Annotated in this window: 35 protein-coding genes (1 of these 35 only partly in view); 12 read left to right on the top strand and 23 right to left on the bottom strand. The window is 67.1% G+C overall.

Going from position 1 to position 57671, the window contains the following annotated elements:
• Positions 1 to 16: 16 nt before the first annotated feature.
• The 4 genes from rpoH to SOM39_RS06465 form a co-directional block, all read right to left on the bottom strand.
• Positions 17 to 892 carry an RNA polymerase sigma factor RpoH gene (gene rpoH / locus SOM39_RS06480; RefSeq protein WP_068854233.1) on the bottom strand — a complete coding sequence of 292 codons (876 nt, stop codon included), beginning with the start codon at positions 890 to 892 and terminating at the stop codon, positions 17 to 19.
• A 305-nt stretch (positions 893 to 1197) separates the two neighbouring features.
• Positions 1198 to 4812, bottom strand: coding sequence for a hypothetical protein (locus tag SOM39_RS06475; RefSeq protein WP_320457848.1), 3615 nt, complete (start codon positions 4810 to 4812; stop codon positions 1198 to 1200).
• Between the two features lie 10 nt (positions 4813 to 4822).
• Positions 4823 to 15823 carry an Ig-like domain-containing protein gene (locus tag SOM39_RS06470; protein ID WP_320457847.1) on the bottom strand — a complete coding sequence of 3667 codons (11001 nt, stop codon included), beginning with the start codon at positions 15821 to 15823 and terminating at the stop codon, positions 4823 to 4825.
• A gap of 97 nt (positions 15824 to 15920) precedes the next feature.
• Entirely contained in the window at positions 15921 to 17849 is a 1929-nt protein-coding gene (locus tag SOM39_RS06465) for a hypothetical protein (RefSeq protein ID WP_320457846.1), read from the bottom strand.
• A gap of 456 nt (positions 17850 to 18305) precedes the next feature.
• On the opposite strand from SOM39_RS06465, the gene SOM39_RS06460 reads away from it, so the two are divergent.
• Positions 18306 to 18782, top strand: coding sequence for a helix-turn-helix domain-containing protein (locus tag SOM39_RS06460; RefSeq protein ID WP_320457845.1), 477 nt, complete (start codon positions 18306 to 18308; stop codon positions 18780 to 18782).
• 30 nt (positions 18783 to 18812) lie between these two features.
• Here the strand turns inward: SOM39_RS06460 and ung are convergent, their stop codons facing one another.
• The 5 genes from ung to rhlB form a co-directional block, all read right to left on the bottom strand.
• Positions 18813 to 19517, bottom strand: a complete 705-nt coding sequence (gene ung, locus SOM39_RS06455; protein ID WP_093534854.1) for a uracil-DNA glycosylase — start codon at positions 19515 to 19517, stop codon at positions 18813 to 18815.
• Entirely contained in the window at positions 19514 to 20356 is an 843-nt protein-coding gene (locus SOM39_RS06450; protein WP_068854238.1) for a response regulator, read from the bottom strand. The genes ung and SOM39_RS06450 overlap by 4 nt, the downstream gene beginning before the upstream one ends.
• 12 nt (positions 20357 to 20368) lie before the next feature.
• Entirely contained in the window at positions 20369 to 21319 is a 951-nt protein-coding gene (gene ftsX, locus SOM39_RS06445; protein ID WP_320457844.1) for a permease-like cell division protein FtsX, read from the bottom strand.
• Entirely contained in the window at positions 21316 to 22002 is a 687-nt protein-coding gene (gene ftsE, locus SOM39_RS06440; RefSeq protein ID WP_068854240.1) for a cell division ATP-binding protein FtsE, read from the bottom strand. The genes ftsX and ftsE overlap by 4 nt, the downstream gene beginning before the upstream one ends.
• Before the next feature lie 141 nt (positions 22003 to 22143).
• Positions 22144 to 23856: an ATP-dependent RNA helicase RhlB gene (gene rhlB / locus SOM39_RS06435; RefSeq protein WP_320457843.1), complete on the bottom strand. Its 1713-nt coding sequence runs from the start codon at positions 23854 to 23856 to the stop codon at positions 22144 to 22146.
• Between the two features lie 540 nt (positions 23857 to 24396).
• Here rhlB and trxA point away from each other — a divergent pair.
• On the top strand, positions 24397 to 24726 hold the full coding sequence (trxA, locus tag SOM39_RS06430; protein WP_093534860.1) for a thioredoxin: 330 nt from the start codon (positions 24397 to 24399) through the stop codon (positions 24724 to 24726).
• A gap of 222 nt (positions 24727 to 24948) precedes the next feature.
• The gene (gene rho / locus SOM39_RS06425) at positions 24949 to 26730 is read left to right on the top strand and encodes a transcription termination factor Rho (RefSeq protein WP_320457842.1); all 1782 of its coding nucleotides are present in this window, start codon (positions 24949 to 24951) and stop codon (positions 26728 to 26730) included.
• 547 nt (positions 26731 to 27277) lie between these two features.
• On the opposite strand, the gene SOM39_RS06420 is transcribed toward rho, so the two are convergent.
• Positions 27278 to 27706, bottom strand: a complete 429-nt coding sequence (locus tag SOM39_RS06420; protein ID WP_320457841.1) for a hypothetical protein — start codon at positions 27704 to 27706, stop codon at positions 27278 to 27280.
• A 321-nt stretch (positions 27707 to 28027) separates the two neighbouring features.
• Here SOM39_RS06420 and SOM39_RS06415 point away from each other — a divergent pair, with 321 nt between their 5' ends.
• Entirely contained in the window at positions 28028 to 29611 is a 1584-nt protein-coding gene (locus SOM39_RS06415) for an MASE1 domain-containing protein (RefSeq protein WP_320457840.1), read from the top strand.
• 29 nt (positions 29612 to 29640) lie between these two features.
• Here the strand turns inward: SOM39_RS06415 and SOM39_RS06410 are convergent, their stop codons facing one another.
• Entirely contained in the window at positions 29641 to 32169 is a 2529-nt protein-coding gene (locus tag SOM39_RS06410; RefSeq protein ID WP_320457839.1) for an exo 1,3/1,4-beta-D-glucan glucohydrolase, read from the bottom strand.
• Between the two features lie 330 nt (positions 32170 to 32499).
• Here SOM39_RS06410 and SOM39_RS06405 point away from each other — a divergent pair, with 330 nt between their 5' ends.
• Positions 32500 to 33507, top strand: coding sequence for a LacI family DNA-binding transcriptional regulator (locus SOM39_RS06405; protein WP_093534866.1), 1008 nt, complete (start codon positions 32500 to 32502; stop codon positions 33505 to 33507).
• A gap of 4 nt (positions 33508 to 33511) precedes the next feature.
• Here SOM39_RS06405 and SOM39_RS06400 read toward each other — a convergent pair whose 3' ends face one another.
• Positions 33512 to 34783 carry a sugar MFS transporter gene (locus SOM39_RS06400; protein ID WP_320457838.1) on the bottom strand — a complete coding sequence of 424 codons (1272 nt, stop codon included), beginning with the start codon at positions 34781 to 34783 and terminating at the stop codon, positions 33512 to 33514.
• A 421-nt stretch (positions 34784 to 35204) separates the two neighbouring features.
• On the opposite strand from SOM39_RS06400, the gene SOM39_RS06395 reads away from it, so the two are divergent.
• The 3 genes from SOM39_RS06395 (at position 35205) to SOM39_RS06385 (ending at position 40999) form a co-directional block, all read left to right on the top strand.
• Positions 35205 to 38213, top strand: coding sequence for a TonB-dependent receptor (locus SOM39_RS06395; RefSeq protein WP_320457837.1), 3009 nt, complete (start codon positions 35205 to 35207; stop codon positions 38211 to 38213).
• A 61-nt stretch (positions 38214 to 38274) separates the two neighbouring features.
• The gene (locus SOM39_RS06390; RefSeq protein ID WP_320457836.1) at positions 38275 to 39291 is read left to right on the top strand and encodes a cupin-like domain-containing protein; all 1017 of its coding nucleotides are present in this window, start codon (positions 38275 to 38277) and stop codon (positions 39289 to 39291) included.
• Between the two features lie 121 nt (positions 39292 to 39412).
• A complete protein-coding gene (locus tag SOM39_RS06385; RefSeq protein ID WP_320457835.1) occupies positions 39413 to 40999 on the top strand; it encodes a sensor domain-containing diguanylate cyclase in 1587 nt (528 codons plus the stop codon).
• A 47-nt stretch (positions 41000 to 41046) separates the two neighbouring features.
• On the opposite strand, the gene SOM39_RS06380 is transcribed toward SOM39_RS06385, so the two are convergent.
• The 10 genes from SOM39_RS06380 to SOM39_RS06335 form a co-directional block, all read right to left on the bottom strand.
• Complete coding sequence (locus SOM39_RS06380; protein WP_320457834.1) at positions 41047 to 41916, bottom strand: energy transducer TonB; 870 nt, start codon at positions 41914 to 41916, stop codon at positions 41047 to 41049.
• A 17-nt stretch (positions 41917 to 41933) separates the two neighbouring features.
• On the bottom strand, positions 41934 to 42803 hold the full coding sequence (locus SOM39_RS06375) for an energy transducer TonB (protein WP_320457833.1): 870 nt from the start codon (positions 42801 to 42803) through the stop codon (positions 41934 to 41936).
• A gap of 58 nt (positions 42804 to 42861) precedes the next feature.
• Complete coding sequence (gene aceK, locus SOM39_RS06370; RefSeq protein ID WP_320457832.1) at positions 42862 to 44598, bottom strand: bifunctional isocitrate dehydrogenase kinase/phosphatase; 1737 nt, start codon at positions 44596 to 44598, stop codon at positions 42862 to 42864.
• A 114-nt stretch (positions 44599 to 44712) separates the two neighbouring features.
• A complete protein-coding gene (locus tag SOM39_RS06365) occupies positions 44713 to 45072 on the bottom strand; it encodes a hypothetical protein (protein ID WP_068854836.1) in 360 nt (119 codons plus the stop codon).
• A 26-nt stretch (positions 45073 to 45098) separates the two neighbouring features.
• Positions 45099 to 45536: a roadblock/LC7 domain-containing protein gene (locus SOM39_RS06360; RefSeq protein ID WP_095363129.1), complete on the bottom strand. Its 438-nt coding sequence runs from the start codon at positions 45534 to 45536 to the stop codon at positions 45099 to 45101.
• Entirely contained in the window at positions 45529 to 46077 is a 549-nt protein-coding gene (locus SOM39_RS06355; RefSeq protein ID WP_068854255.1) for a GTP-binding protein, read from the bottom strand. The genes SOM39_RS06360 and SOM39_RS06355 overlap by 8 nt, the downstream gene beginning before the upstream one ends.
• A gap of 2 nt (positions 46078 to 46079) precedes the next feature.
• Positions 46080 to 47033, bottom strand: coding sequence for a hypothetical protein (locus tag SOM39_RS06350; protein WP_320457831.1), 954 nt, complete (start codon positions 47031 to 47033; stop codon positions 46080 to 46082).
• A gap of 297 nt (positions 47034 to 47330) precedes the next feature.
• Positions 47331 to 49556 (bottom strand): NADP-dependent isocitrate dehydrogenase, encoded by a 2226-nt coding sequence (locus tag SOM39_RS06345; RefSeq protein WP_068854258.1) that lies wholly within the window; start codon positions 49554 to 49556, stop codon positions 47331 to 47333.
• A gap of 166 nt (positions 49557 to 49722) precedes the next feature.
• Positions 49723 to 50220 carry a hypothetical protein gene (locus SOM39_RS06340; RefSeq protein WP_068854259.1) on the bottom strand — a complete coding sequence of 166 codons (498 nt, stop codon included), beginning with the start codon at positions 50218 to 50220 and terminating at the stop codon, positions 49723 to 49725.
• 46 nt (positions 50221 to 50266) lie between these two features.
• Positions 50267 to 50563 carry a LysM peptidoglycan-binding domain-containing protein gene (locus SOM39_RS06335; RefSeq protein ID WP_068854260.1) on the bottom strand — a complete coding sequence of 99 codons (297 nt, stop codon included), beginning with the start codon at positions 50561 to 50563 and terminating at the stop codon, positions 50267 to 50269.
• Positions 50564 to 50707: 144 nt separating this feature from the next.
• Here SOM39_RS06335 and queF point away from each other — a divergent pair, with 144 nt between their 5' ends.
• Positions 50708 to 51526 carry an NADPH-dependent 7-cyano-7-deazaguanine reductase QueF gene (gene queF / locus SOM39_RS06330; RefSeq protein WP_093534892.1) on the top strand — a complete coding sequence of 273 codons (819 nt, stop codon included), beginning with the start codon at positions 50708 to 50710 and terminating at the stop codon, positions 51524 to 51526.
• A gap of 24 nt (positions 51527 to 51550) precedes the next feature.
• Here the strand turns inward: queF and SOM39_RS06325 are convergent, their stop codons facing one another.
• Positions 51551 to 52867 (bottom strand): M20 family metallopeptidase, encoded by a 1317-nt coding sequence (locus tag SOM39_RS06325; RefSeq protein WP_320457830.1) that lies wholly within the window; start codon positions 52865 to 52867, stop codon positions 51551 to 51553.
• A 241-nt stretch (positions 52868 to 53108) separates the two neighbouring features.
• Between SOM39_RS06325 and SOM39_RS06320 the strand changes: the two genes are divergently transcribed.
• The 3 genes from SOM39_RS06320 to SOM39_RS06310 form a co-directional block, all read left to right on the top strand.
• Positions 53109 to 54353 carry an efflux RND transporter periplasmic adaptor subunit gene (locus tag SOM39_RS06320; protein ID WP_320457829.1) on the top strand — a complete coding sequence of 415 codons (1245 nt, stop codon included), beginning with the start codon at positions 53109 to 53111 and terminating at the stop codon, positions 54351 to 54353.
• Positions 54354 to 54439: 86 nt separating this feature from the next.
• A complete protein-coding gene (locus SOM39_RS06315; protein WP_320457828.1) occupies positions 54440 to 57670 on the top strand; it encodes an efflux RND transporter permease subunit in 3231 nt (1076 codons plus the stop codon).
• Positions 57667 to 57671, top strand: partial view of an efflux RND transporter permease subunit gene (locus SOM39_RS06310; RefSeq protein ID WP_184125902.1) — the 5' end (the start) only. The gene runs 3118 nt beyond the window's last position; only the first 5 of its 3123 coding nucleotides appear in the window; it begins with the start codon at positions 57667 to 57669; the stop codon falls past the right edge of the window. Before SOM39_RS06315 ends, SOM39_RS06310 begins: the two co-directional genes overlap by 4 nt.

Raw genomic sequence — 57671 nt, 5'->3', positions numbered from 1 at the left:
TGCGTTGGATGCCGCGTTACGCGGTGAACAGCGCCTTCATCTTCTTCAGCGCGTTCGCTTCGACCTGGCGGATGCGTTCGGCGGACACACCGTATTCATCGGCCAGCTCCTGCAGGGTGACCTTGCTGTCGGCGTCCAGCCAGCGACGACGGATGATGTCGCGTGAGCGGGCGTCGAGCTCGGCCAGGCCTTCGCGCAGCAGCTGCAGCTGGTTGTCTTCGCTGTCGGCACGCTCGTAGGCCATCGACGGATCTTCATCGTTGGCGACCAGGAACGCAGCCGGCGACGGCGGCGCATGCTCGTTATCGTCATCGCTGGGCGCATCGAAACCGATGTCGCGACCCGAGAGGCGCGATTCCATTTCCAGCACTTCGCGTTCGGACACGTTGAGGTCCTTGGCGACAGCGGTGACTTCCGCCGCGTTCAACCAGCCCAGGCGGGTCTTGGACTTGCGCAGGTTGAAGAACAGCTTGCGCTGCGCCTTCGTCGTGGCGACCTTGACGATGCGCCAGTTCTTCAGGATGAACTCGTGCATTTCGGCACGGATCCAGTGCACCGCGAAGGACACCAGGCGGACGCCCATGTCCGGGTCGAAGCGCTTCACGGCCTTCATCAGGCCGATGTTGCCTTCCTGGATCAGGTCGCCCAGCTGCAGGCCGTAGCCGTTATAGCCACGGGCCACGTGCACCACGAAGCGCAGGTGGGAATGGACCAGCTCGCGCGCGGCGTCCAGGTCCTGCTCGTCGCGGAAGCGGCGGGCCAGGTCCTGCTCGTCATCGACCGTCAACACCGGGATCTGGTGCACGGCGCCGATGTAGGCGTCCAGCGAACCGAGCGCACTGGGAATCGGAAGATTGTTTGCCACAAGGGCAGTAGACATGTTCTGGCTCATAGGGGTCATCTTATCAGTCCTGTATTTGGACTGCTGACAGTTCAAAAAGTTCCAGCGTTCCGCAGGTGAAACGCTGACGCAGATCAGGCCCCTAACGTACCGCGAAATGGTGACAGTTGCGAGTGGCCGCCCTTCGGCGCAATTCCAATGTAAATCAATATGATACAGTCCAAAATGTCTCCACCACGTCGTTTTGGGCAGGACAATCCCACAAAGATCGGCCCATTCAGGATGAAAACGTTGCCAGGCATTCAGCCGAAGCGCCCGAATGAGATGAACGGTGGCAGGCCAGACAATGCCGAAGCCTAGTAATACCCGGACAAATTCAGGAAGAACCCCTTCGCTTCATACCGCAACTCGGTCAGGTCATCACTGAACTCGGTGAAGTTGTACCCCGCACCAATCTTGAAGTTCTGCCCCACCTGGCGGTCCACGCCCACCAGCCAGCCCTTCTTGTCGCCGCCCTCGCGCACGTCCAGCCAGCGGTACTCGCCCATCGCCTCCCACTGCGCGAACAACCGGTAGCGCAACTGCAAGGCGGAGAAGTTGACCCGGCTGTCCAGCCACGCGCCCTCGCCGCGCCCGGTGCGGTAATCGCCCCAGCGGCCGGCCAGCTTCCCGGCCAGCTCCCAACGGTCGCTGAGCTGCATCACTCCTTCAAACGAGACGATCTGCGATTTCTGGTCGTACACGTTGCCGCCTTCCTGGCCCAGCGACGCCACGTCGTAGAGATACGTGTACTTGCCGAAGGCCGCCCAGCGCGTGTTGTCGTGCGGACGCCAGGCAAAGCCCAGGTTGGACTCCACCAGCTTGGCATCGGCCAGCGGATTGCGCTTGTCATCGGTGTCGGCGTAGTTGGCGCGCAGCGCGATGCGCCAGTCCTCGTTGACCTTGTACAGCAGCCGGTTGGTGGTCACCCACTGCCGACGATCTTCAGCGCCTTCGTCGCGGCGGTATTCGAGCTTGCTCGTCCACTGCGTATCGGCATCGGTGCGGCCACCGCTGACGCTGTAGGCGCGGCGATCGACGCGCCCGGTCGTCGCGTCCAGTTCGCCGTCCATCACGCTGAAGCCCAGCGTCCAGCCCTGCGCGGGGTAGAAGTCCATGCCGAAGGTATGCACCAGCCCGGCGCTGTCGTCGCGACGGTCCTTCAGGTACTGGCTTTCGTTGAACACGTTGACCTGGTTGCTCAGGCGCCAGCGCTGGCCGAGTGTCCAGCCCGACTGCAGCCCGGTGTCGTAGAGCGGGTCAGTGGTGGTGCGGTCGGTGCTGTAGCTGTAGTTGCCATAGAAGCTGTGCTCGGGCGTCATCCAGTATTCGCCTTCGAGCTTGGCGCCATCGCCGCGGCTGCCGCTGCTCACTTCCGCGCCCAGGCTGGAGCGGTCGCCGAACAGGTAGCGCGCGCCGAGCGTGGCAAGGTCGTTCTTCTCGTAGGCGCCGCTGTCGTCATCCACGGTCAGCTGCCCTACCCCATACAGCTCCCACTTGGCACCGAAGCGCTGCCGGTAACTCAGCGCCGCCAGGGTGCCGTCCACGTCGGTACCGGCGTTCTCTTCGCGCACCCGGCGCAGTTCGGCCCCGAGCTGGCCGTCGTTGCCCAGCCGCCAGTCCATCGTCAGCTGCGACTGCTCCACCGCCACCTCACCGCGCTCGGCGCGGCTGTGCCGGCCGTACAGGCTCAGGTTGTCGGTGAAGTAGCCCAGGAACTCGGCACCGTATTCCTCCAGCGCCAGCCCACTGTCCATGCGCGAGACCGAGAAGCCGGCGTCCACGTCGCGCCACCAGGCGCCCATGCTCCAATCCTGTTTTGTCCAGCCCAGCTCACGCAGGTTGGCGCGCGCTTCCACCGCGCGTGCATCGCCCTTGCGGTCGCCGCTGACCGGATTGCGCTGGATGAAGCTCAGGCCGCCGTTGTCGGAGTAGAAGATCGGCGCGGCAGTGGCCTCGGTGCGGGTCTGCTCCAGCTTCAGGTAAGTACCACGTCCGGCCTGGAGGGTCAGGTCGGCGCCCATCAGGCTGTAGTCGTCGCCACTGCGGTTCTCGTCGACGTAGGTGCCGCCCACCGCCACGTGGTCGCCGAACCACTGCTTGCCGCGCAGGCCGGCGCTCACGTCGTCGGTGCTGAATCCCAGCGGGATGTACTCGTAGTCCACCAGCAGCAGCTGGTCATAGCCATCCAGCGGCGTATCACGGGTCAGCGTACGCACGTTCTCGCGCGTGATCTGCGACAGCGCGCGGGTCAGGAACAGGCGGCCCTGGATTTCATTGATCTCGTAGTCCACGCCGCGCTGCAGGTTGGTGCGCACTTCGGTGCGGCCGGTGGTACGGTCGCGCACCTCCAGCACCACCTGCTCCGAGCCGGGCAGCAGGTCGGTGTGACGCAGGTAGTAGAGGCTGCCGCCGGTGCCGAGGAACTCGGTGTGGCCAAGCGCGGACTGCGCCTCGGAACCGAAGGCCTTGAGCAGCGAACGCGGGTCGCCCAGCGGGGTGGTCGCGCGCGAGCGCCAGCTCACCGCCGCGCCGTACAGCGAACGCACGTACTGGCCGTACTCGGTGCCGGTGAAGCCAGTGGCGAAGTTGCCCCACAGCGCCTGGTTCTGGTCCCAGTCCACGCGCACGTACAGCTTGCCTTGGGTGTCGATGTCGCGATACGTGGTGGAGTCGTCACCGTATACCGGGTAGTACTGGTCCGGATCCAGGCGGCGGAACACGTCGCGGGCGTCGGCATCCAGGAAGCCGTCGAACAGCCGCTTCAGCTCGCGGTCGTAGGTGTCGGCCTGCGCGGTGACCAGGTATTTGCCGCGCAGCTTGCTCTTCAGGTAGAACGCCAGCCGGCCTTCGCTGAGGAAGCTGTCGTCCTGGTCGCGGTCGGCGGCGAGCGGATCCAGGTTGCCGCTGGCGGTATTGCGCGACAAGGTCACGTCGGCCAGCGCCACCAGGAAGCGGTAGCTGCCGGTCACTTCCACGTCGAGCGTGCGGGTCAGCGTCGGCGCGTCCATGGCCTCCACCTGCACGGTGTACCGGTGCTCGCCGATCGGCTCCAGGAACTCGGCGGCGAACTTCTGCTCCAGGTCCACCGGGAAGCTCTGCCCGTTGATCATCACCCGTGCATTGGGGCTCAACCCACGCCCGTAGATCCGCACCCGCGAGCCATAGATCGGGATGTTCTGCTGGCGCAGCGCGTTCTGCCCGTAGATGGCATTGCTCAGCTGCTGGGCCTGCGCATCGTCGCCATCGAGCACGCGACCCAGGGTGCGCTGCACGTTGTCCCGCACCAGCTGGGTGCCGCGTTCGTAGTCGGTGGGCAGTACCAGCTGGAAGCGCTGCGCGTTGGTTTCATCGAAAGAACCATCCCGGCCGTAGGCCCGGGCGATGTACTGCAGGTCGTCGCCAACTCGCAGGTTGAGGTTGTCCGGCAGCTGCCCGTCCCATTCGGTATTGCCGACGTAGTCCACCGGCATCTCGATGCGCGCCAGCGGCGTGACCAGGTCGGTGTCGCTGCCGCGGTAGATCACCACTTCCAGGCGCTCGATGAACGAGGCGTAGTTGTTGTAGCCGTGGAAGCGCAGCGGCTTGGTCAGCCGGCCGTTCTCGAACGGAGCCATGGAGCCGGTCTGCACATTGAGCACCGGCGCCGACAGCGCCGGATCTTCGGTGGCCCAGACCACGGCGCCATCGGGGAGCTCGGTGGCCGACGGACCATTGGGTGCCGGCACCACCGCACCGGGTTCCGCAGGACCGGCGGGAGCATCCACCGCCGGACGCACCTGCAGCAGCAGGTCATTGCCTTGCCGGCAGCCGTCCACCCCGCACAGGGTGGTCGGCACTTCGGGCAGCGGTTGCGGCGCCTGCGCGTAGGTCATCGGCGACCACAGCGCCAACAGGAGCATCAGGGAGCTGAGTGAGGTCTTGCGGTTCATGGTCATCTCCTCAGCGGTCCGCACGGTCGGCGGGGCGGGCCGGCGCAGCGGGCTGCACCTGGACCTGCACACGGGCGGCAATATCGGCAGGCAGCCGTGGCAGCAGGGCCTTGCGCAGCACCTCGGCGCGCTGCCCGGCCAGTGCAGGCGTGGCCTGCCCGGCGGCTACGTTGACCTGTCCCCCGCCCTGCGCTTCCAGCGTGCGTGCTGCATGCGCCAGCACCGTCTCGGCAGCGGCGCCCAGCGTGGCCTGGCCGGGAACGAACAGCCCTTCCCCAACCTCCAGCACCGATTGCGGTGGCCCGGCGTTGAACCTGCCTTCGGGCAATGCGACGCCGAAGTCGAAGCGCACCGGCAACCCCGGGGTGATCCGGCGCAGCAGCGGATTGCGGGTCGTGAAGCGTGCGTCGGCCGGCAACGTGGTCGGATCGACCTTGAGGATGAAGTTGCGTCCGCGCGCCTGGCCACCGTTGATGCCGACCAGGTGATAGCGGCCGTACGCATCGGTTTCGATCACCAGGCCTTCCACCGATGCCACGCGGACACCCGGGATGCCACGTTCGCCTGCGTCCTGCACGCCGTTGCCGTTGCGATCGTTGAACACGCTGCCGATCACCAGGCTTTCGTCCAGCAGCGGGTCGCCGATCACCTCCACGTCGGCCGAGGCCACGTTGCTGATGGTGGTGCCCAGCACGTCATTGGCAGTGATGCGGTTGGTATGCACACCCAGCCCCACGCCCGCCCCCACCCGCAGGTAGTACACCAGCGTGGCCGATCCACCGGCGCGGATGTCCAGGCCGTCGATGCGCAGCGGTGCCACGCCGCTGGCACGTGCGGAATTGTCGATGTCCTGCGCCTCGAACCCGCCCGGGATGAAGGTGAAGCCGCTGGGCAGGGTGTCGAACAGGGTGACGCCCAGCGCGTCGAAGTCGCCCATGTTCTCCACGGTGACCACGTAGCGCACCACGTCACCCACCTTCACGCTGCGCTGGGTGGCCTGCTTGGTCAGGCGCAGCACCACCGCATCGGCGGTGACCACCACGTTGACCCAGCCTTCCACGCACACCGGGGTCGGCATCGAGGCATCGCAGATGTTGTAGCTGAAGTTGTCCAGGCCGCTGTAACCGACGAAGGCGGTGTAGATGCATTCGCCGTTGCCGCAGGTTGCGCGTCCGTTGCCCGCCGCCCTGCCCAGCCGCATCGATGCCGGGTTGATGCGAGCGCCGCTGGTGGTGAGGTTGTCCAGCAGCGGTACGGTGGTGGTGGTCCCACTGAGCACGGTGATGTTCTCGTCCACCACGTCCACGTCATTGACCTGGGTCTGCACGGTGACCGTGGCACTGCTGCAGACCGCCGGCGAGGCTTGGTTGCAGAGGCTGTAGGTGAAGCTGTCGGCACCGCTGAAGTGGGTCATCGGGGTGTAGCGCACGCTGCCGTCAGGCAGCACCACCGCCGTGCCCATGGTCGGCGCGGTGGTGATGGTCACCGCCACCGTGCCCGGATCGACCGGCGCGCCATTGGCCAGGTCGTTGGCCAGCACCGGCACATCGACCGCCGTGTCCTGTGGCGTGCTGGCCTGGTCGTTGTTGGCCACCGGCACGCTGTTCGGCGCTGCCGCCAGGGTGACCGACACCGTACCCACCGCGCATACCGTGGGCTGCGCCACCAGGCAGATCTGGTAGGTGGTGGTGTAGGTCGTCCCGGGCGTACCGGCAGTGACGTCGACGCTGCCGTCGGGCTGGATGGTCAGCGCCGGGGTGTTGGTCGGCGTCAGCACCACCGTGGTCGGGTCCACGGGGGTACCGTTCAACGTGTCGTTGGTCAGCACGTTGGTCACGCCGGTGGCGCCGCCCGGGGGCACGCCTGGCACGCTGTCGTCGTTGGCCACCAGGACACCTGCACTGGCCAGCGTCACCGACACCGTGCCGATATCGCACACCGCCGGCTGGGCCACCAGGCAGATCTGGTAGGTGGTGGTGTAGGTGGTGCCGGGCGTGCCCGCCGCGACGTTGACACTGCCGTTGGGCTGGATGGTGATGGCGGCGGTGTTGACCGGGGTCAGCACCACGGTGGCCGGGTCCAGCGCGGCACTGTTGTAGGTGTCGTTGGTCAACACGTTGGCCACACCGTTGGCGCCGGCGGCCGGCACATTGGCCACCGTGTCGTCCACCGCGTCGAGCAGGCCCGGCGTGGTGGCCAGGGTGACCGACACCGTGCCGATGTCGCACACCGTCGGCTGTGCCACCAGGCAGAGGCGGTAGGTGGTGGTGTAGGTGACACCCGGGGTACCGGCCGCCACGTCCAGACTGCCGTTGGGCTGGATGGTCAGCGCCGTGGTGTTGTTCGGGGTCAGCACCACCGTGGCCGGATCGAGCGCGGCGCCGTTGAAGGTGTCGTTGGCGAACACATTGAGCACGCCGAGCGCCCCGGTTGCCGGCACGTTGCTGGCGGTGTCGTCCACCGCGTCCAGCAGCGTGGCCGTGACCGTCACGCTGACCGTGGCGGTGTCGCACACGTTGAGGTTGGGCGCGGGCAGGCACACCTGGTAGGTGAAGGTGTCGGTACCGGTGAAGCCCGCGTTGGGGGTGTAGCTGATGGTGTTGTCGCCGTTGACCACGGCGGTGCCGTTGGACGGCGGCACCGGCACGGTGAACACCGCGCCGACCGGCAAGGTGTCGTTGGCGGCCACGGCCAGTACCGTGGTGCCGGTCCCGGCGGGCAGCGCGTCGTCGGCCGCATCCGGGCGCACCGCGACCAGCGCGGTGGCCTGGGCGCAGTTGCCCGGCTGTGCGTTCTCGCACACCTGGTAGGTGAGCGTGGTCGCTGCCGGCAGCGTGCCCGGTGCCACGGTCACCACGCCGTTGGCGGCCATGCTGTAACCCGGCACCGCGCCGACCAGCGAGGCGGTCACCGGCGTGGTCCCCGGAACGATCGGGGCGCCGTTGAAGGTGTCGTTGAGCAGCACGCTGGCGGTGGTGCCACCGGTCGGCGCAACCGGCGCGCCGCTGAAGTCATCGGCCTGCGCGACCAGCGCGCTGGCCGTCACCGTCAGGCTTACCGACGCGGTATCGCACACGCTGCCATTCGGTGCAGGCAGGCACACCTGGTAGGTGAAGCTGTCCGCGCCGGTGAAGCCTGCGGTTGGCGTGTAGCTGATGCTGCCATCGGGATTGACCACGGCGGTGCCGTTGGCCGGCGCGACCGGGACGGTGATCGTCGGGTTGAGCGGCAGCGTGTCGTTGGCGGTCACTGCAAGCACCGCGGTGGCGCCCGCCGTGGCCGACAGCGTGTCGTCCGCAGCGGCCGGGCTGACCGCCACCAGCGCGGTGGACTGTGCACAGTTGGTCGGCACGGCGGTCTCGCAGACCTGGTAGGTCAGCGTGACTGCAGCGGGCGTGGTGCCGGCCGCAACGGTGACGACACCGTTGGCGGCCATGCTGTAGCCCGGCACCGGGCCCAGCAACGACGCGGTCACCGGGGTCGTGCCGGGCACGATTGGGGTGCCATTGAAGGTGTCGTTGAGCAGCACGCTGGACGTGCTGCCACCGGCAGCCGGTGCGATCGGGGTGCTGCTGAAGTCATCGGCCACGGCGGTGACCGTGGTGACGGCGACGGTGATCGAGACCGTCGCGCTGTCGCACACACCGGCACCCGGGGCGGGCAGGCAGGCCTGGTAGGTGAAGCTGTCCGGGCCGGTGTAGCCGGGGTTGGGCGTGTAGCTGATGGTGCCGTCGCCGTTGACGATGACGCTGCCGTTGGCCGGGCCGGCCGATACGGTAATGGTCGGATTGACCGGCAGGGTGTCGTTGGCGATGACGTTGAGCACCGTGGTGGTACCCGCCGCTGCAGTCAGCGTGTCATCAACCACGACCGGGCTGACCGCGACCACGGCGGTGGACTGCGCGCAGTTGGTCGGCACGGCCACTTCGCACACCTGGTAGCTGAGCGTCACCGCCGCCGGCGTGGTGCCGGGGGCCACGCTGACCACACCGTTGGTGGCCATGCTGTACCCGGTCACCGGGGTCACCAGCGATGCCGCGACCGGAGTGGTCCCGGGCACGATGGCAGCGCCGTTGAAGGTGTCGTTGAGCAGCACGCTGGCGGTGCTGCCGCCGGTCGCCGGTGCGATCGGTGCCGCGGTGAAGTCATCGGCCACCGCGGTGAGCGTGGTGGCGCTGACGGTGAGCGTCACCGTGGCGGTGTCGCACACGCTGCCGCCCGGTGCGGGCAGGCACAGCTGATAGGTGAAGCTGTCCGGGCCGGTGTAGCCGGCGGTCGGGGTGTAGCTGATGGTGCCGTCGCCATTGACCACGGCGGTGCCGTTGGTCGGTGCGACCGGAAGGGTGACCACCGGGTTCAGCGGCGCCGCATCGTTGGCCAGGACGTTGAGCACGGTAGTGGTGCCGGCGGTGGCCGGCAGGGCATCTGCCACCGCATCCGGGCTCACCGCCACCAGCACGGTCGCGGCCGCGCAGTTGGTCGGGAACGCGTTCTCGCACACCTGGTAGTTGAGCGTCACCGCGGCGGGCGTGGTGCCGGCCGCAACGGTGACGACACCGTTGCCGGCCATGGTGTAGCCGGGCGCCGTGGTGAGCAGCGATGCGGTCACCGCCGTGGTACCGGGCACGATGGCCGCACCATTGAAGGTGTCGTTGAGCAGCACGCTGGCGGTGCTGCCGCCGGTCGCCGGTGCGATCGGTGCCGCGGTGAAGTCATCGGCCACCGCGGTGAGCGTGGTGGCGCTGACAGTGAGGGTCACGGTGGCGGTATCGCAGACACTGCCGCCCGGTGCGGGCAGGCACAGCTGGTAGGTGAAGCTGTCCGGGCCGGTGTAGCCGGCGGTCGGGGTGTAGCTGATGGTGCCGTCGCCATTGACCACGGCGATGCCGTTGCTCGGTGCGACCGGAAGGGTGACCACCGGGGTCAGCGGCGCCGCATCGTTGGCCAGGACGTTGAGCACGGTGGTGGTGCCGGCGGTGGCCGGCAGTGCATCGGCCACCGCATCGGGGCTGACCGCGACCACGACGGTGGCGCCGGCGCAGTTGGTCGGCACCGCGTTCTCGCACACCTGGTAGTTCAGCGTCACCGCGGCGGGCGTGGTGCCGGCCGCAACGGTGACGACACCGTCGGCGGCCATGCTGTAACCGGGCTCGACGGTGAGCAGGGTGGCGGTCACCGGGGTGGTACCCGGCACGATCGGCGCACCGTTGAAGGTGTCGTTGAGCATCACGCTGGCGGTACTGCCGCCGGTCGCCGGCGCGATGGGCGCGTTGGTGAAGTCGTCGTTGACCGCGGCAAGGCCGGTCAGGCTGACAGTGACCGCCACCGATGCCGTATCGCAGACGGACGCCCCCGGGGCAGGCAGGCACACCTGGTAGGAGAAGGTGTCCGCGCCGGTGAAGCCGGCCGTGGGCGTATAGGTGATGGTGCCGTCGCCATTGACCACGGCGACGCCGTTGGCGGGCGCAACCGCGATCGTGATCGACGGGTTGGCCGGCAGCGTGTCATTGGCGCCGACATTGAGCACGGTGGCGGTACCCGCCGTGGCCGGCAGGGTGTCGTCCACCGCGTCCGGGCTGACCGCCACCACGGCGGCAGCCGCGGCGCAGTTGGTCGGGACGGCGGTCTCGCAGACCTGGTAGTTCAGGGTGACCGCGGCAGGCGTGGTGCCCGGAGCCACGCTGATCACACCGTCGGCGGCCATGCTGTAGCCGGTTTCCACGGTCAGCAGGGTGGCGGTCACCGGGGTGGTGCCCGGCACGATGGGTGCACCATTGAACGTGTCGTTGAGCAGCACGCTGGCGGTGCTGCCACCGGCTGCCGGGGCGATCGGCGTGGCGGTGAAGTCATCGGCCGCAGCGGTGAGCGAGGTCACCCCCACGGTCACGGCGACCGTGGCGGTGTCGCAGACACCGGCTGCCGGCGCGGGCAGGCAGACCTGGTAGGTGAAGCTGTCCGCGCCGGTGAAGCCGGCCGTGGGTGTATAGCTGACGGTGCCGTCGCCGTTGACGAGCGCCGTGCCGTTGGTCGGCGCGGCAGCCACGGTCACGGTCGGTGCAAGCGGGGCGGTGTCGTTGGCCAGCACGTTGAGCACGGTGGTGGCGCCGGCAGTGGCCGGCAGCGCGTCGTCGACCGCGTCCGGGCTGACCGCGACCACGGCCGTGGCACCGGCGCAGTTGGTCGGCACCGCGTTCTCGCAGACCTGGTAATTCAGCGTTACCGCCGCCGGCGTGGTACCGGCGGCCACGGTGATCACGCCATTGGCCGCCATGCTGTAGCCAGTAACCGGCGAAGACAGCGAGGCGGTCACCGCCGTGGTACCGGGAATGATCGGTGCACCGTTGAAGGTGTCGTTCAGCAGCACGCTGGTGGTGCTGCCACCGGTAGCCGGCGCGATGGGCGTGGCGGTGAAGTCATCGTTGGTCGCGGTGAGCGTGGTGGCGCTGACGGTCAGCGACACCGTGGCGGTGTCACACACCCCGGCGCCCGGTGCCGGGAGGCACACCTGGTAGCTGAAGCTGTCAGGACCGGTGTAGGCGCCGGTCGGGGTGTAGGTGATGCTGCCGTCGCCGTTGGCCACGGCCGTGCCGTTCGCGGGCGCGCCGACAACGGTGACCACCGGGTTCAGCGGTGCGCTGTCGTTGGCAAGCACGTTGAGCACGTTGGCGGTGCCGGCGGTAGCCGGCAGCGTGTCATCGGTCGCGTCCGGGCTGACCGCAACGAGCGCGGTGGCGGCTGCGCAGTTGGTCGGCAGGGCGGTCTCGCAGACCTGGTAGCTCAGGGTCACAGCAGCAGGCGTGGTGCCTGGCGCCACGCTGACCACGCCGTTGGCGGCCATCGTGTAGCCGGTAACCGGACTGATCAGCGTGGCGGTCACCGGGGTGGTGCCCGGCACGATCGGCGCGCCATTGAAGGTGTCGTTGAGCAGCACGCTGGCGGTGCTGCCGCCCGCCGCCGGCGGGATCGGCGACGCGGTGAAGTCGTCGTTTGTCGCGGTGACCGTGGTCGCCGTCACCGTGAGCGCCACCGTGGCGGTATCGCACACGCTGCCATGCGGGGCCGGCAGGCACAGCTGGTAGGTGAAGGCATCGGGTCCGACAAACGCACCCGTGGGCGTGTAGCTGAGCGTGCCGTCGCCGTTGACGACCACGTTGCCGCCGGTCGGGGCGGTGGTCACGCTGAGCACCGGGGTGAGCGGCGCCACATCGTTGGCCAGCACGTTGAGCACGGTGGTGGCGCCGGCGGCCGCCGGCAGCACGTCGTTGACCGCGTCCGGGCTCATCACCACTACGGCGGTGGCCGTGGCGCAGTTGCTGGGCAGCGCGGTTTCGCAGACCTGGTAGTTCAGGGCGATGGAACCCGGCAGCGTGCCGGCCGCTACGGAGATTACGCCGTTGGCGGCCATGCTGTAGCCCGAGGCCAGCGTGGTGAGCGAGGCGGTGACCGGGGTGGTGCCCGGCACGATGGCCACGCCGTTGAAGGTGTCGTTGAGCAGCACGCTGGGCGTGCTGCCGCCCGTGGGCGGGATCGGGCTGGCGCTGTAGTCGTCGTTGACCGCGACCAGGGCACCCGCGGCAATGGTGATCGCGACCTGTGCGGTATCGCAGGTGGCGCCGTCCGGTGCCGGCAGGCACACCTGGTAGATGAGCGTGTCCGCGCCGCTCTGCCCGGCGTTGGCGGTGTACTGCAGGGTGCCATCGGCCGCGAGCACGGCAACGCCCTTGGTCGGCAGCTGGGTCACCGTGAAGGTGGCACCGGCGGGCACATTGTCATTGGCGGCCAGGTTGAAGCTGCCCGGCTGGGTGCCGGTGACGCTGGCCGTGTCATCGGCCGCATCCGGCGCGATCAGCACCTGTACGTCGGCCGTGTCGCAGTTGGTCGTGGAGCCGAGTTCGCACAGGGCATAGCTGAGCGTGGTGGCGCCAGCCGGGGCGAACCCGGCCACGGTGATGACACCGGCACCATCGATGCTGAAGCCGGCCGGTGCGCCCACCAGGTTCACCGTGACCTGCAGCGGATTGGCGGCGGCCCCGTTGAAGGTGTCGTTGCCCAGCACGCTGGGCGTGGTGCCGCCCACGCCCGGCGCGAACACCGGTGCGCGGAAGTTGTCGTCCAGCGCGTCGAGGGTGTTGGCGACCACGGTGATGTTCACCGTGCCGGTGGCGCAGGTGGTGGCGTCCGGCGCAGGCAGGCACACCTGGTACTGCGCGGTCTGCGGGCCGGCGGCAGCCGGCGTGTAAGTGAAGCTGCCGTTGGGCTGCAGGGTGAAGGTGCCTGCGGCGGGCGGCGTGACCAGGGTATAGCCCGCGCCGGCCGGTGCGTTGTCGTTGATGCTGACGTCGCCCACCAGCGGCTGACCGGCCGGCGTGGTGTAGGTGTCATCGGCAGCCGCCGGGGCGATCAGCAGGGCAACCTGCGCGGTATCGCAGTTGCTGCCCGCGCCGGCTTCGCACAGCTCGTAGGTAAGGCTGACTGCACCGGCGGCGGCACCGGCGGGTACGTTGATGACCCCGGCGCTGGTGATGGTGAAGCCCGGTGGCGGCGCGTTGACCAGGCTCAGGGTGACCTGGGCGGCGGTGACCGGGGCGGCATTGAAGGTGTCGTTGTCCAGCACGCTGGCGGTGCTACCGCCGGTGACCGGCGAAATCACCGGGGCGGTGAACACATCGTCGACCGCGTCGATCGTATTGGCCGCGATGATCACGCTCACCGTGGCCGTCGCGCAGGTGCCACCGTTCGGCGCCGGCAGGCAGACGCGGTAGTCGAAGGTGTCGGTGCCGCTGGTTCCCGGGTTGGCGGTGTAGGTGAGCGTGCCGTTGCCGGCAAGATCGATGGTGCCCAGCGTGGGCGCGGTAATGGCGAAATACTCCGAACCGACCGGTGCGTTGTCATTGGTCGCGATCGAACCGTTCACCGACTGCCCGGCCTGCACGTTGAAGGTATCGGCCAGCGCAGTAGGCGCGACCAGCAGCTGGACGTCGGCGTCGTCGCAGTTGGCCGGCACGGCGACTTCGCAGAGCCGGTAGCTGAGCGTGACCAGGCCCGACGGAATGTTGGCGGCGACGGCGATGGTGCCGCTGGTCGGGTCCAGGGTGTATCCCGGCGTGGTCGACAGCAGGGTTGCGGTCACCGTACCCGGCACCACCGCACTGCCATTGAGGGTGTCATTGCCCAGCACGCTGGGCGTGGTGCCGCCGGCGCCCGGAATGGCGGTGGCGAAGGTGTCATCGTTGGCCAGCAGCGCGTTCGCGCCGAGCGTCACGGTAACGATCGCGGTATCGCAGACAGTGCCATTGGGCGCCGGCAGGCAGACCTGGTAGCTGAAGGTGTCGGTGCCGGCAGCGCCCGCGTTGGGGGTGTAGGTGAAGGCGCCATCGCCGCCGATGACGGCAGTGCCCTGGGTGGCCGGGGTGACCAGCGAGAAGGCTGCGCCGGGCGCGGCAATGTCGTTGGTGCCCACGTTACCCAGCGCCGGTTGCCCTGCCCCGGGTGTGGTCACGGCATCGTCCACCGCATCGGGCCCGACCACCAGCTGCACGTTGGCGGTATCGCAGAGGGTCGGCGCGCTGGTGAGGCAGATGCGGTAGGCCAGGGTCACCGCGCCGGCAGCGGTGCCTGCAGGCACGGTGATGAAGCCGCCGGCGTCCATCACGTAGCCGGCCGGAGCGGTGATCAGCGTAGTGGTCAGATTGGCCGCGACGACCGGATTGCCGTCGAAGGTGTCGTTGGCCAGCACGCTGGTGGCCAGCGTGCCGCCGCTCTGTGCCGGCACCGGGGTTGCGGTGAAGTCATCGGCCACCGCGTCGATGACGCTGGCGTTGATGTTCAGCGTGACCGTGGCGGTATCGCACGCGGCGCCATTGGGCGCGGGCAGGCACAACTGGTAGCTGAAGGTGTCGGTGCCGGTCGCGCCTGCATTGGCGGTGTAGGTGAAGCTGCCATCGCCGAGCAGCTGCAGGGTGCCCTGGGTGGGCGCGGTGCCGGTCTGGGTGAAGGTGGAGTCGACCACGTAGTTGTCGTTGTCGCGCACGTTGGCGACCAGCTGCGCGCCAGCCTGCACGGCGTAGCTGTCGTCCACGGCATTGGGCCCGACCACCAGCAGCACGTTGGCGGTATCGCAGTTGGCCGGCGATGCCTGTTCGCACAGCTGGTAGGTCAAGGTCACCGGGCCGGCGGCGGCGGTGGCCGGCACGTTGACGGTGCCATCGGCGGCAATGCTGTAACCCGACGGCGCACTGGTCAGCGACAGCACCATGTTGGCGGCCACGACCGGGACGCCGTTGAGGGTGTCGTTGGTCAACACGCTGGCGGTGGTGCCACCGGCACCCGGCGGCAACGGCGCGGCGCGGAAGTCGTCGTCGTTGGCAAGCAGCGCTGCGGCCTGCACGGGAATGGTGGGGGTGGTGGCGGTGTTGTCGCCCGGGGTCGGGTCGGTGGTGCCCAGCGGCGGGGTGGTGGTGGCCACGTTGGCGGCGATGGTGGCCGGCGTTGTGGTCGGCGCGGTGCCGTTGACCAGCACCACCAGGACTTCACCGACGCCGACGTTGACGCCGATGTTGACGCTGCCGGTGCCCGATGCCGCCGCACACTGCGTGCTGGGCGAGACCACCGCGCAGGTCCAGCTCACTGCGGTCAGCTGCGCCGGCACGCTGTCGACCAGCGTGGCCCCCACCGCCTGCGACGGCCCCTGGTTGCGCAGCTCGATGCGGTACTGCACCGCGCCGCCGGCGGCGACCGGCGTGGGCGTGGTGATGGTCTTGGACACGCTCAGCTGCGCGCTGGCGGCCAGCGTGTTGCTGTCGCTGCTGGTGTTGTTGCCCGGGGTGGGATCGGAGATGTCGGCCGGTGCGGCGACCGTGGCGGTGTTCACCAGCGGGTTGCGGTAGGCCTGCGCCTGCGCACCGCTCGCGGCCAGGGTCATCAGCAGGATGCCGGCCAGCGGCAGCGCGCGGGCGCGCAGGCAGCTTTCAGCGAGCTGGGAAAGGAAGCGTCGGGCGCTGGCGGTCGACATGCAGGAATCCTCGAAAGCAGCGCGCAGGCATTCGGCCGCGCACCACGTGTTGCGACGTTGCTGTCGGCGCGCCACCGGGCGCGCCGCGTGGATACGGCTAGTACGCGGCAGGGTCGGCGCTGAAGATCACCGGCACGGTGATCGTTGCCTGCCCGCCATTGATCAGGTCCACACCCAGGCTCACCCCATTGGTTCCCGCCGCACCGCCACTGGCGGCGCTGCAGACGCTTCCCGCCGACGCGATGCAGCTCCATGGCGCGCTCAGCGTGGCGCCGGCCGGCAAGGTGTCGGTCACCTGCGCCGCCGTGACCGGATCGGGCCCGGCATTGCTGACGGTGATGACGTAGCTGGCGGTTCCGCCGGGGGTATAGGAACCGCTGCCATCGGACTTGGTGATCGACAGATCGGCCTGGCGCGTGCGGTTGGTGATGCGGCACACCACGTTGAGCGGCTGCGCCGACAATGCCGGCGAGGTGAAATTGAAGTTCTGCCCGGTACCGCTGGTCAGCGTGGTGCCGGCCTGGTCCTTGCACTCCCAGGTGCTGGCGTAACGCGCAAGCACCGTGGCGGTGCCTGCGGTTTCCGCCAGGGTGTAGACCGTGCCGGGCGTGGTGACCACCGCGGTGGTGGCGCCGTTGTTGCCGACATTGGCCACGCTGGCCAGTACCGTCGCGCCCTGGGCGACACTGAGGTTGAACAGTCCGGGGTCGGTGGTGGGCGCCAGCGTCTTGACCAGCTGCACGGTGGCCGCGCAGCTCTGCGAAATGCTTTCCACGGTGAACACGGCTTGGCCGATGCGGATGCCGAGCAGGCCCAGCAGGTTGTCCACCACGCCGCCAAGCACGGCGCTCAGGACCGGTGCGATGACGGTGTTGATCACGCCGCGTAACGGCGTCAGCAACGCGGGAATGATGGCGTTGACGATGCTGTTCACCGGCAACGGCAACTGGATGAGGTTGTTGACCAGCCGTACCACCGGCGTGCCGCTGGTGATCTGGATTTCGAGCGAGTTGACCAGCGAGGTGACCAGTGCCGTGGCGGTCACCGTGCCGCTGCTCAAGGTGCGTGTCTGTGGATAGGGACCGTTGAACACCACGGACTGGGTGGATGGGGTGCCGGTGGCCACCGCACGCAGGGACACGGTCAGCGGCACATCGACATCCGCCACTTTCAGACCGCTGAGCAGGTTCACGCCCACCGTGACCGCAAGCGACGTGGCGCTGATCGGGGTCACGCTGGCGGGGGTGAGCACGGCGCTGCGGTTGAAGAACACCGCGTCGCTGATGGTGCCGATGTACAGGTTGACCAGGCCCGGCCGCGCCTGCAGGGTCACCGCGTTGCTGGCCAGGTTGACCGCGTTGATGGTGCCTTCGGCGCGGGCGACATCGGCATACACGGACAGATGCAGCAGCGAGGCGGTGATGTTGGTGCCGGCCAGCGAGACCAGGCCACCGACGTTGAGCCCGTTCAACGCGGACACCAGCGGTGCGATGTTCAGCCCCTGGGCGACGTCGAAATCGAATTTGAGGCGGATCGCGGCGCTGTGGAAGCCGGTGCCGACCGGGCCGCAGTTGTACACCGGTGGCTCGACCACCTGCGCCCAGATGCGCACATTGGCCAGGCCACCCAGGCCGAGCGGGGCCAGCTGCGCGGTGGTGAGGGTGATCGGGGTGGGCGTGGTCACCACGTTGCGGAAGTTGTACAGCTGCACGCCACCGGTGATCAGGTCCAGCACGTCCAGGTTGACGTTGGCCAGCGAGCCGGGCGGCAGGCTCACCTGCAGCAGGTCGGCCAGGCGGATGTTGCCGGTCAGGCCGCTGAGCGATGGCGTGAGCAGGTTGAGTGCGTTGGCGGCCAGCGTGTTGCCGTCAGCCTGGAGCACCGAAACCAGCGCGGCCTGCAGCTGGCCCAGGGTGATGTTGGCGTTGAGCACCTGGCTGGGGTCGCTGACCGCGACACCCCCGTTGAGGCGGGTCAGCAGGGCATTGAGATTCACATCGGCACCGGCGATGTGGTTCCAGTCCACCGCAGTGATATTGATATTCGTTCCGGGCAAAAGCGTCGTGAAAAGCAGATTCAGGACCGGACTCTGGGTGCTGTCCACCTGCGCAAGTCGCGGACCAGCAGAAACACAGGCGCCATTTGCCGTGCACGCATCCTGGGCATTTGCGACAGTGAAAATGCTGGATAACGCGAGCCCCATCACAATTAATGCGGAGATACTGACAATCCTGAACCGCACTAACACCCTTTTCACACCTGAAACATTATCCATCGGCCATCCCCCGGTCGTGGCCGCAGCACTCCATCCCGGGTAGGAAAATGCCTACCATGGGTGACCGGATGCTGGCCTGTCTCGTTCAGATTCTGCCGGCGGACTTTCTGGCCGGCATGGAGGATTAACTACGTGGACGGGCGACAATCGTCAAACCGGCCAGTAGTTTTACTGAGGGAAGTTTGGCTGTCGCTGCGGGTTTTACGGATGGGTAACCCTGCGGTGCCAACGACGGACAGCGATTCTGTACATTCTGTTGAAAGAATTGCTGTCTCGTTAGTATCGCTAACCATCCACCACTCAAGGAACGGGAAGGGGATTGCCATGCTCACAATGTCAGACCGGATCCGTGGAGCGCGGACCAGTGCAGGGCTGTCGCAATCGCAACTCGCGAATGAGACTGGCGTGAAAAGAAGTGCGGTAGCGCAATGGGAAAGAAAAGAGGGCACGCATCCGAGCGTGGAGCACCTGGCCCGCATTGCGGTGGTGACGCAGGTGCGTTTCGAGTGGCTGGCCACCGGGCGGGGCTGCGGCAAGGCCGATGGCGGCGAGTTGAGCGCCGCGGCGCCCAACGCCGATTACGCGCGCAACGACCTGGAGGGCAACATCCTGTCGCTGTTCCGGCGCCTGCCGCCGCGCAAGCGGCAAGTGGCGCAATCCATCATCGAAATGCTGGGTGTGTAGACAACGACGGTAGGTAACGACAGTTGGTCGTTACGCCGACATCGGCGGCAACGACCAGTCGATGCCGCCCAGGCCCCGTCGCTCCAGGTACTGGTTGGCCGACGAGAAGTGTCGGCATCCCAGGAAACCGCGATGCGCCGACAACGGCGATGGATGCGGTGCCTTGAGCACGCGGTGGCGGCCGGTATCGATCACCTTGCCCTTCTGCTGGGCGTAGCTGCCCCACAGCAGGAACACCAGGCCCTCGCGCTCGCGGTTGAGGGTGTCCACGACGTGGTCGGTGAACCCTTCCCAGCCGCGTTTCTGGTGGGAGCCGGCCTGCCCCTCTTCAACGGTCAGCACCGCGTTGAGCAGCAGCACGCCACGGCGGGCCCACGGCAGCAGGCAGCCATGGTCCGGGCGTGGCAGGCCGAGGTCGGCTTCCAGTTCCTTGTACATGTTCAACAGCGACGGCGGCACCGGCACGCCGGGCATCACCGAGAAGCTCAGGCCGTGGGCCTGGCCCGCACCGTGGTACGGATCCTGGCCCAGGATGACTACCTTGACCTGGTCGAACGGGGTGGCGTCGAACGCGGCAAAGATCTGCGGACCTGGCGGAAACACGTGCGCGCCGGCCGCCTTGCGCTGGCGCAGGAAGGCCGCCAGGTCGCGCATCTCGGGGCGCAGCAGGTAATCGCCAATACGCGCCTTCCAGCTCGGTTCAAGCTGGATGGTCGGGTGTACGTCGTCGTTCATCGCACCAGCGGTTTGTCGTTGAGGCGTGACAGGCGCAGCTGGAACAGCACCTTGGTGACCAGCAGGCGTTCTTCGATCGGCTTCTGCACCAGGTCGTTGGCGCCGGCCTGCAGCAGCCCGGACTGGTTGAGCGGGTTGCCGTCGCCGGTCATCACCAGCACCGGCAGGCGCCGCTTGCCGTAGCCGAAGTCCACGCGCACGCGCTCGACCACATCCAGCCCACTCAGCTCGCCCTTCAGGGTGACGTCGGTAAGCACCAGGTCGATGCGGTGGCTGCTGCGCCCCAGCGATTCGGCGGTAAGCAGTGCGAACGCCTCTTCGGCGGTCATCACGTGCAGCACGTTCAGGCTCTGCCGTTCGAGCATGCGCTTGGTCGCTTCGGCGACCACGCGGCTGTCTTCGACGTACAGGATGGTGGCGCCGGGAATGGTTTCCGGCTGCACATAGCCGCGGATGAACGTCGCCAGGGCTTCATGGCCCAGCGCCTTGTCGAAATAATCGGTGACGTAATCGGTGAAACGGCGCTGCTCAAGGTGCTGCTGGGCATCACCGGAAACCACGATCACCGGCACGTAGGCCTGCCCGGCGGTTTCGCGTACCAGCCGGGCCAGGTCCAGGCCGTCGCCATCACTGAGCGTCAGCGAGGTGGTGACCAGGTTGACCGGACCGGCCGCCAACGCCATGCGCGCGTCTTCAATGCTGGCGCAGCCCACCACCTCGACCGCCGGCAGCTCGCGCTGCAACACGTCGGCGATGAGCTTGCGGACCAGCTTGGAACCATCGACCACCATGACGCGTGGTGCGTCGTCGACCAGGTGCTTCAGTACTTGCGGACGCATGCAGGGCAGGCCTCAGGTTTCGGTCGGACGGGTCTGGCGCAGGAAATGCCCCGTCACCAGCCACGCGCCCAGCCAGCCCAGCACGACAGTGCCGACCAGCACGAGCGAAGAATGCAACAGGTCCAGCCCATGCAGCACGAAGGGGCTGGCATAGCTCTGCGACAGCGCGGCCAGTGGCGGGCGCAGCGCGAGCCCGGCCCCACCGACCAGCGCCAGGGCCAGCGCACCGGCGCCCAGCCCGTACCACGCGCCCAGGTAAAGGAACGGGCGGCGGATGAACCCATCGCTGGCGCCCAGCAGCTGCAGCACGCCGATTTCATCGCGGCGCGCCTGGATATCCAGCCGCACCGTGTTGCCGACCACCAGCGCCGCGCCCAGGCCCAGCAGCACCGACAATACCTGCACCAGGCGCGTGCCGAAGCCCAGCCAGGCATCCAGGCGCTTGCGCCACAGCGCGTCGTGCTGGACCAGATCGGCCTGCGGCATGCCTTCCAGCGACTGCGCCAGGCGTGCGTCGTCGGTACCGTTGGCCGGGGTGATGATCAGCAGCGATGGCAACGGGTTGTCGTGCAGCGCATCGATGGCTTCGCCCAGCCCGGCGCTGTCGCGCAGCTCGGCCAGGCCTTCGTCCGGCGAGCGCAGGGTCACCCCGGCCACATCGGCGCGACCGCGCAGCGTGTCGGCGACCTGGCGGGCGGCGGCGGTGTCGACGTCGGTCTTCAGGAACAGGTTGATGTCGCGCGACTGCTGCACGCTGCCGGCGAAATGCTTGAGGTTGTCCAGCGCGATCGACAGGCCCAGCGGCAGGGCCAGGGCGAGCGCCATCACCATCACGGTCAACAGCGTGGCCCACGGCTTGCGCCAGGCGCGGCCCAGGCTGAACACCACGCTGTGGCCGTGGTGGTGCAGCCACACGCCTAGGCGCGACGGCGCCGCGGCTTCCTTGTTGGTGGCGGTACTCATTCAGCCAGGTCCTGCGGCGAGATGTCGTCAATGAGCTTGCCGTGGTCCAGGATCAGCACGCGCTTGCGCATGGCGCGCAGCAGCGCCAGGTCGTGGCTGACCACCAGCACGCTGGTGCCGCGCTCGGGCAGTTCGGCGAACAGCGCCATGATTTCAGCGGCCAGGGTCGGATCGAGGTTGCCGGTGGGTTCGTCGGCCACCAGCAGCTTGGGCTCGCCGACGATCGCACGGGCGATGCCCACGCGCTGCTGCTCACCCGCCGACAGCTGCGACGGGAGCGCCTTTTCCCGATGGCCAAGGCCCATGCGCTCGAGCACCGAACGCACGCGCTTGCCGATATCGCCCCGCCGGGTACCGCGCAGGATCAGCGGCAGGGCCACGTTTTCGGCAATGCTGCGGTCCATCAGCAGGCGGTGGTCCTGGTAGACCGCACCCACCGCGCGACGGTGGTGCGGGATATCGCCGCCGCGCACCTTGAGCAGGTTGCGCTCGTCGAACACCACCGCGCCACGGCTGGGCCGTTCGTCGAGGTGGATCAACTTGAGCAGGGTGCTCTTGCCGGCGCCGGAGTGCCCGGTCACGAACAGCATTTCACCGGGCGCGACATCGAAGCTGACGTCCACCAGAGCCTGGTGGCCGCCCGCATAGTGTTTGCTGACATTGTCAAAACGCAGGACGCTCATTCCTCCGATTATGCAGGAGGAGGATGGCGGCGTGGGAACGGCGTGTCGCCCGGCCACCGGCCGGGCGCTACCGTTGATCGGTTTTGGAATGCCGCCCCACCAACGATGGGGCGCTACGCGGTAGGTAACGACCGTTGGTCGTTACGCCCCTGAAAGCATCCGGCGGATCTTGCGGCCGATGCGGGTCAGGAAGCCTGCACCCGGGTCGGCGGCCGGCGCGGTGTTGCGCATCGGCTTGGCGGTGACCTGCACCGGCGTAACCGACTGCGCGGCACCCTCGGCACCTTCCACCGGACGACCGTGGCGGCGGCGGCGGCGCTTGCGCGGTGCACGCTCGCCCTCGGCCGCACCTTCCGGCGCACCTTCGGCGCGCGGCGGACGCGGTGCCTGGGCAGGCGTTGCAGCCTCCACCGGTGCAGCGCCTTCCACGGCCACAGCGGGCTGCTCGCCTTCCACGCGCGGCTTGCGCGGGCCACGCGGACGGCGTTCGCCGCTGCGCTCACCACTGCGCTCGCCACGGCCACCGCCGGAACGGCTGCCGCTGGACGACCGACCGCCGCCGCGACGCTCTTCCTCTGCGGCGCGGGCTTCGCGCGCTTCGCGGAAGATCTGGCCGACGCTTTCGTTCTCGTCGCCTTCCTCGCCCGCCGCGGCCGGCGCGCGTTCCGGACGCGGCAACGCGGTCAGGATTTCGCTGGTGACCGCTTCCACCGGGATCTTCTGCTCGATGTAGGCCTCGATATCCGGCAGGCCCATCGCGTAGCGTTCGCAGGCGAAGCTGATCGCATCGCCTTCCTCGCCCAGGCGGGCGGTACGGCCGATGCGGTGCACGTAGTCTTCGGCGTCGAACGGCAGGTCGTAGTTGTAAACGTACTTGATGCCGTCGATGTGCAGGCCGCGCGCGGCAACATCGGTGGCCACCAGGATTTCCAGCTGGCCCTTCTGGAAGCGGTTGAGCAGGCTCTCGCGCTTCTTCTGCGGCACATCGCCGGAGAGCACGCCGACGCGGTAGCCGGCCTTCTCAAGCGAGCGCGCCACGCGTTCCACGAACACCTTGGTATTGACGAACACCATGGTGCGCGCGCCTTCGCTGCGCGAGAGCAGGCCCAGCAGCAGCGGGATCTTCTCTTCGTCGGCCGGGAAGTAGATGCGCTGGCGCACGCGCGCGGCGGTGATCGATTCGCTTTCCACCACCAGCTTCTGCGGCTCGTTCATGTGCTCATAGGCCAGCTCCAGCACGCGGTGGCTGAGCGTGGCGCTGAACAGCAGGGTCTGCCGGGTGGTGCGCTCGGGCATGCGGCGCAGCAGGAAGCGGATGTCCTTGATGAAGCCCAGGTCGAACATGCGGTCGGCTTCGTCGAGCACGCAGATTTCGCAGGCGTGCAGCGAGACCACCTTGTGCTGCTTGACGTAATCGATCAGGCGGCCCGGGGTGGCGATGATCACGTCCACGCCCTGCTGCAGGAGTTCGCGCTGCTTGTCGTAATCCACGCCGCCGTAGACCAGCGCAAAGCGCAGGCCGAGGTCCGAGCCGAACTTCACCGCATCCTTGTGGATCTGGATGGCCAGTTCGCGGGTGGGCGCCAGGATCAGCGCGCGCGGGTCTTCCGGCTTGCGGTCGGCCAGCGCCGGGCGGGTCAGCAGGCGGTTCACCACGGCCACCAGGAACGCCAGCGTCTTGCCGGTACCGGTCTGGGCCTGGCCGGCAACGTCGCCGCCGGGCAGTGCCACGGGCAGGGTCAGCGCCTGGATCGGGGTGCAGCGGGTGAAACCAGCGCCTTCAAGGCCAGCCTGCAGGGCCGGATGCAGCTCGAAGGAGGAGAAGGTCAAATCGGTCAGCGGTTTGTCGCTCATGAGTCCGTCTTGGTAAGGCCAGCCGACAGAGATGCGGGTGGCTTGCAATCTTGGGGGGCACCGTCGCCATTGGGCCCTGCGCCTGGGAAGGCGGAGGCCGGACCGAACCGGTCCCGGGGCGCCGCACAGTGGGGCAGTTTAACGCAAAGCGGCCGGCAAACCGGGGGAGGCCGTCGCAGACCCCCCTGCGACGGCCCCGCCAGGCGTGGAGCCTCGCCCTGCGTGGCTGCCTTTCACGGCCCCCACCCCCAGTTGAACGCCCGGATCCAGGGGACTGGAACCGCCAGAGCCCCACCCGCATATCGTTCCCGCCAGCCCCGGCAAAGCGCGATGACGGTCACAGGATGATTCTTTCCAACCGGTGTCTGTCGCCCCGCGACGATAGGGGTACACTGCCGGCCGTGAGCGTCCAGGCATCCATCGGACGCACCGCTGGCCGCACCCGCGGCCACGAGGCAGCAGACGCGGACCAGGCCCCCAGCCCTGTCCAGGTTCAACCCCTCCGGCCCTGCCGGGTGCACTCCAAAACGAGAGACCAAGATGAGCGACAAGGTTGTACATGTCGGCGATGCCGACTTCGATAGCACCGTGCTGAATTCCAAGGAACCGGTCCTGGTCGATTTCTGGGCCGAATGGTGTGGTCCCTGCAAGATGATCGCCCCGGCCCTCGACGAGCTGGCCGACGCCTACCAGGGCCGCGCCAAGGTCGTGAAGGTCAACGTGGACAACAACCGTGCACTGGCGGCCAAGTACCACGTTCGTTCGATCCCGTACCTGGTGGTGTTCAAGGGCGGTGAGAAGGTTGGCGAGCAGATCGGTGCCGTCGGCAAGGCCCAGCTGGCCGGCCTGCTCGACAAGGCCCTGGCCTGAGTCACCCGGCAGCCGGCCACCCCGGCTGCCCCGCGGGCCCCACGCCCGCATGAATGACCCTGCCCCACCCGGCTTGCGCGCTGCCGCGAGCCGGTGTTAGTGTCGGCATATCCGGCCGCATTCGCGCGCCGCATCTTCTGGACGACGTTTCTTTCCAGAATCCCTTCCCAACGTTCGCCGCCCCTGCCGGGCGCTCGCACCTTCCAGCGAGGAATTCAGCACTTGTCCGATATCACTACTTCCGAACCCGGGAGCGCCGACGCGCCCGCCGAGAAGCGCGTGCGCAAGCCGCGCGTCGCCAAGGCCGCTGCCAGCAGCGCCGACACCGGGTCTTCCCCCGAACAGAACGCCTTGCCCCTGGCTGCCGCGCCCGCCGCGCCGGCGCCGGCTGCACCGGCAGCGCCGCAGCAGCCCCCCCAGGCACCGGCCGCTTCCGGCGGCGATGCCCCGGCCCCGCAGGGCGCTGGCCAGGACGCCGCCGATGGCGGCCAGCGCAACAACAACAACAACAACAACAACCCGCAGGGCGGCCAGAACCCGTACCAGCAGGGTCAGAACCAGGGCCAGGGCCAGAACCAAGGCCAGGGCAACCGCCGTGACCGTTTCCGCAATCGCCGTGACCGCGACCGCAATCGCGGCGGTGGTGGTGGTGGCTTCCGCGACGACGGCATGCCGCAGGACAATGGCGAACAGCAGCCGTTCGTGCGCAGCCAGCAGGCCAACGTGCCCGAGGGCTTCCCGGTCTATTCGCTGAGCGACCTCAAGCGCATGCCGGCCCAGAAGCTGCTGGAAATCGCCGAGCAGCTGCAGATCTCCGAAGGCGTGGCCCGCGCCCGCAAGCAGGACGTGATCTTCGCCCTGCTCAAGGTGCTCACCCGCCATGGCGACGGCGTGGCTGCCGACGGCGTGCTGGAAATCCTGCCGGACGGCTTCGGCTTCCTGCGCGCGGCTGAGGCCAGCTACCTGGCCGGCCCGGACGATACCTACATTTCGCCCAGCCAGATCCGCCGCTTCAACCTGCGCACCGGCGACCACCTGTCCGGCCGTATCCGCTTCCCGAAGGACGGCGAGCGCTACTTCGCGCTGTCGATCGTGGACACCATCAACGGTGAGCCGCTGGAAGCGTCCAAGAACAAGGTGCTGTTCGAGAACCTCACCCCGCTGTTCCCGCGCAAGCGCTTCACCCTGGAACGTGGCAACGGTTCGTCCGAAGACATCACCGGCCGCATCATGGATCTGATGGCACCGCAGGGTAAGGGTCAGCGTGCGCTGATCGTCTCCCCGCCCAAGGCTGGTAAGACCATGCTGATGCAGCAGGTGGCGACGGCGATCACCACCAACCACCCGGACGTGCACATGATCGTGCTGCTCATCGACGAGCGTCCGGAAGAAGTGACCGAAATGCAGCGCACCGTGCGCGGCGAAGTCATCAGCTCCACCTTCGACGAACCGGCCGCGCGCCACGTGCAGGTTGCCGAAATGGTGATCGAGCGCGCCAAGCGCCTGGTGGAACACAAGAAGGACGTGGTGATCCTGCTCGACTCTATCACCCGCCTGGCACGCGCCTACAACAACGTGGTGCCCAGCTCCGGCAAGGTGCTCACCGGTGGTGTGGACGCAAACGCCCTGCACCGCCCGAAGCGCTTCTTCGGTGCCGCCCGTAACGTTGAAGAAGGCGGCAGCCTGACCATCATCGCCACCGCGCTGGTCGACACCGGCAGCAAGATGGACGAGGTGATCTACGAAGAGTTCAAGGGCACCGGCAACAGCGAAGTGCACCTGAACCGCCGTATCGCCGAGAAGCGCGTGTACCCGGCCATCGACATCAACCGTTCGGGCACCCGCCGCGAAGACCTGTTGATCGAACCGGAGCTGCTGCAGAAGATCTGGATCCTGCGCAAGCTGCTGCACCCGATGGACGAAATCGCCGCGATGGAGTTCCTGCTCGACAAGATGAAGAACACCAAGTCCAACGACGAGTTCTTCGGTTCGATGAAGCGCTGACCGGCGCCAACATCGAAACAGAAAAAGGCCCCGCACTGCGGGGCCTTTTTCATGGCTGGGGGCCCCAACCGATCAGCGCTGGCTGACGGTAGGTGCCGACCGTTGGTCGGCACACGTCAAGGCCGCATCCGGTCCAACAATGGCCCGAAGTGTGGCGCAACCAACCCTGCTACCGGCTCCTCCACAGCCTCCACCGCGTCCGCAGCGGTTTCTTCCGCAGCGTCCGGAGCCGCTGGTTCCGGACTTCCCCAATCCAACCCGATCCCGGCTCTGATCACCGTGGACACCGCCACCAGGATCAGCAGCGACGCCCCACCCAGGACGTGAACAAGTGTCATAGCCGGTTCCCCGCGTGCGTATGACCCGCACACTACCCGCGACCCGGCAGGCTTTCTTTGAATCTGTTCCTAAAGCGTCACCTCTCCGACAGAGACCGCTCAGCTCGATCCCGGTCGCGCGCGCCGTTGGCCGGCCGTGTGACGCCCCTGATCCACGCATCAACCCGAGCGGCCACACCATTCTCCAAGGTTGCCTTTTCCAAGGCGGCTCAGGGAACCTCCACCGACCACACTGCCTCTTTTCCAACCCCGTAGCGCACGATCGAGAAGTCCTCATGCCGGAATACCACGGCGCTGTCAGCGCCCTCTGGCACGGACTCACGACGCGTCGGGACAGACGCACGGAATGGCACGTCGCCAGCAGGCAACGCCCAGAACGTGTCGCCGGCTCGCCCGATGATCACGTGAACCCGACCGGCAAGATCATTCACCTGGAAGTACGAGATTCCATCGCGCTCAAAGCCGTACACCTGCCAGTTCGGATCCTGGCTCGCGTTACTGGCCATCGGGTGAGATTGCCCCAATCCGTGGGACGCCAACTCGTTCCCATGATGGTCACTCAACTGAGCCGCGGCCGACATCGGCGCCATGGCGAGAAGCAGCACGGACGTCGCGCTGCAGATGGGCAAAAACCTCACTTTGACCTCCATTGGGTGAGTGGCAAGAGTGCCGAATGAATCGTAGTTCCTTCAGCAGAGGGTTCCCCTGAAGATCCTCTGATTCATATGCGCGGTGCCCCTGCGATACAGACGCCGGGATATCTTCCCGCCCAGATTGAAGATCGAACGAGCATCACCAACAGCGTGTGACGTCCCGCAAGAACACACGATTTCTGCAAGTCTCGTATCTTTCCTATAATTCAAGACAACCATTGCATCGCGCTTATTTCGCCGATACCGTCCGCACCCGACGACCACCTGCATCCTCAGAGTGTCGTCTTCGGCAGAACGGAGAATCGCATGCAAACGGAGTGGCTGAAGAACGGACTGCATCTGAACTTTCGCATTCACCCACTGGGCCTTGCCATCGCGCTTGTCTACGCATTTGCGTACTGGTTAGCACGCGAGGTGTCGATGGATCAGTTCTATCTTCCCGCCGGCATACGAATCGCAGCACTCCTTCTCACTCCGCTGCGACTTTGGCCCTACCTTCTCGTCGGCGAGTACTGCTACTTCGCGTTTGCCCGATATCCCTTGATCGACCGCTACGGATGGACGTGGTTCGTCGTCAGCTCGGCCGTGCTGATGCCTGCGGTCATGTTGATCACCCACCTGCATCGGCGGATCATGAGTTCACGAGCAGGTGTCTGGCTCATTTGTGTAGCCGCCGTGTCGACTGTCACGGTGACGACATTGAACCTTTTGATCCCATACCTGCTCTGGCCCAACCCTCCGGCGGCGGGGTTTGGTACGGACGCGGTTCGCTTCCTGGTAGGCGATTTCATAGGGATCCTCACGATCGCGCCGCTGGCGCTGCTTTGGACGCATCGGAAAGAGGCGTTTGTCCTGCAGACCGGACTGATGGTGCCGACAGTGATCTGCCTCGTTCTGATGGCCTTCGTTGGATTCGCGGCGCTTTGGATCCCGGCGGCTCCTGGCCCGGCCAAAACCAATATTCTTCTATTGCTCGCCCTGCCTGCCATCGCCTTGACGTGCATGCATGGCTGGAGGGGAGCTGCCGTCAGCGTGCCCACCTGGAGCTTGATCGTGCGCCTGACCATGCCTGCGTCGGGTATGGCGGACTCCTTCGATCCCGCGGCCTTTTCGGCCCAACAGAGCCTGGCGCTGGTTGGGATAGCGCTTCTGGCCGTTGGCACATGCTTCTCCCACTACTACCAAGAGCTCAGAATCCACAAGCTTGAGAAAGAGCGAGCCCTTTGCCACTCCAGAGCGGCTCATACCGCCACTGAGAAGGAACTCCGCTCGCGGGTGCTGGACATACGGCAGCTCAGCGAGGGTTTCGATGCCTCACTGAGCGACGTTGCTGAGTGGCTCAAGACCAAAGGCCACCAGGATCTCGCAGGCGGCCTCTTGAAGGTTACCGCTCTCCACTCCCGAAAATTCCGCGAGCAGGTCACGATGGTCTACCCAACGTCGCTGGAACACGTAGGGCTCTACCTCGCCCTCCAGATTGGCGGTATTGATGAAGCATGGAAGGCAACGGAGCGCCTGGCACCGCATCGACTGACGGGGGACCCATGCAGGCTGAGTGTCGGCCTTCAGCTTGCCGCGTACCGCACCATTATCGATGCAGTTTCCCTGCTGCTGGACCGCGAGCCGGGCCAGATACATATCCGCGCACGCTGCGGGGCATCGGCCGATATCAGGGGAATCGTCGTGTCGGTTGCCATACAGGACCCTCACCACAGCCTTTCCAGCGAGACGCTGGCCGCAGCCATCGAACGACTGACGGGAAGACCGCTGGCCTACGGCGGAACCATTCAGTGCCGCCGCAACCGCATCCGAATCCTGTTGCTGGAACAAGCAGACACCGACGCTGACAGCAAGGCCGTAGCCGCTCGGCGCCGATCAGCTCAGCGGTAGAGCCGGGCAATGCCCGGCTGACCCGCACGTCACCGGCACTCCACCACCCCCTCGGCCTTGTCCGCCTTCGTCGCCACCCGCACCTGGGTGAAGGCTGCGGCGAACGGCTTGTCCGCGCTGACCACGAACGGGGCTTCCACCGCGCCCAGGTCCACGCCCTTGCTGGCGAAGCAGGCCAGCGGAATGGTCACCGTGCGCTTCTGGCCCGGGGTGAGCGTTGCCAGCGCCGGGGCGATATCCACGCCACCCTCGCAGCCGGTGCCGCACTGCATGGTCACCGTCACCGGCGAGGCGGGCGGGTGCTGCACCATCACGTCGAACTGCAACGCGCCGTTGCTGCGCGCCAGCGCGCCCAGGTTGCGCCGCGAGGTGCTGCGCGCGATCAGCTGCGCGGGGGCCAGCCAGGTCACTTCGCGTGCGTCCTGCTGCGTGTTGATCTGCACCGTGCGCACTTCGGCCACCGGCGTGGCGGTGGGCCAGCGCAGGCTGGCATTGAGATCGTTGCCGAGTGGCTGGGTGGCACCGCCGGCGGCGATGTGCAGCGAGAACGGCGCGGTATCCACGCGGTTGAAGATCGGCAGCGTGGTCACTTCACCGCAATGGTCCGGGTTGGTTTCGGGCAGGCGCGCGACCTGCGCGGGCTTGGCATAGCTCAGGCCATAGCCGAACTTGAACAGGTCCGGGCGCTTCGGGTCCGGGCGGTCGATCGGTGCCGGGCAAGGCACGCCCGGCCACGGGAAGCTGAGCCGGCCGTGGAAGTCGTGCGCGGGCCTGCCGTCCTTGCCTGCCACCAGCACGTCGGTGATGCCCTTGCCTTCGGTACCCGGCAGCCACGCGGCAACGAACGCCTGCGACAGGTTGAGCAGGTCGTTGGTGTACATCGGGCGGCCGGAGAAGTACACGGTGACCAGCGGCTTGCCGGTGGCGGCGGCGGCCTTGAGCACGGCCAGGTCCTGCGGCTGCGCACGGCTGTGGCTGACCGTGTCCGAGGCGAGGATGTCGCCGTTGGTTTCGGCGTACGGCGTTTCGCCGATCACCGCGACCACCACGTCGAACGCCGACGCATCGATGCCCTTGGCATCGGCGCTGTAGGTCACCTGCTGCGTGCCCAGTTCGGCGCGCAGCGCACCCAGCACCGAATCGGCACTGGGGAAATCGGCGTTCGTGTTCTCGGTGCCCTGCCAGGTCAGCGACCAGCCCCCGGCCTGGTCGGACAGGCTGTCGGCACTCTTGCCCACCACCAGCACGCGTGCATCGCGCTTGAGCGGCAGCACCTTGTCCTGGTTCTTCAGCAGCACCAGCGATTCGCGCACGGCTTCACGCGCCAGCTCGCGGTGCTGCACGGCGTTGGCGTCGCCCGCGAAGCGGCTGTCGGACGGCTTGTGCTCGAACAGGCCCGCACGCAGCTTCACGCGCAGGATGCGGGTCACCGCATCGTCGATGCGCGCCATCGGAATCTCGCCGCTCTCCACCTGGGCGATGGTGTTGGCGATGAAGGCCTTCCAGTCGTCGGGCACCATCACCATGTCGATACCGGCGTTGATCGCCTGGGCGCAGCTGTCGTTGCGGCAGCCGGGTACCTGGGCGATGCCGTTCCAGTCGGAGACGACGAAGCCGTCAAAGCCCATCTTTTCCTTCAGCGCGCCGGTAAGCAGCGCCTGGCTGCCGTGCATCTTGCCGTAGTCCACGCCGCCGGCACGGTCGTTCCAGCTGTTGAACGAGGCCATCACCGTCTGCACGCCTTCGCCCAGCGCACCGAAGTAGCCTTGGCCGTGCACGTTGATCATGGTGGCCTTGTCGACGGTGGCCTCGCCCTGGTCGCGGCCGTTGTCGGTGGCCCCATCGCCGATGTAGTGCTTGGCCGTGGCCACCACGTTGCCGTCGCCGGTGAAGCGGCCCTGCGCGCCCTTGACGTAGGCGGTGGCGTATTCGCGCACGATGGACGGGTCGGACGAGAAGCTTTCGTAGGTCCGGCCCCAGCGCGGGTCATGTGCCACGGCCAGGGTGGGCGCGAACACCCAGCCGATGCCGGTGGCACGGGTGGCGCTGCCGGTGGCGGCGCCGATGCGCTCGATCAACGCGGCGTCGCGGGTGGCGCCCAGGCCGATGTTGTGCGGGAACAGCGTGGCACCAAACACGTTGCTGTGGCCGTGCACGGCATCGGTGCCCCAGATCACCGGCACCGGGGTGCGTGCGTCAGTGGCCAGCGAGGCGGCGTGATAGGCATCGGCCAGCTTCACCCAGTCGGCCACGCTGGCGTGCTTGTTCATGCCCGGCCACGAGCCACCGCCATTGAGCACCGAGCCGATGTAGTAGGTACGCACCTGCTCCGGGGTGATCTGCTTGATCTCCGGCTGGGTCATCTGCCCGACCTTCTGGGCCAGGGTCATCTGCGCAAGGATGCTGCGCACGCGGCTTTCGATGGCCGGGTCGGAGGCGATCGCGCTGGTTACCTGCGGCCAGTCCTGCAGGCGCTCGGCGGCGGGCGCGGCGTGCGCTTGGGCGGCCAATGCCGTCAGGACACAGACGGTAAGAAGAGTCTTCCGGGCGCTGCTCACGTGCATCTACCTCCAAGAAAATGTACGGATGATGGACCGGGCGCGGGCTGCTTCAGCGCTTCCGGTGACAGCGCTGTCATATAAGCCGGGCGTAGTCCTGTCAACTGTTTGGCGAGCGCGTTGTCCTGGCATCCCCGTGATTGCTGGGCCTGCTGTTTTCGAATGGGAAGAGAATCCGCAGTTGCTGTTGCAGCGCCGCATGGAAATCCGGACCGTGCACGAATACCCCGCAACGTGGCACCATCCGCCTGCTTCGGTAATCCCGAAACGACTCAGGCGCATTACCATCGGCAGCGGCCGGCCGGGCTCTCCAGGAGGATCCATCGCACCATGCGTAGTCGTATCGAGGATGTCGCCGCCATTGCGGGCGTTTCGATCAAGACCGTGTCGCGCGTGCTCAACAACGAGCCGAACGTACGGGTGGAAACGCGCGACCGCGTGCTCGCTGCGGTCTCCCGGCTGGGATACAAACCGAACCTGTCGGCGCGCAGCCTGGCCGGGCAGCGCTCGTATGCACTGGCGCTGGTCTACAACAACCCCTCGCGCAACTACCTGATGGAAATCCAGAACGGCATGCTGGAAGCCTGTCATGCCAACCACTACAACCTGATCCTGGGGCCGGTCGGCATCGGCCGGCGCACCCTGCCCGACCTCGCCGCACTGTTCGAGAACTCGAGGCCCGATGGCGTGGTGCTGATCCCGCCGCTGACCGACGATGCGGTGGTGCTGGCGTACCTGGAAGACAACGAGATTCCGTTTTCCAGCATCGCCCCGCGCCATCCCGAAGGGCGCATCGGCGTACGCATGGACGAAACCACCGCAGTGGTGGAACTGATCGGCCATCTGGTCGCGCAGGGCCACCGTCGCATCGCCCATATCAAAGGCCCGCGCGCGCATGGCGCGTGCCAGTGGCGCCTCGCCGGCTACCGCCAGGCACTTCGCGACGCGGGCATCGAGTACGACCCGGCGCTGGTGGTGAACGGCCAGTTCTCGTTCGAGTCGGGCATCGACGCGGCCAATGCGCTGCTGGACCTGCCCGAGCCGCCCACCGCGATCTTCGCGGCCAACGACGACATGGCCGCCGCGGTGTTCCGGGTGGCTGGCCAGCGCGGCCTGCGCGTGCCGCGCGATCTTTCCGTGTGCGGCTTCGATGACACGCCCATTGCCGGGCACATCTATCCGGCCCTGACCACGGTGCGCCAGCCCACCGACACGATGGGCCGGCTGGCCACCGAACAGCTGATCGAACGCATCCGCTCGCCGAAGGCCGGCCGCATGGTCACCGTGGACCATGCGGTGCTGGTGCGTGAATCCACCCACGCACCCCGGCGCCGTTGAGCGGTCAGGCGTAGCGGCGCGACCCGCGCCATGCATAGAACACGATGAACAGGTAGCACAGCATCGGCAGCAGGAACGAAGCCTGCAGCCCGTAGTGGTCGGCCAACCAGCCCACCGCCAGCGGAACCACCGCGCCGCCCACGATCGCCATCACCAGCAGGCTGGAGCCCTGCCCGGTGAGCGGGCCCAGGCCGCCGATGGCGAGCGCGAAGATGGTCGGGAACATGATCGAATTGAACAGACCCACGCTGACCACGCTCCACTTGGCCAGCTCGCCGGTGCCGAGCATGGTCACCGCCAGCAGCCCCATCACCACCAGCGCGAACAGCCCGAGCAGGCGGCGCGGATCAAAGCGCGCCAGCAGGAACGTGCCGACCAGGCGGCCGACCAGCGCACCGCCCCAGTACAGCGACACATAGCGCGTGGCCTCCTGCTCGGTCAGGCCTTCGCCGATGCCCGGCATGGACAGGAAGTTGACCAGCACGCTGCCGATGGACACTTCCGCGCCCACGTAGAAGAAGATCGCCAGCACGCCGAAGGCCAGGTGTTTGTGGCGCAGCGCCGCACCGAGCGTGCCCTGCTCCTTGCTGTCTTCGACCCCGGCAATGCTGGGCAGGCGGAACATCCAGATCGCCGCGGCCAGCACGAACAACGCGATGGCCAGGCCGAAGTACGGTACCTGCACCGAGTGTGCTTCAGCGGCGCGGTAGGCCAGCGCTTCGGCCTGCGGCAGCAGCGCCAGCTGCTCGGCGCTGCGCGGTTCGGCCGCCAGGATCAGCAGGCCGCCGAACAGCGGGGCAATGGTGGTGCCCAGCGCGTTCATCGACTGGGCCAGGGTGAGCCGGCTGGAGCTGGTCTGCTCCGGCCCCAGCAGCGCCACATACGGGTTGGCCGCGACCTGCAGCACGGTGATGCCGGTGGCCAGCACGAACAGCGCGCCCAGGAACAGCCCGTATACATGCAGCGCGGCCGCCGGCCAGAACAGCAGCGCGCCGACCCCGGCGATCGCAAGACCGGCCACGATGCCGCGCTTGTAGCCCACCACAGCCACCAGCCGGCCCGCCGGCAGGGACATCAGGAAGTACGCGCCGAAGAAGGTGAACTGGATGAGCATGGCCTGCACCCAGGTCAGCGAGAACGCAGCCTTGAGGTGCGGAATCAGGATGTCGTTGAGGCAGGTGATGAAGCCCCACATGAAGAAGATCGCCGTCACCACGGCCAGTGCCATGCGTGTGCTCTGTACGTGCTGCCCGCGAACCACGGTGGAAGTGTCCATTGCCTGTCCTTCTGATGGGAATGCCAGCCATGCGGCGGCCAGACATGGAACCTGCTTGGCGTCCTGTTGTCCAGCGCTGTCAGACAACCGGTCAGAACACGCGACAGTCACCGTAACCTGCCCGAAAACGGGTTTCGCGCAGTTTCGTTCTGCACTGCACAACGAGCAGACCCGACTGAATCGGGCGCCTGACGTCCCGGCAAAACAGGGCTGAAAGGCCCGCATTGCAGGGTTTGGCGCGTATACAGCGACCCGCCCCGGGACACGCAGGGACACCCACGCGCGACACCGCGAACGATGCGCTTCATGGCAGTTTGTTGACAACGCTGTCAGGCATCGGCCCAATCCGCCCACATCGTTGTTGAATCGTGTCAGACGCCGTAGGACTGCCATTACCGATTTCCCTGGGGAGGGAGCTGCAATGAAGACGTACAAGGCCGTACCCCGCAAGGCAATGCTCACTTCCGCGCTGCTCGCCGTGTTGGCCGGGCCGGCGTGGCCCCAGGACACCACCCGCGACGGCGCTGCGTCGTCGTCGGAAGGGCTGGATCCGGCCACGCTTGATACGGTGCAGGTCACCGGTATCCGTGGCAGCCTCACCTCGTCCATGAACCTCAAGCGCGACAGCCAGGGTGTGGTGGACGGCATCGTGGCCGAGGACATCGGCAAGTTCCCCGATACCAACCTGGCCGAATCGCTGCAGCGCATCAGCGGCGTGTCGATCGACCGCACCTCCAGCGGCGAAGGCTCCAAGGTGACCGTGCGCGGCATCGGCCCGGACTTCAACCTGGTGCTGCTCAACGGCCGCCAGATGCCGGCCTCCAATCTGGGCAACGGCGGCGCCGGCCTGTCCGGCTCGCGCTCGTTCGATTTCGCCAACATCGCCTCCGAGTCGATCTCGGCGGTGGAAGTGTTCAAGACCACCCGTGCCGACAACCCGACCGGTGGCATCGGTGCCACGATCAACGTCAAGACCCTGCGCCCGCTCGAATCGGCGCCGGTGGTGAGCGTCGGCCTGAAGGCCGTCAACGACACCTCCAACGACAACCTGCCCAGCACGCTTCAGGGTTCGAAGTACACCGGTGAGATCTCCGGCATCTTCAGTGACACCTATGCCGATGGTCGCGTGGGCGTGATGCTGAGCGGCAGCTACCAGGAGCGCGATTCCGGCTTCAACCAGGCCACGGTGGCCGAAGGTTGGGCCACGTTCGAAGGCGACAACACCACTGACTGGCGCGTGCTGCCGCAGCCGGGCCAGGGCTACGCGGACCGCATCCAGAATCGTCCCGGCCCCGATGACGTGTACGGCCGCCCGCAGAACACCGCCTACAACGTCAACGGCGTGCAGCGCCAGCGCACCAACGGCCAGGCCACCCTGCAGTGGAAGCCGGTCGACAACGTGACCACCACGCTGGATTACACCTATGTGGAAAACAAGGTGCAGCAGCAGCGCAGTGAGCTGTCGGTGTGGTTCAACTACGGCCCGGGCGACAGCATCTGGACCAACGGCCCGGTCGCCGCGCCGATCATCTACAGCGAAGACATGGTCAATTCGGACGTGTCGATGGGGGGTGCGCAGCTGGCCACGAAGAACACGCTGGACTCGCTGGGCTTCAACGTGGAGTGGGAAGTCAACGATGCGTTGACCCTGAACTTCGACGCCCACCATTCCACCGGCGAATCGCAGCCCGACAGCCCGTATGGTTCGGCTGGCGTGCTCGGGGTTGCCGCGTTCGTGCGCGGCAAGACCACGGTCGACTACAGCGGCGACCTGCCGATCATCAACATCGCGCTGCCGCCGGGCGGGGTGCAGGCGGCCGATGCCCTGGTCACCGGCTCGGTGTTCCAGAACAGCTACAACAAGTCCGAGGTGGAACAGTACCAGGGCCGCGGTACCTTCCAGTTCGCCGACTACTCCGCGTTGGACTTCGGCGTGGGCTACACCGACGTCAAGAACCGTTCGGCCTCGGCGATCATGCAGCGCAATACGTGGGGCGGCCTGGGTACGCCGGCCGACTACGATGACAGCATATGGTACGCCGACGACATGGCCAGGTACTTCGATGCGTTCTCGGGGCACGACGATCCGCGCCTGACCGGCCAGTTCCTGGTATTCGACTTCGACAGGCTGATCAACCGCGCCGCCCAGGTCGGCACCGCGTCCGACCCGGCCTGCCCTACCTGTTACGTGGCTCCCACCGAGTATTCGCAGGACATCCGCACCAACGAAACGTCCAAGAGCGCGTTCCTGCAGTACCGCACCACGTTCGACTGGTCGATGCCGCTGAACGTGGCGGTCGGCGTGCGCTATGAACAGACCGACGTGGATTCCACCGCGATGGTGCGCGTGCCCAACGGGATCAGCTGGGGGTCGGCCAACGAGCTCAACATCGAATACGCCAGCGAAAGCGGCTTCATCAGCGACAGCGGCAAGTACGACTATGTGCTGCCCAACCTGGACCTGAAGCTGGACATCAGCGATACGCTGGCGCTGCGCGGCAGCTACAGCCGCAGCCTGGGCCGCGCGGGCTGGGACCAGATCCAGAGCGGGCAGTCGCTGGCCGACATCGTGCGCACCCAGGGTGGCAGCGGGTCGCGCGGCAACCCGGCGCTGGAGCCGCTGCTGTCGGACAACTTCGACCTGTCGCTGGAGTGGTACTACGGCGAATCCAGCTACGCCTCGGTCGGCTTCTTCCGCAAGAACATCAAGAACTTCATCAGCAACACCATCGTCCGCGAGAACACCGGCAACCTGCACACCCCGGTGGGTGGCGCCTACTGGAACGCAGCGCTGGCAGCCGGCTGCGGGGTGAGCGACATGCCCTGCATCCGCGATTACATCTTCACCAACTTCAACGGCCAGCCTGGCGTGACCGCCACCGGCACCAACTCGGCCGGCCAGCTCACCGGCACCATCGTCGGGCAGCCCGGCGACCCGATTGCCGGCTTTGACATCACCCTGCCGGCCAACCAGCGTTCGGACCATCTCGATGGCTGGGAAGTGGCGGTGCAGCACCTGTTCGGCCAATCCGGCTTCGGCCTGGCGGCGAACTACACCAAGGTGAAGTCGGGGCTGACCTTCGACAACCAGAGCCTGGGCGACCAGTACCCGATGGTGGGCCTGAGCGATTCGGCCAACCTGGTGGCGTTCTACGACAAGCACAACTGGCAGATCCGTGCGGCCTACAACTGGCGCGACAAGTTCCTCAACGGCATCGGCGGCCAGGGTCCCAATCCGAACTACACCGATGATTACGGCCAGCTCGACCTCAACATCAGCTACGCGGTCAGCGAGCAGCTGTCGCTGAGCCTGGAGGCGATCAACCTCACCGACGAGACCATGCGTACCTACGCACGGCATACCAACATGCTGCGCTACGCCACCCAGACCGGCCCGCGCTACATGTTCGGCGTCCGCTACAAGTTCTGAGCAGCAGCGGTGTGGCGGGTCTACACTCGCCACACCGCCACCGCCTGCAAGCGACCCTGCCATGCCTGCCACGCCCGGTCCGATCGACGAAGTGCGCGACCTCGACCGCCACCGGCTGGCCGAGGTTCTCCCGAGCTGGACCACGCCCAAGGTGATCCGCGGGCTGGTGGCGGACTGGCCGATGGTCGGCGCCGCGCGCGACTCGGCCGATGCGGCGGTCGCCCACCTCAAGCAGTACGACCACGGCACCCTGCCGGTCACCGCCACGACCGCGCCGCCTTCAGCAAAGGGGCGGATCTTCTACAACGCGGACATGAGCGGCTTCAACTTCCGCCGCGAGCAGATCGCGCTGAAGGTGGTGCTCGATACGCTGCTCAAGTACCGCAGCACGCCTGAACCGCCCACCATCTACGTCGCCTCGACCACGCTGGACAGCTTCCTGCCCGGCTTCCGCCAGGACAATCCGCTGGCGCTGGGCGTGGACGGACCGCTGGCCAGCATCTGGATCGGCAACCGCTCGCGCATCGCCGCCCACCACGACGTGCCGGACAACCTGGCCTGCGTCGCCGCCGGCCGCCGCCGGGTCACCCTGTTTCCGCCCGATCAGATCGGCAACCTGTATGTCGGTCCGCTGGATTTCACCCCGGCCGGCCAGGCAGTGAGCCTGGTGGACTTCGCCGAACCGGACCTGGACCGCTTCCCGCGCTTTGCCCGGGCCATGGCCAGCGCGCAGGTGGCCGAGCTGGGGCCCGGTGATGCCGTGTTCATTCCTTCCCTGTGGCACCACCACATGGAAGGGCTGGATGATTTCAATGTGCTGGTGAACTACTGGTGGCGTCCGGTGCCGGCCTGGATGGACCCGCCGATGAACGCCCTGATGCTGTCGCTGCTCGCGCTGCGCGGGCTGCCGCCGGCCCAGCGCAGGCACTGGCGGGCGCTGTTCGACCACTACGTGTTCGGCGCCGATGGCGAAGCCAACGCACATATCCCCGACAGCAAGCGCGGCGTGCTGGGTCCGCTGGATGAGGGCATGGCGGCCAATGTGCGCAGCGTGCTGCGCAAGCGGATGGAACGCTGAGTCCGGACCTCCCCCTTTGGGCGGTGAATCCGTGATAATCCGCGCCGGGAACCCCTCATCCGCCCCGTTGCAGCCTCATCGGTAGGACCGGTTGGCGCAGCATCCTGCCGGTCACTCTGCCATGCCCCTGCTGTCCTCCCGCCTCAACCTGGGCAAGCTGATCCTGGCGCTTGCCCTGCTCAGCGCGCTGGTCGCCCTGGCCAACACCCTGCACGCCAGCTACCGCGTGCAGCGCGAACAGCTGATCGGCACCACGCTCGAATCCAACCGGGTGTACGCCAGCAAGCTGGCCGAGAGCACCCAGAACTTCGTGCTGTCGGCCCAGCAGCAGCTGGCCTATGCCGCCACCGGCCTGGGCCAGCGCGCGCATACCCGCGCCGAGCTGGAAGCCGAAGCGGCGCGCCTGCAGCTGCAGACCAACAGCTTCAACTCGGTACTGATCGTGGACCCGGCCGGCACGGTGCTGGCCACCTCGCCGCTGAGCCTGTCCCTGCAGGGGGTGGTGCTCAACAGCCACGGCAACAGCGAGGCGCTCAAGCGCCGCGAGCCGTACATCAGCGATCCGTACGAGTCGGCCACCGGCCGCCTGCTGGTCGCCATCTCGCACCCGATCTTCGACCCGCAGGGCCAGTACAAAGGTTATGTGAGCGGCACCATCTACCTGCGCCAGCGCAGCATCCTGCAGAGCCTGCTGGGCAAGCACTACTACCGCGACGGCTCGTATCTGTACGTGGTCGACCGCAATGGCCGCATCCTGTACCACATCGAACCCACCCGGGTTGGCCAGTTCGCCCTGGAGAACCCGGCGGTGAAGGCAGTCAGCCAGGGCCACTCGGGCGCGCAGGAAGTGCGCAACAGCCACGGCGTGCTGATGCTGGCCGGCTACGCGCCGGTGCCCAGCGTGGGCTGGGGCGTGGTGGCACAGCGCCCGACGGAGGCCACGCTGGCACCGCTGTCGCGCTTGATGAAGGCGGTGATCTGGAATGCCATTCCGCTGGGCGTGCTGTCGCTGCTGGTCACCTGGTGGTTCGCCCGGCGCATTTCGCTGCCGCTGTGGCAGATGGCGCGCAATGTGCAGAACCGCGACACCGGCATCGCCATCCGCCACGTGACCGGCATCAAGGCGTGGTACTACGAGGCCGCGCACCTCAAGCAGGCGCTGCTGTACAGCTTCAACCTGCTGCAGGACCGTATCGGCAAGCTCAACCGCGCCAGCATGACCGACCCGCTCACCGGCCTGCAGAACCGGCGCGGCCTGCAGGAAGGGCTGGAAGACTGGCAGGCACGCGGGCAGCCGTTCGGGATCATCGCGCTGGATATCGACCGGTTCAAGACCATCAACGACCGCTTCGGCCATGCGGTCGGCGATGCGGTGATCCTGCGCATCGCCCAGCTGATGCGCGACGATTCGCGCGACACCGACCTGCTGTGCCGCAATGGCGGCGAGGAGTTCCTGATCCTGCTGCCCGGCATCGACGTCACCGCCAGCGCGGGCATCGCCGAGCGCCTGCGCCTGCAGGTGGAAGCAGAAGTGTTCGAACAGGTCGGCACGGTAACGGTATCGCTGGGCGTGGCCCACTACCCGTCCTACCACGAGGACCCGCAGCAGGCGCTGCGTCTGGCCGACAAGGCGCTGTACATGGCCAAGGAACAGGGTCGCAACCGGACCGTGTTGTATCCAGCGCCGGACGGCCCGGCCGGAAGCTGATGCTGAAACCGGATCGACGCGGGGCGCCGATCCGACGTTTCAGCTGCTTACCCGCCCAGCGGGGTCAGCAGCCGCGGGCCAGTGCTGACGTCGGTCATGTACACGCCGCCGACCGCCAGCAGGCCAGCCACATCCTGTTCTCCGGGTCCGGCCTCCCGCCAGGGCGCATGCGCGCGCGGGCCCGGAATGTAGACGTTCCACTGGCCGTAGCCGCGCGTGACTTCCCCGAAGTCGAAGCTGACCGGCACGCGCACGGACCAGAACGGCTTGTCCTTCTCGTCACCCGTGCTGGGGGCGCGGAAGCTCCAGCGATGTGCGGCGTCCACGCTCTGCTTCGCGAACGCCTCGCGCAGCCGCTCCATGCGACGCGCGTCACCGAGCACGCGCAGGTTGACCTGTTCGGCGATCACATCCATGACCTTGCCGTCACGGCCGACTTTCACGATCAACATCACATCGCCACTTCCACCCATGTTCAGTGCGACCGAGGGAAACCGCGGCGGCGCCAGCGTGATCGAGGTGACCTGGTCGGTGCTTGTGGCGTCGTACCCGCCGAAGGTCGCGGCGTCGAGCGTGACCATGTCCTTGCCGTCGGGCCCGATGTTGGCGACCAGGCGGATGGACACCTGGGTGCGCGCACGCACGGGCTTGCCATCGCGCACGATCGGCTCGAAGCGCCAGGTCTGCACGGAGCGGTCAACGAAGCTGGCCAGTTCTGCCGGCACCTTTTCGCGCTGGTCCAGCACGAAGCCTTCCACCTGCCCTTCGGTACCAATGTTGACCTGCCCGGTCAGCACCATGCTGCCTTCGGCGGTCCTGCGCATTTCGCTGCGTGTCTGTGCGCCGGCGTCCGGTGCGGCGGCGACGATGCTGCCGCCAAGTGCCAGGGCCAGTGCCAGGTAAAGGGAACGACGCATTGCACGACTCCTTGTGATCAGATGCCCAACGGGGTAAGCAGGCGCGGACCGTCATCCAGGTCGGCCATGTAGATGCCGCCCGCAGTCAGCAGGTCCGGTGCGGCGTCCTCGCCGGCCTGCGAGGTGCGCCACGGCGCGCGCTCGCGCGGGCCGGGAATATAGGCTTCCCACGTGCCGTAAGGCGTGCGTTCGCCCATCATGTAGCGGACCGGGATCCGCACGGTCCACGACTCGGCATCCTTGAGCCTGCCGGTGGTCGGCGGGCGGAAGGTCCAGCTGCGCGCCGCGGACACCGATGCACGGGCAAACTCGTTGCGCACCTGCCGCATCTGGTTTTCCTTGCCCACCACGCGCAGGTTCACCTGCTCGGCGACCACATCGTCCACGGTACCGTCGCGGCCGACCTTCACCAGCAGCAGCACTTCGCCCTTGGCGCGCATGGCAGCGAGATTCCTGGGGTAGGCCGGCAAGCGGAGCTCGCTGGAGGTCACCCGGCTGGTGTTTTCCGGGTCGTACTTGCTGAAGCTCGCACCCGCCACGCGCACGGTGTCGCCCGCGCCGCCCGGACCGGGCTGGGAGAGCAGGCGCAGGGTCACCGGCGTCTGTGTGGCGACCGCCGTGCCGTTGTCCACGGTCGGCTGGAACTGCCATGCCTGCACCTGGCGCTGCACGAATGCCGCCAGATCGGGAGGCAGCGTGTCGGCGTGGTCCAGCTGGAAGCCGGTGACGTGCCCGTCGGTACCGATATCGATCTTGCCGGTCAGCGTCATGCTGGCTTCGGCGGTCTCACGCACCGAACGCGCGGTCTGTGCAGCGGTATCGGTTGTCGCGACCAGCCCGGTGCCGCCCAATGCGAGGGCCAACGCCAGAAAATGGGGATAACGCATCTCACCTGCTCCTTGTGGATGAACCCCGAGGATAGCCCAGTGATGTGTCAGGGGGAAATCAGGCCAGGCGATGATGGGCTGCATAGGGCGGCGTGTCGGGATAGTCGCCGGCCGCGAAACGCGCCTGCAACCCTTGCCACCAGTGCGGATCGAACAGATGCGCATGGTGTTCGCGCACGGCGGCAAGCTCGTCGGCGGGCAATCCCATGAAGGGTGCGAAGCGCTCCGGGAACACATCGCGTGGGCCCACGTGGAACCACGGCTCATCGGCCATGGCTTCGTCCGCATTGCGCGGTGTCGGCCAGGCGCGGAACACGCAGTCGCTGACGAGGCACAGCTCGTCGTAGTCATAGAACACCGCGCGCCCATGCCGCGATACACCAAAGTTCTTGGGCAGCATGTCACCGGGGAAAATGTTGTTGCGTGCCATGTCGGTGATGGCCTGCGCGTAATCCAACGCGGCGGCGCGGCGGGCTTCGGCCGTCTGCTCGCGCAGGTACAGGTTGAGCGGGCGGAAACGACGCTGCACATAGCACAGCGCGATCACCAGCGAATCGCCGTCCTCACGCACGCTGGCCGCGCACTGGCTCAGCAGTTCTTCGCGCAGCGCCGGCGAGAAGCGGGCCTTGGGAAAGCGCAGGTGGCGGTAGGGTTGCGCGTCCAGCAGGCGTCCGACGCGATCCAGGTTGAACACCAGCGCGTACTTTTCCTCCACCTGGTGCCGGGTCATGGTCTTGGGCCAGGCGAAGCGGTCGCGGATCAGTTTGAACACCAGCGGGTAACTGGGCAGCGTGAACACGGCCATGACCATGCCCGGTGTGCCATCGGCATGCACCAGCTGTTCGTCGGGGTGGTCATGGAAGTGCCGGAAGAAGGTCCGGTAGCGCTCGGTCTTGCCCTGCTTGGCGCGGCCCAGCACGGTGTAGATCTCATCGATCGGCTTGGCCGGCAGCAGGCTGCGCAGGAACACCACCGCATCTCCCACCGTGGCCAGGTCGGCCTGGAAGTAGCTGCGTGACACGCCGAACAGGTGCGCCACATCGCGACGCCGGGTCAGCACGGCTTCGGCACGCAGGCCGTTGTCGTCGTTGACCAGCGCGATCACGCAGGGAGAGAAGCGGTGTTCGCCGAACACCCGCCCCACCAGGTAGGCGCGACGCTCGCGGTAGAACACGGTATCCAGCAGCTCGATGCTGCGCACGGGCTGGGTACCCCAATGCTGCAGGTCGTCCTGCAGGCGCACGGCAATGGCCGCCGCACAGCGCAACTGGTGCGCATAGGGCACATCGAAGCGATAGTCACCCAGCACCCGCATGAAGGCCTCGGCCGGCCGCGTCGCCGACAGCGCGTAGGTATGCCGCGCGACCGGATGGGTGATTGCGTCGGATGGCTCCACATCCATCGCCATGAACTCCACTGCGGCATCCACGCCTTCAGTAGCGAACAGGCGCCGGGCCAGCGTGTTGTAGAAGGTTTTGTACAGTTCTGCGTCGATCAACCCACCCACCAGGCCTGCGTAGGCCCTGCGGATCTGCAGCCACAGCGCGCGCTCACCCACGGCCTCACGCGCTGCCCGCCGCAGCACATCCACCGTTTCGGCAATGCAGCGGTCATACAGCCCGATGCGTTCCACCGCATCCTGCCGCGCCCCGTTCCAGTCGCGGGTCTCGAAGCGTACCCGCGCGCGGCGCGTCACCCCGGCGAAACGCGCGTGGTAATCCTCGAAGGCATCACGGATCAGTGCCGCCAACCGCGTGGCGAGCGCTTCGTCATCAGGGGATGGGGCAACAGGCATGCAGGGCAACCGGGAAGACCACCCCAACCATAGTGGGGCCGGCCCATGGGCGGCAAGCGATCCCATCCCGGGCTGCCACCGACCACCCGGGGTGGCCGGCAGCAGCGTCAGGTCTTACAGCGCCAGGGACGCCTCCACGTCCTGCACCCGGCGCCGTGCCAGTGCCAGGTTGGACTTGTTGCGGTCCAGTACCAGGTAGAGGAACAGGCCCTTCCTGGAGGCCACCGGGCGCATGATGTGGTACGCCTTGCCCAGCGAGATCAGGATGTCCTCGATGGTGTCGTTGAGGTTCAGCGACGCGGCGGTCTTCATCTTCGCCCGGATCACTTCGGTGTTGCCCGCTGCCGCCACTTCCATGTCCATGCCCGAGCCGGCTTCGCCCAGCAGCATGCCGCTTTCATAATCCACCAGTGCCACCGCCTGTGCGCCGTCGATGGTCATCAGCGCGCTCAAGGTTTCGCTCACTCCTGCCATGTTGCACCCCTTTGGTTATCGAGCCCCTAGTTCCCCTGCGGATCGGCTCGTGATCCGCTGAGTTCGGCCATGATGTTGCGGCCACATTCCTTTGCACTCCAAAGCACCTTGCCGGTCACGCAGCGCGTGTCGCAGGCGGCCATCAGCAACAGCGGTGCGGGCGCGCACGGCAGCGCCAGCATCAGCACCTTGCCCTCGCCGGCCTCCAGCATCAGCACTTCCAGTTCGCCCAGCGACAGCTCGCGGCCCACGGCGGCGGCCAGTGCCAGCATCGCGCTGGTCATTGCCGCCAGGCGCTCGCCGTTACCGTGGCTGCCGGCGGCCGGCACCAGTGCGAAGCCATCCACGCTGGCCAGTACCGCGCTGCGCACCCCATTGAGCGTGTCGGCGAACGCTTGAAGGTGCTGGGCAACTCGTTCGCGCACGGCCGGTTCCAGCCGGCGCACATCCTGCCCGTCAGCCATGGGCCAGCACCAGGTCGCGGGTTTCCATCTCGCTCATCAGCACGTCCATCAGGAAGAGTCCTTGTTCGCGTTCGCGCGCGTCCACCGGCATCACCGGCAGCAGGCGGTCATCCCAACCCGCGACCGTCGCGCAGGAATCAAGGTCGAAGTCCGGGGCGAGGTCCATGCGCGAAACGCCAATCACGGCCGGCACCTGCGTGGCATGCTCGCGCAGCACACCCAGATAGCCCTGCAGTTCTTCCACTGCCGTGTGACGGGTGGCATCCAGCAGCAGCACCACGCCACTGGCGCCCTTCAGCAGGATCGGCCAGATGAAGTCGAACCGCTGCTGCCCGGGCGTGCCGTAGAGCCGCAGGCGGTCGCCGTTGGGCAGGTCGATATCGGCGTAGTCCATCGCCACCGTGGTAGAGGCCTTGTCGGCGCCGGCGCGGTCGCTGTTGTGCACGTCGGTATCCACCACCGCGCCTGCGGCGATGGCGCGCACCAGGGTCGACTTCCCGCACCCCATGCCCCCCAGCACCACGATCTTGTGTTCGCGCATGCTCAGCCCCCACCGCGCTGGCGAACGCTGCGCCACATCCGGGCCAACAGGGTGCCGCCGCCCTCCCCTGCGCGCAGCGGCACGCTGCTGGCCGGCGCATCTTCCAGCGCGGCGTAACCACACAGGTACGCCGGGTGCACGAAACTGCGTACCGCATCCGGTGCCACGTCCAGCAGGGAGGCGCACTCGTCCACGCTGCACGCGCGCTTGAGCAGCAGCGAACACAGCCGGAAGCTGTCGTGCTGGTGGCCCAGCACGCGGAAGTCGGGCCAGCGCAGCAGCTTCACCCGCGCACCGCGTTGCAGCCGGGCATCCAGGTCATGCCAATGCGCGGGGCGTTGGCCCCATTGCCACAGCAGCGGGCGCAGCGGCTGGCGCGGCAGCGTGCCGCCCAGTTCCTGGTAGCGGCGTTCGGAAAGCCCGTGCAGTGACAGCGCTTCAAACTGGTCTGACAGAAGCTGGGCAAGGCTGCAGGGGTCGGTACCGGGCAGCACCACCATCTGGTCCTGGGCGAAATCCAACAGCAGGGTGGGCACTTCGTTGAGCACCAGCACTGCGTGACCCTGCCGGGCGGGCAGGCGCTCGCGCAGCGCGCGGGTGATCGCCTTGGCGCCCTGCGCCGCGCACGGTTCGTCGATCCGCAGCGGTGCACCAGGCATCTGCCGCAAGGCGTCTTCGATGGCGTGGTCGTCGAGTACGCCGTGATCGTCGCCCTGTCCCTGGTGCAACTGCCCGTTCTGGTCTTCCACCCAGACCTGGATGCGCGGGCGCTCGCGCACCATGCGCAGCGCGGCGTTGCGCAGTGCCGGCGTGTCCTTGATCACCAGCAGGTCGCACTCGTCGAGGTCGCGGCAGCTGCGTACCGTATCGGCCGGCAACGAGGCGGCCACGCGCAGGCGCTGCAGCAACGCCCGTTCTCCCTGGACATCCGATCCGACCACCAGCACCCTGGCCATGCCCTTCCCCTGGCTTGTGAGAGATCACAGCTACTGCGGAACGCTCGCCGATAGCCTATGCCAAGGATCTCGCGCAGTTCGGTGACGGATTGCTCACTTCGCGTTGGCGAAACGGTCGGATCCTTCCGGTATGCGCGCCTTGGCAGCATGCAGGTTTCATGCCTTCTTTACCTGTTGCGGCTGGCGAGAGAGTGCCAGAACCACCCGGACGGGTGTCACGTATTTGCGGGCAAAAAAAAGGAACCCGCGCCAGGCACGGGTTCCTCGGTTACTGCCTTGGTGCCGGTGGCTGAAGGCTTACAGCGCGGCCAGTGCGTCGTTGAACGTGCTGCTCGGGCGCATCGCCTTGCTGGCCTTGGCCACGTCCGGGCGGTAGTAACCGCCGATGTCGACCGGCTTGCCCTGCGCGGCGATCAGCTCACCGACGATGGCCGCTTCATTGTCCGACAGCGCCTTGGCCAGCGGGGCGAAGCGGGCCTTCAGCGCGGCATCGTCGTCCTGCGCGGCCAGGGCCTGGGCCCAGTACAGCGCGATGTAGAAGTGGCTGCCACGGTTGTCGATGCCACCGAGCTTGCGCGAGGGCGACTTGTCGTTGTCCAGGAACTGGCCATTGGCCTGGTCCAGGGTCTTGGCCAGCACCGTCGCACCGGCATTGTCGTAGCGGTTGCCCAGGTGCTCGAGCGAGGCGGCCAGGGCCAGGAATTCACCCAGCGAATCCCAGCGCAGGTAGTCCTCTTCCACGAACTGCTGCACGTGCTTGGGAGCCGAACCACCGGCGCCGGTTTCGAACAGGCCACCACCGGCCATCAGCGGCACGATGGAGAGCATCTTGGCGCTGGTGCCCAGTTCCATGATCGGGAACAGGTCGGTGAGGTAATCGCGCAGCACGTTGCCGGTCACCGAGATGGTGTCCTCGCCCTTGCGGATGCGGTCCAGCGAGAACGCGGTCGCTTCCACCGGGGCCAGGATGCGGATGTCCAGGCCGTTGGTATCGTGGTCCTTGAGGTAGGTTTCGACCTTGGCGATCACCTGCGCATCATGCGCGCGCGAGGCATCCAGCCAGAACACGGCCGGGGTGCTGCTCAGGCGGGCGCGGTTGACGGCCAGCTTGACCCAGTCCTGGATCGGGGCGTCCTTGGTCTGGCACATGCGCCAGATGTCGCCGGTCTGCACGGCGTGTTCGAACACCACGTTGCCGGCATCGTCGGTGACGCGCACGGTGCCGTCGGCCGGAATCTGGAAGGTCTTGTCGTGCGAGCCGTATTCTTCGGCCTTCTGCGCCATCAGGCCGACGTTCGGCACCGAGCCCATGGTGGCCGGGTCGAACGCGCCGTGGGCGATGCAGTCGTCGATCACGGCCTGGTATACACCGGCGTAGCAGCGGTCAGGAATGACAGCCTTGGTGTCCTGCAGCTTGCCGTCGGCATTCCACATGCCACCGGAGTCGCGGATCATGGCCGGCATCGAGGCATCGACGATGACGTCGCTGGGCACGTGCAGGTTGGTGATGCCCTTGTCGGAATTGACCATGGCCAGGCCCGGGCGCTTGCCGTATTCGGCAGCCAGGTCGGCCTTGATCGCTTCCTGGGTGGCTTCAGGCAGCTGCGGCAGGCGCGCGTACAGGTCGCCGATGCCGTTGTTGGGGTCGAAGCCGGCCTGCTTGAGCACGTCGGCGTGCTTGGCCAGCACGTCCTTGTAGAACTCTTCGACGACCACGCCGAACATGATCGGGTCGGACACCTTCATCATGGTGGCCTTCAGGTGCAGCGAGAACAGGACGCCCTTGGCCTTGGCATCGGCGATCTGCGCCTGCACGAACGCGGCCAGCGCGTTGCGGCTCATCACCGCGGCATCGACGATCTCACCGGCCTTGACGGCGGTCTTTTCCTTCAGCACGACGGTGGTGCCGTCAGCCTGCTGCAGTTCGATCTTCAGGTTGCCGGCGGCGGCCAGGGTCGCCGACTTTTCGCTGCCATAGAAATCGCCGCCGTCCATGTGCGAGACGTGCGACTTCGATTCGTTGGACCACTTGCCCATGCGGTGCGGGTGCTTGCGGGCGTAGTTCTTGACCGACAGCGGCGCGCGGCGGTCGGAGTTGCCTTCGCGCAGCACCGGGTTCACCGCGCTGCCCTTGACCTTGTCGTAGCGCGCCTTGATGTCGCGCGAGACGTCGTCAGTGGGCACGTCCGGGTAGTTGGGCAGGGCATAGCCCTGGTCCTGCAGCTCCTTGATGGCCGCCTTGAGCTGCGGCACCGAGGCGCTGATGTTGGGCAGTTTGATGATGTTGGCGTCCGGGGTGGTCGCCAGCTGGCCCAGCTCGGCCAGGTGGTCGGCTTCCTTCTGGTCGTCCTTCAGGAAATCCGGGAACAGCGCCAGGATGCGGCCGGACAGCGAGATGTCGCGGGTTTCGACTGCGATGCCGGCGGTGGCAGTGTAGGCCTCGACGATCGGCAGCAGCGACTGGGTGGCCAGGAACGGGGCTTCATCGGTAAGCGTGTACAGAATCTTGGGCGTGTTCGACATGGGGGACAGTGCTCTCCGGGTAACCCCCGCATTGTCGCGGTTTCAGCCCCGGGGAGCAAAGCGGGGCCATACGCGGTGGTATTGGAACGCTGTGTGGCACAAAAAAAAGACGCAGCCTCGCGGCTGCGTCCATCGTGAGCCCGTGCCGGGAGAGAGTCGGCGGGACTTACTTGACCTCGAACTCCTGCGGCGTTCCGGCCGCCTTACCATCTACCGTGACCTCCGCGCGGTACTTGCCCGCCGGCCAGCCATTGGCATTCGTGAAGCTGATGTTGGTGGTCTCATCGCCAGTGGTGTTCAACACCTGGCTCTGTTCGCCCGCCACCTGGCCGTCCTGATAGGTCAGCTTGGCGCCAACGTTGGCGTTGGTGGCCGTGCCTGCGGTGCGGACCGAAATGATGATCACGTCTTTCGGAGCAAACAGTGCTGCCGCCGCGACGGTCTTGTCGGCCGCAGCGGTCTTGCCGACAGTTACGCCGGAAACGTTGACCGGCGCGGCGGCCGTCATCGGCTGCGGTGCGGCGGGCTCGACCGGCGTCGTCGCTACCGGGGCAGCCGGCTGCGCGTTGTTGTCGACCGTTTCTTCCTTCTTCTTGCAGCCGGCCAGCGCAACGGTGGCCAGCAGGGCAGCAAGTACGGCGGTACTGATGGACGTCTTCTTCATGGAATTCCTCCCTGGGAATCAATAATGGACAGCAGGCGGAGCGGGCTTAGTCTTTAGGCGGCAGTTTGAGCGTCTGGCCCGGGAAGATCTTGTCTGGGTCATCCAGGACGTCACGGTTGGCCTCGAAAATCTTCTTCCAGGCGTTGCCATCGCCCAGCTCGTTCTTGGCAATCTTCGACAGCGAGTCACCGCTCTTGACGGTGTAGGTGCTACCCCCCACCTTTTCGGCGGTGGTATCCACCGAAGCGGTCACGCCGGAGAAATCTGCCTTTTCCACCTTCTGCGCGGTGGTATCCACGCTGGAGGTGACGCCGGAGAAATCGGCCTTCTTGTCGGTACTCATCCACACGCTCCCGTCTTGAATAGAACGACCTGGATCGCACGGTGTCACAGGCCTTGTTAATGGGGCATGGCGCAGGCGTGAAGACGCTGGACGTATTTCTGAACGGGGCGCTGGAGGGGCCGCCGGCCACGCTAAAATGGCGCCATGAATACCCCCCAGGACTCCAGCCTCGGTCGCGAGGTTGCTTACCCCTCCCAGTACGATCCCGCCCTGCTCTTCCCGATCCCGCGCCGCGCCGCGCGCGAGGAGATCGGCGTGGACGAGGCCAACCTGCCGTTCGTTGGCCATGACCGCTGGCAAGCCTATGAGCTGAGCTGGCTGGACCGGCGCGGCAAGCCACGCGTCGCCGTGGCGACGGTCAGCGTGCCGTGCACCTCGCCGAACCTGATCGAATCCAAGTCGTTCAAGCTCTACCTCAACTCGCTCAACAGCACGCGCTTTGACGATGACGAGCAGGCCCGCCAGCGCATTGCCGGTGACCTGTCGGCCTGCGCCGGGGCGGTGGTGAACGTGGTGTTCGGGGTGCCGCTGCTGGTGGAGGCGGCCGAAGGCGAATCACTGGATGAGCTGGATGTGGCGATCGAGCGCTACGGCCCGCCGGCGCCGGAGTACCTGTCGGCCAATGCCGGCCAGGTGGTGACCGAGACGCTCAGTTCGGCGCTGCTCAAGTCCAACTGCCCGGTCACCGGCCAGCCGGACTGGGCCAGCGTGAGCGTGCGCTACCGCGGCCCGCGCATCGACCGCGAAGGCCTGCTGCGCTACCTGGTGAGCTACCGCGAGCATGCCGAATTCCACGAACAGTGCGTGGAGCGCATCTTCAACGAGCTCACCCTGCGCTGCCAGCCGGAGTGGCTGGAAGTAGAGGCGCGCTACACCCGCCGCGGCGGGTTGGACATCAACCCGTGGCGGGCCAGCGCCGGCATCGAGCAGCCGGCGCGGACGGTCCGCGACCTGCGCCAGTAGCGCACGACCGTTGGTCGTGCGGCCTCAGCCCGGCTTCGGGCTGTTGAGGAAATCCAGGCTCACCTGCAACAACGCCCGCAGGCCTACATCCAGTGCTTTCTCATCGAGCAGGAACTTCGGGGAGTGGTTGGCCGGGGCCTTGGCCGGGTCGATCCCTTCGCTGGTGGAGCCGACGAAGAAGAACATGCCCGGCACCTGCTGGGCATACAGCGAGAAGTCTTCGGCGCCCATCTGCAGCGGCGGCTCGTACACGTTGGCTTCGCCGACCACGGCCTGCAGGCTGGGCAGCATGCGCGCGGTCAGGGCCGGGTCGTTGACCGTGGCCGGGTTGCCTTCGGCCTCGTAGATCTCCGTTTCCGCCTTGGCGCCATGCGCGGCGGCGGTGTGCTCGGCCACGTTGCGCAGGTCGGCGAAGATCTGCTGGCGCATGCCTTCGTCGAAGGTGCGGATGGTACCCACCATCTCCACTTCGTCGGGAATGATGTTGTAGCGGATGCCGCCCTTGATCGCGCCGAAGGACACCACCGCCGGCTGCTTGGAGATGTTGGAGCGGCGGCTGACGATGGTCTGCGCGGTGCCCACCAGGTCGGCGGTGGCCACGATCGGGTCGACCCCGTTCCACGGCGCAGAACCATGCGTCTGGCGGCCGATCACCTTGATCCCGAAGCGGTCCGAGGCCGCCATCAGCGGGCCACCGCGGACGGCGATCTGCCCGGCCTGGACGCTGGAGAACACGTGCAGGCCGAACACGGCATCCGGCTTGAAGTCGGCAAACAGCCCTTCCTTGAGCATCAACGCGGCACCGCCCTCTTCCGGCGGCGGCGCGCCTTCTTCGGAAGGCTGGAAGATCAGCATCACTTCGCCGGGCAGGTTCTCGCGCATCTTCACCAGCGCGTCGGCCACGCCGAGCAGGGTGGCGGTGTGGGCGTCGTGCCCGCAGGCGTGCATCACGCCCACCGGTTCGCCGCGATAGGTGCTGGTGGCCTTGGAGGCAAACGGCAGGCCGGTCTGTTCGGTCACCGGCAGCGCGTCCATGTCCGCGCGCAGGGCGATGCGCGGGCCGGGCTTGCCGCCCTTGATGATGGCCACCACGCCGTGATGGGCGATGCCGGTCCTGGGCTTCAGGCCCATCGCACGCAGCTGTTCGGCCACCTTGGCCGAGGTGCGCTCTTCGCGGTTGGACAGCTCCGGGTGCTGGTGGAAGTCGCGGCGCCACTGCACTACCTGGGCCTGCAGACGAGCGGCGGCGGCGGTGACTTCCGGGCGTTCTGCCGGGGCGGTGGCGGCCAGCGCGGGCGAGGCGAGCAGCAGGGCGGACAGCAGCAGCGACAGACGGGGCATTCGGGTCTCCGACAGGGTTCCAGGGGCTTGAACCTGAATGTAGGGCATCAGGGTGGTTTTCGCTGTAACTTTCGGCGCCCGGGAACGTTGTGCGGGAAAGCAACCGTCGTCGGTTGAACCTTGTCGGCGCTTGCGGGTCTGACCGCCCGTCCCATTTGTCATGCATTAAAGGGCACGGGTGGCGGGTATGCTTTGCCACTGCCAACCGGGCCCCGCCCTTCGCCAGCCTCAGGAGTTTTGAATGTCGCGTTTCTGGAAGATCGTGCTGCTGGTGATCGCAGTGCTGGTGGTGGGGCTGGTCGGCATGCACCTGCTCAACGGTGGCAAGGGCAAGGATGCCAAGCCAGGGGCGCAGGCCGAGGCCGGCAAGGACGGCGAACGCGATACCGGCCCGGTGCCGGTGACGGTGATCGACGCGGCCCGCCAGGATGTGCCGGTCTACGCCAGCGCGCTGGGCACGGTGAGCGCGATGAACACCGTGACCGTAAGCCCGCAGGTGGGCGGCCAGCTGATCAGCCTGAACTTCAAGGAAGGCCAGGAAGTGAAGCAGGGCGACCTGCTGGCGCAGATCGATCCGCGCACGCTGCAGGCCAGCTATGACGAAGCGGCGGCGGCCAAGAAGCAGAACCAGGCCCAGCTGGCCACGGCGCGCTCGAACTACCAGCGCTCCAATTCGCCCGAATACCGCCAGTACGTCGCCAAGACCGACCTGGACACCCAGCGCAACCAGGTGGCCCAGTACGAAAGCGCGGTGGCGGCCAATGAGGCCAGCATGCGCGCGGCCCAGGTGCAGCTGCAGTACACCCGCGTGACCGCGCCCATCTCCGGCATCGCCGGCATCCGTGCGGTGGATGCAGGCAACGTGGTCAGCGCCGGTACCGCGCTGGTCACCCTGACCCAGATCCACCCGATCCACGTGGTGTTCAACCTGCCCGAACGCCAGCTGCCGGACGTGCGCCAGGCCCAGCAGGCCGGCCCGGTGACCATCGCCGCGCTGGACCGCAACGACTCGCACGTACTCACCGATGGCGGAAAGCTGGACGTGGTGGACAACCAGATCAGCAGCGACAGCGGCACCTTCCGCGCGCGCGCCCTGTTCGATAATCAAGACAACACCCTGTGGCCGGGCCAGTTCGTCAACGTGCGCATGCAGCTGCGCACCATTGCCGGCGGCGTGGTCATTCCCACCCAGGCCGTCATGCGCGGGCCCGATGGCGAGTACGTCTATATCGTCAAGCCGGACAACACGGTAGCCATGCAGACCGTGAAGAGCGGCGTGGAAGTGGGCGACAGCAACATCCAGATCACCGAAGGCCTCAAGGGCGGTGAGCGCGTGGTCAGCGAGGGCCAGTTCCGGCTCAAGCCGGGCAGCAAGGTCACCGCGCTGAAGCCGGGCGAGACGCCGGCCGCGCCGACCGAGGCCGAACTCAAGGCCGCCGCGCAGAAACAGGGCCCCAGTGGGCGTCGTGGCGGCGGCCCGCGCTGACCGCGCACGCCGTGTCCCCAACGCCGGCCAGGTGGCCGGCGTTCGCCTCCCGCATCGCCGTCTGACGTAACAGCAAGGATCCGCCCGTGGGCTTTTCGACGATTTTCATCCGCCGCCCCATCGCCACCTCGCTGCTGATGGCGGGCCTGCTGCTGCTCGGCATCCTCGGCTACCGCCAGCTGCCGGTGTCGGCGCTGCCGGAAATCGACGCGCCCAGCCTGGTGGTCACCACCCAGTACCCGGGTGCCAATGCGACCACCATGGCCTCGCTGGTCACCACGCCACTGGAGCGCCAGTTCGGGCAGATCTCCGGGCTGGAGCTGATGACCTCCGATTCGTCGGCCGGCCTGTCCACGATCATCCTGCAGTTCTCGATGGACCGGGACATCGACATCGCCGCACAGGACGTGCAGGCCGCGATCCGGCAGGCCACCCTGCCGTCATCGCTGCCGTACCAGCCGGTCTACAACCGGGTGAACCCGGCCGACGCGGCGATCATCACCCTCAAGCTCACCTCCGACACGCGCCCACTGCGCGATGTGAACAACTACGCCGACTCGATCCTGGCCCAGCGCCTGTCGCAGGTGCAGGGCGTGGGCCTGGTGTCGATCGCCGGCAACGTGCGCCCGGCCGTGCGCATCCAGGTCAACCCGGCGCAGCTGTCCAACATGGGCCTGACCCTGGAAGACCTGCGCAGCGCGCTGACCCAGGCCAACGTCAACGCGCCCAAGGGCTCGCTCAACGGCAAGACCCAGTCCTACAGCATCGGCACCAACGATCAGCTGACCAGCGCGGCGGAGTACCGCGAGACCATCATCAGCTACAAGAACGGCGCGCCGGTGCGGCTGGCGGACGTGGCCGAGGTGGTCGACGGCGTGGAGAACGACCAGCTCGCCGCCTGGGCCGATGGCAAGCCGGCCGTGCTGCTGGAAATCCGCCGCCAGCCCGGTGCCAACATCGTGCAGACGGTGGAGCGCATCCGCGCATTGATGCCGCAGCTGCAGAACGTGCTGCCGGCGGACGTGCACCTGGAAGTGTTCTCCGACCGTACCGAGACCATCCGCGCCTCCGTGCATGAAGTGCAGTTCACCCTGATCCTGACCATCGGCCTGGTGGTGGCGGTGATCTTCGTGTTCCTGCGCCGCCTGTGGGCCACGATCATTCCCTCGGTGGCGGTGCCGCTGTCGCTGGCGGGCACGTTCGGGGTGATGGCGTTTGCCGGCATGTCGCTGGACAACCTGTCGCTGATGGCGCTGGTGGTGGCCACCGGCTTCGTGGTCGACGATGCGATCGTGATGATCGAGAACATCGTGCGCTATATCGAACAGGGCAAGAGCGGCCCGGAAGCGGCCGAGATCGGCGCGCGCCAGATCGGCTTCACCGTGCTCTCGCTCACCGTGTCGCTGGTGGCGGTGTTCCTGCCGCTGCTGCTGATGCCGGGCGTGACCGGACGGCTGTTCCACGAGTTCGCGTGGGTGCTGAGCATCGCGGTGGTGCTGTCGATGCTGATCTCGCTGACGCTCACCCCGATGATGTGCGCCTACCTGCTCAAGCCCGACGCGCTGCCCGAAGGCGAGGACGCCCATGAGCGTGCGCATGCGGCCGGAAAGCAGACCGTGTGGAGCCGCACCGTCGGCCTGTACGAACGCAGCCTGGACTGGGTGCTCGACCACCAGCGCATGACCCTGGCGGTGGCCGCCGGCGCGCTGGTGTTGACCGTGGTGCTGTACATCGTCATTCCCAAGGGCCTGCTGCCCGAGCAGGACACCGGGCTGATCACCGGCGTGGTCCAGGCCGACCAGAACATCGCCTTCCCGCAGATGGAGCAGCGCACCAAGGCGGTGGCCGAAGCGCTGCGCAGCGACCCGGCAGTGACCGGCGTGGCCGCCTTCATCGGCGCCGGCAGCATGAACCCCACGCTCAACCAGGGCCAGCTGTCGATCGTGCTGAAGGAGCGCGGCGACCGCGACGGGCTGGAAGATATCCTGCCGCGCCTGCAGAAAGCCGTGGCCGGCATCCCCGGGGTGGCGCTGTACCTCAAGCCGGTCCAGGACGTGACCCTGGACACCCGCGTGGCCGCCACCGAGTACCAGTACTCGCTGTCGGACGTGGACAGCGCGCAGGTTGCGCTGCAGGCCACCCGCCTGACCGAGGCGCTGCGCCAGCGTCCGGAACTGGCGGATGTGGACAACAACCTGTCCAACCAGGGCCGCGCGCTGGAGCTGAACATCGACCGCGACAAGGCCAGCGTGCTGGGCGTGCCGATGCAGACCATCGACGACACGCTGTACGACGCCTTCGGCCAGCGCCAGATCTCGACCATCTTCACCGAGCTCAACCAGTACCGCGTGGTGCTGGAAGTGGCGCCGGAGTTCCGTACCAGCACTGCCCTGATGAACCAGCTGGCAGTGGCCTCCAACGGCGCCGGCGCGCTGACCGGCAGCAATGCCACCAACTTCGGCCAAGTCACCTCGTCCAACTCGTCCACCGCCACCGGTATCGGCGCGCAGAACACCGGTATTCCGGTGGGTGCGGGCAACATCATTCCGCTGGCCGCGCTGGCCGAAGGCAAGGTCACCAGCACCCCGCTGGTGGTCAGCCACCAGCAGCAGCTGCCGGCGGTAACGGTCTCGTTCAACATCGCCCCGGGCTATTCGCTGTCCGATGCGGTCAAGGCGATCGAAGAGACCCGCGCCAGCCTGGACATGCCGACGCAGGTGCACGCGCAGTTCATCGGCAAGGCCGCCGAGTTCACCGGCAGCCAGACCGACGTGGTGTGGCTGCTGCTGGCCTCGCTGGTGGTGATCTACATCGTGCTGGGCGTGCTGTACGAGAGCTACATCCACCCGATCACGATCATCTCCACCCTGCCGCCGGCCGGCGTGGGCGCGCTGTTGGCACTGATGGTGTGCGGGCTGAGCCTGTCGGTGGATGGCATTGTCGGCATCGTGCTGCTGATCGGCATCGTCAAGAAGAACGGCATCATGATGGTGGACTTCGCCATCGAGGCGCGCCGCGCCGGAGCCAACGCGCACGAAGCGATCCGCCGCGCCTGCCTGCTGCGCTTCCGCCCGATCATGATGACCACCGCCGCGGCCATGCTGGGCGCGTTGCCGCTGGCGCTGGGCACCGGCATCGGTTCGGAGCTGCGCCGCCCGCTGGGCATCGCCATCGTCGGCGGCCTGCTGATCTCGCAGCTGGTCACGCTGTACACCACGCCGGTGATCTACCTGTACATGGAGCGCTACTCCGAATGGCTGCGCCAGCGCCGTGAACAGCGCGCGCTGCGCAACGCCACCGCACAGGATCGCGCGTGAA

Origin of the sequence: Stenotrophomonas sp. CFBP8994 (assembly GCF_034044835.1) — a bacterium.
Lineage (GTDB): Bacteria > Pseudomonadota > Gammaproteobacteria > Xanthomonadales > Xanthomonadaceae > Stenotrophomonas > Stenotrophomonas rhizophila_A.
Note: the sequence above shows the minus strand (reverse complement) of the source record. Positions and strands in the feature narration are given on the sequence as shown.

What these genes read in the sequence shown, in the direction of transcription:
- rpoH (WP_068854233.1), bottom strand. Translation starts at nt 892, where the DNA reads ATGAGCCAGAACATGTCTACTGCCCTTGTGGCAAACAATCTTCCGATT.
- SOM39_RS06475 (WP_320457848.1), bottom strand. Translation starts at nt 4,812, where the DNA reads ATGAACCGCAAGACCTCACTCAGCTCCCTGATGCTCCTGTTGGCGCTG.
- SOM39_RS06470 (WP_320457847.1), bottom strand. Translation starts at nt 15,823, where the DNA reads ATGTCGACCGCCAGCGCCCGACGCTTCCTTTCCCAGCTCGCTGAAAGC.
- SOM39_RS06460 (WP_320457845.1), top strand. Translation starts at nt 18,306, where the DNA reads ATGGGTAACCCTGCGGTGCCAACGACGGACAGCGATTCTGTACATTCT.
- ung (WP_093534854.1), bottom strand. Translation starts at nt 19,517, where the DNA reads ATGAACGACGACGTACACCCGACCATCCAGCTTGAACCGAGCTGGAAG.
- SOM39_RS06450 (WP_068854238.1), bottom strand. Translation starts at nt 20,356, where the DNA reads ATGCGTCCGCAAGTACTGAAGCACCTGGTCGACGACGCACCACGCGTC.
- ftsX (WP_320457844.1), bottom strand. Translation starts at nt 21,319, where the DNA reads ATGAGTACCGCCACCAACAAGGAAGCCGCGGCGCCGTCGCGCCTAGGC.
- ftsE (WP_068854240.1), bottom strand. Translation starts at nt 22,002, where the DNA reads ATGAGCGTCCTGCGTTTTGACAATGTCAGCAAACACTATGCGGGCGGC.
- rhlB (WP_320457843.1), bottom strand. Translation starts at nt 23,856, where the DNA reads ATGAGCGACAAACCGCTGACCGATTTGACCTTCTCCTCCTTCGAGCTG.
- trxA (WP_093534860.1), top strand. Translation starts at nt 24,397, where the DNA reads ATGAGCGACAAGGTTGTACATGTCGGCGATGCCGACTTCGATAGCACC.
- SOM39_RS06415 (WP_320457840.1), top strand. Translation starts at nt 28,028, where the DNA reads ATGCAAACGGAGTGGCTGAAGAACGGACTGCATCTGAACTTTCGCATT.
- SOM39_RS06405 (WP_093534866.1), top strand. Translation starts at nt 32,500, where the DNA reads ATGCGTAGTCGTATCGAGGATGTCGCCGCCATTGCGGGCGTTTCGATC.
- SOM39_RS06400 (WP_320457838.1), bottom strand. Translation starts at nt 34,783, where the DNA reads ATGGACACTTCCACCGTGGTTCGCGGGCAGCACGTACAGAGCACACGC.
- SOM39_RS06395 (WP_320457837.1), top strand. Translation starts at nt 35,205, where the DNA reads ATGAAGACGTACAAGGCCGTACCCCGCAAGGCAATGCTCACTTCCGCG.
- SOM39_RS06390 (WP_320457836.1), top strand. Translation starts at nt 38,275, where the DNA reads ATGCCTGCCACGCCCGGTCCGATCGACGAAGTGCGCGACCTCGACCGC.
- SOM39_RS06385 (WP_320457835.1), top strand. Translation starts at nt 39,413, where the DNA reads ATGCCCCTGCTGTCCTCCCGCCTCAACCTGGGCAAGCTGATCCTGGCG.
- SOM39_RS06380 (WP_320457834.1), bottom strand. Translation starts at nt 41,916, where the DNA reads ATGCGTCGTTCCCTTTACCTGGCACTGGCCCTGGCACTTGGCGGCAGC.
- SOM39_RS06375 (WP_320457833.1), bottom strand. Translation starts at nt 42,803, where the DNA reads ATGCGTTATCCCCATTTTCTGGCGTTGGCCCTCGCATTGGGCGGCACC.
- aceK (WP_320457832.1), bottom strand. Translation starts at nt 44,598, where the DNA reads ATGCCTGTTGCCCCATCCCCTGATGACGAAGCGCTCGCCACGCGGTTG.
- SOM39_RS06365 (WP_068854836.1), bottom strand. Translation starts at nt 45,072, where the DNA reads ATGGCAGGAGTGAGCGAAACCTTGAGCGCGCTGATGACCATCGACGGC.
- SOM39_RS06360 (WP_095363129.1), bottom strand. Translation starts at nt 45,536, where the DNA reads ATGGCTGACGGGCAGGATGTGCGCCGGCTGGAACCGGCCGTGCGCGAA.
- SOM39_RS06355 (WP_068854255.1), bottom strand. Translation starts at nt 46,077, where the DNA reads ATGCGCGAACACAAGATCGTGGTGCTGGGGGGCATGGGGTGCGGGAAG.
- SOM39_RS06350 (WP_320457831.1), bottom strand. Translation starts at nt 47,033, where the DNA reads ATGGCCAGGGTGCTGGTGGTCGGATCGGATGTCCAGGGAGAACGGGCG.
- SOM39_RS06345 (WP_068854258.1), bottom strand. Translation starts at nt 49,556, where the DNA reads ATGTCGAACACGCCCAAGATTCTGTACACGCTTACCGATGAAGCCCCG.
- SOM39_RS06340 (WP_068854259.1), bottom strand. Translation starts at nt 50,220, where the DNA reads ATGAAGAAGACGTCCATCAGTACCGCCGTACTTGCTGCCCTGCTGGCC.
- SOM39_RS06335 (WP_068854260.1), bottom strand. Translation starts at nt 50,563, where the DNA reads ATGAGTACCGACAAGAAGGCCGATTTCTCCGGCGTCACCTCCAGCGTG.
- queF (WP_093534892.1), top strand. Translation starts at nt 50,708, where the DNA reads ATGAATACCCCCCAGGACTCCAGCCTCGGTCGCGAGGTTGCTTACCCC.
- SOM39_RS06325 (WP_320457830.1), bottom strand. Translation starts at nt 52,867, where the DNA reads ATGCCCCGTCTGTCGCTGCTGCTGTCCGCCCTGCTGCTCGCCTCGCCC.
- SOM39_RS06320 (WP_320457829.1), top strand. Translation starts at nt 53,109, where the DNA reads ATGTCGCGTTTCTGGAAGATCGTGCTGCTGGTGATCGCAGTGCTGGTG.